Annotated in this window: 54 protein-coding genes and 3 riboswitches (2 of these 57 running past the window's edge); of the genes, 14 read left to right on the forward strand and 40 right to left on the reverse strand. The window is 38.3% G+C overall.

What is annotated here, in order from left to right; all coding sequences use genetic code 11:
- The 3 genes from AHA02nite_RS09730 to AHA02nite_RS09740 all read left to right on the forward strand — a co-directional run.
- Window positions 1-81 carry the end of a transporter substrate-binding domain-containing protein gene (locus tag AHA02nite_RS09730; RefSeq protein ID WP_246118845.1) on the forward strand. The gene continues 816 nt to the left of window position 1, outside the view, so only the last 81 of its 897 coding nucleotides appear in the window; the start codon falls outside the window, past its left edge; it ends in the stop codon at window positions 79-81.
- Window positions 82-176: 95 nt separating this feature from the next.
- On the forward strand, window positions 177-878 hold the full coding sequence (locus AHA02nite_RS09735) for an amino acid ABC transporter permease (protein ID WP_146816800.1): 702 nt from the start codon (window positions 177-179) through the stop codon (window positions 876-878).
- Window positions 879-895: 17 nt separating this feature from the next.
- On the forward strand, window positions 896-1,636 hold the full coding sequence (locus AHA02nite_RS09740; protein ID WP_146816802.1) for an amino acid ABC transporter ATP-binding protein: 741 nt from the start codon (window positions 896-898) through the stop codon (window positions 1,634-1,636).
- Between the two features lie 77 nt (window positions 1,637-1,713).
- On the opposite strand, the gene rlmD (AHA02nite_RS09745) is transcribed toward AHA02nite_RS09740, so the two are convergent.
- Window positions 1,714-3,102, reverse strand: a complete 1,389-nt coding sequence (rlmD, locus tag AHA02nite_RS09745) for a 23S rRNA (uracil(1939)-C(5))-methyltransferase RlmD (RefSeq protein WP_146816803.1) — start codon at window positions 3,100-3,102, stop codon at window positions 1,714-1,716.
- Between the two features lie 177 nt (window positions 3,103-3,279).
- Here rlmD (AHA02nite_RS09745) and AHA02nite_RS09750 point away from each other — a divergent pair, with 177 nt between their 5' ends.
- Window positions 3,280-3,858: a histidine phosphatase family protein gene (locus AHA02nite_RS09750; RefSeq protein WP_146816805.1), complete on the forward strand. Its 579-nt coding sequence runs from the start codon at window positions 3,280-3,282 to the stop codon at window positions 3,856-3,858.
- 62 nt (window positions 3,859-3,920) lie between these two features.
- On the opposite strand, the gene AHA02nite_RS09755 is transcribed toward AHA02nite_RS09750, so the two are convergent.
- The 7 genes from AHA02nite_RS09755 to AHA02nite_RS09785 form a co-directional block, all read right to left on the reverse strand.
- Window positions 3,921-4,808, reverse strand: coding sequence for a diacylglycerol kinase (locus tag AHA02nite_RS09755; RefSeq protein ID WP_146816807.1), 888 nt, complete (start codon window positions 4,806-4,808; stop codon window positions 3,921-3,923).
- Between the two features lie 71 nt (window positions 4,809-4,879).
- The gene (locus tag AHA02nite_RS09760; RefSeq protein WP_146816809.1) at window positions 4,880-5,248 is read right to left on the reverse strand and encodes a VOC family protein; all 369 of its coding nucleotides are present in this window, start codon (window positions 5,246-5,248) and stop codon (window positions 4,880-4,882) included.
- Window positions 5,249-5,279: 31 nt separating this feature from the next.
- On the reverse strand, window positions 5,280-6,710 hold the full coding sequence (gatB, locus tag AHA02nite_RS09765; protein ID WP_146816811.1) for an Asp-tRNA(Asn)/Glu-tRNA(Gln) amidotransferase subunit GatB: 1,431 nt from the start codon (window positions 6,708-6,710) through the stop codon (window positions 5,280-5,282).
- Window positions 6,710-8,185 (reverse strand): Asp-tRNA(Asn)/Glu-tRNA(Gln) amidotransferase subunit GatA, encoded by a 1,476-nt coding sequence (gene gatA, locus AHA02nite_RS09770; RefSeq protein ID WP_146816813.1) that lies wholly within the window; start codon window positions 8,183-8,185, stop codon window positions 6,710-6,712. Before gatA ends, gatB begins: the two co-directional genes overlap by 1 nt.
- Before the next feature lie 14 nt (window positions 8,186-8,199).
- On the reverse strand, window positions 8,200-8,493 hold the full coding sequence (gene gatC, locus AHA02nite_RS09775; RefSeq protein ID WP_017185509.1) for an Asp-tRNA(Asn)/Glu-tRNA(Gln) amidotransferase subunit GatC: 294 nt from the start codon (window positions 8,491-8,493) through the stop codon (window positions 8,200-8,202).
- Window positions 8,494-9,137: 644 nt separating this feature from the next.
- Window positions 9,138-10,481: a TldD/PmbA family protein gene (locus tag AHA02nite_RS09780; protein ID WP_146816815.1), complete on the reverse strand. Its 1,344-nt coding sequence runs from the start codon at window positions 10,479-10,481 to the stop codon at window positions 9,138-9,140.
- A gap of 1 nt (window position 10,482) precedes the next feature.
- Window positions 10,483-11,874, reverse strand: coding sequence for a TldD/PmbA family protein (locus AHA02nite_RS09785; protein WP_146816817.1), 1,392 nt, complete (start codon window positions 11,872-11,874; stop codon window positions 10,483-10,485).
- Window positions 11,875-12,070: 196 nt separating this feature from the next.
- Between AHA02nite_RS09785 and pepF the strand changes: the two genes are divergently transcribed.
- Window positions 12,071-13,882 carry an oligoendopeptidase F gene (gene pepF / locus AHA02nite_RS09790; RefSeq protein WP_146816819.1) on the forward strand — a complete coding sequence of 604 codons (1,812 nt, stop codon included), beginning with the start codon at window positions 12,071-12,073 and terminating at the stop codon, window positions 13,880-13,882.
- Between the two features lie 76 nt (window positions 13,883-13,958).
- Here the strand turns inward: pepF and AHA02nite_RS09795 are convergent, their stop codons facing one another.
- From AHA02nite_RS09795 to AHA02nite_RS15380, 3 genes are all read right to left on the reverse strand, one after another.
- Entirely contained in the window at window positions 13,959-14,261 is a 303-nt protein-coding gene (locus AHA02nite_RS09795; RefSeq protein ID WP_146816821.1) for a hypothetical protein, read from the reverse strand.
- Window positions 14,262-14,287: 26 nt separating this feature from the next.
- Complete coding sequence (locus tag AHA02nite_RS09800; protein ID WP_146816823.1) at window positions 14,288-14,638, reverse strand: hypothetical protein; 351 nt, start codon at window positions 14,636-14,638, stop codon at window positions 14,288-14,290.
- Between the two features lie 232 nt (window positions 14,639-14,870).
- A complete protein-coding gene (locus AHA02nite_RS15380; protein ID WP_017185503.1) occupies window positions 14,871-14,993 on the reverse strand; it encodes a hypothetical protein in 123 nt (40 codons plus the stop codon).
- Between the two features lie 173 nt (window positions 14,994-15,166).
- On the opposite strand from AHA02nite_RS15380, the gene AHA02nite_RS09805 reads away from it, so the two are divergent.
- Window positions 15,167-16,048, forward strand: a complete 882-nt coding sequence (locus tag AHA02nite_RS09805; protein ID WP_146816825.1) for a helix-turn-helix domain-containing protein — start codon at window positions 15,167-15,169, stop codon at window positions 16,046-16,048.
- A gap of 119 nt (window positions 16,049-16,167) precedes the next feature.
- Here AHA02nite_RS09805 and AHA02nite_RS09810 read toward each other — a convergent pair whose 3' ends face one another.
- Window positions 16,168-17,049, reverse strand: a complete 882-nt coding sequence (locus AHA02nite_RS09810) for a helix-turn-helix domain-containing protein (protein ID WP_146816827.1) — start codon at window positions 17,047-17,049, stop codon at window positions 16,168-16,170.
- An 85-nt stretch (window positions 17,050-17,134) separates the two neighbouring features.
- Here AHA02nite_RS09810 and AHA02nite_RS09815 point away from each other — a divergent pair, with 85 nt between their 5' ends.
- Window positions 17,135-18,499 carry an amidohydrolase family protein gene (locus AHA02nite_RS09815; protein ID WP_170236048.1) on the forward strand — a complete coding sequence of 455 codons (1,365 nt, stop codon included), beginning with the start codon at window positions 17,135-17,137 and terminating at the stop codon, window positions 18,497-18,499.
- Window positions 18,500-18,539: 40 nt separating this feature from the next.
- On the opposite strand, the gene AHA02nite_RS09820 is transcribed toward AHA02nite_RS09815, so the two are convergent.
- Window positions 18,540-18,953, reverse strand: a complete 414-nt coding sequence (locus AHA02nite_RS09820) for an RDD family protein (protein ID WP_246118846.1) — start codon at window positions 18,951-18,953, stop codon at window positions 18,540-18,542.
- 25 nt (window positions 18,954-18,978) lie between these two features.
- A complete protein-coding gene (locus AHA02nite_RS09825) occupies window positions 18,979-19,917 on the reverse strand; it encodes a TraB/GumN family protein (RefSeq protein ID WP_146816833.1) in 939 nt (312 codons plus the stop codon).
- Window positions 19,918-20,016: 99 nt separating this feature from the next.
- Between AHA02nite_RS09825 and AHA02nite_RS09830 the strand changes: the two genes are divergently transcribed.
- On the forward strand, window positions 20,017-20,685 hold the full coding sequence (locus AHA02nite_RS09830; protein ID WP_170236049.1) for a Dph6-related ATP pyrophosphatase: 669 nt from the start codon (window positions 20,017-20,019) through the stop codon (window positions 20,683-20,685).
- A 142-nt stretch (window positions 20,686-20,827) separates the two neighbouring features.
- Here AHA02nite_RS09830 and AHA02nite_RS09835 read toward each other — a convergent pair whose 3' ends face one another.
- Both AHA02nite_RS09835 and AHA02nite_RS09840 read right to left on the reverse strand, forming a co-directional pair.
- Window positions 20,828-21,940, reverse strand: coding sequence for an NAD(P)/FAD-dependent oxidoreductase (locus tag AHA02nite_RS09835; RefSeq protein WP_146816837.1), 1,113 nt, complete (start codon window positions 21,938-21,940; stop codon window positions 20,828-20,830).
- Between the two features lie 15 nt (window positions 21,941-21,955).
- Entirely contained in the window at window positions 21,956-22,408 is a 453-nt protein-coding gene (locus AHA02nite_RS09840) for a DUF2269 family protein (protein WP_146816839.1), read from the reverse strand.
- A gap of 98 nt (window positions 22,409-22,506) precedes the next feature.
- On the opposite strand from AHA02nite_RS09840, the gene AHA02nite_RS09845 reads away from it, so the two are divergent.
- The gene (locus AHA02nite_RS09845) at window positions 22,507-22,866 is read left to right on the forward strand and encodes an SLAP domain-containing protein (RefSeq protein ID WP_170236050.1); all 360 of its coding nucleotides are present in this window, start codon (window positions 22,507-22,509) and stop codon (window positions 22,864-22,866) included.
- A 197-nt stretch (window positions 22,867-23,063) separates the two neighbouring features.
- On the opposite strand, the gene pruA is transcribed toward AHA02nite_RS09845, so the two are convergent.
- From pruA to pcrB, 5 genes are all read right to left on the reverse strand, one after another.
- On the reverse strand, window positions 23,064-24,611 hold the full coding sequence (pruA, locus tag AHA02nite_RS09850) for an L-glutamate gamma-semialdehyde dehydrogenase (RefSeq protein ID WP_146816842.1): 1,548 nt from the start codon (window positions 24,609-24,611) through the stop codon (window positions 23,064-23,066).
- A 147-nt stretch (window positions 24,612-24,758) separates the two neighbouring features.
- Entirely contained in the window at window positions 24,759-26,012 is a 1,254-nt protein-coding gene (locus tag AHA02nite_RS09855) for a CamS family sex pheromone protein (RefSeq protein WP_170236051.1), read from the reverse strand.
- A 12-nt stretch (window positions 26,013-26,024) separates the two neighbouring features.
- Window positions 26,025-28,025, reverse strand: a complete 2,001-nt coding sequence (ligA, locus tag AHA02nite_RS09860; RefSeq protein WP_146816846.1) for an NAD-dependent DNA ligase LigA — start codon at window positions 28,023-28,025, stop codon at window positions 26,025-26,027.
- Window positions 28,026-28,041: 16 nt separating this feature from the next.
- Window positions 28,042-30,276: a DNA helicase PcrA gene (pcrA, locus tag AHA02nite_RS09865; RefSeq protein WP_146816848.1), complete on the reverse strand. Its 2,235-nt coding sequence runs from the start codon at window positions 30,274-30,276 to the stop codon at window positions 28,042-28,044.
- A gap of 15 nt (window positions 30,277-30,291) precedes the next feature.
- The gene (gene pcrB, locus AHA02nite_RS09870) at window positions 30,292-30,984 is read right to left on the reverse strand and encodes a heptaprenylglyceryl phosphate synthase (RefSeq protein WP_146816954.1); all 693 of its coding nucleotides are present in this window, start codon (window positions 30,982-30,984) and stop codon (window positions 30,292-30,294) included.
- A gap of 404 nt (window positions 30,985-31,388) precedes the next feature.
- Between pcrB and AHA02nite_RS09875 the strand changes: the two genes are divergently transcribed.
- Entirely contained in the window at window positions 31,389-32,771 is a 1,383-nt protein-coding gene (locus AHA02nite_RS09875) for a glycine--tRNA ligase (RefSeq protein ID WP_146816850.1), read from the forward strand.
- A gap of 49 nt (window positions 32,772-32,820) precedes the next feature.
- On the opposite strand, the gene mgtE is transcribed toward AHA02nite_RS09875, so the two are convergent.
- Window positions 32,821-34,188 carry a magnesium transporter gene (gene mgtE, locus AHA02nite_RS09880; protein WP_146816852.1) on the reverse strand — a complete coding sequence of 456 codons (1,368 nt, stop codon included), beginning with the start codon at window positions 34,186-34,188 and terminating at the stop codon, window positions 32,821-32,823.
- A 254-nt stretch (window positions 34,189-34,442) separates the two neighbouring features.
- Window positions 34,443-34,609: riboswitch (M-box (ykoK) riboswitch) on the reverse strand.
- Window positions 34,610-34,761: 152 nt separating this feature from the next.
- On the opposite strand from mgtE, the gene AHA02nite_RS09885 reads away from it, so the two are divergent.
- Window positions 34,762-35,154 (forward strand): fluoride efflux transporter FluC, encoded by a 393-nt coding sequence (locus AHA02nite_RS09885; RefSeq protein ID WP_170236052.1) that lies wholly within the window; start codon window positions 34,762-34,764, stop codon window positions 35,152-35,154.
- Window positions 35,151-35,531 (forward strand): fluoride efflux transporter CrcB, encoded by a 381-nt coding sequence (crcB, locus tag AHA02nite_RS09890; protein ID WP_146816856.1) that lies wholly within the window; start codon window positions 35,151-35,153, stop codon window positions 35,529-35,531. Before AHA02nite_RS09885 ends, crcB begins: the two co-directional genes overlap by 4 nt.
- Before the next feature lie 265 nt (window positions 35,532-35,796).
- On the opposite strand, the gene AHA02nite_RS09895 is transcribed toward crcB, so the two are convergent.
- From AHA02nite_RS09895 to AHA02nite_RS09905, 3 genes are read right to left on the reverse strand one after another with little or no spacing between them, the layout of a single operon-like run.
- Complete coding sequence (locus AHA02nite_RS09895) at window positions 35,797-36,105, reverse strand: YerC/YecD family TrpR-related protein (RefSeq protein WP_017187227.1); 309 nt, start codon at window positions 36,103-36,105, stop codon at window positions 35,797-35,799.
- A 16-nt stretch (window positions 36,106-36,121) separates the two neighbouring features.
- Window positions 36,122-37,180, reverse strand: coding sequence for a DUF3048 domain-containing protein (locus AHA02nite_RS09900; protein WP_146816858.1), 1,059 nt, complete (start codon window positions 37,178-37,180; stop codon window positions 36,122-36,124).
- Between the two features lie 34 nt (window positions 37,181-37,214).
- The gene (locus AHA02nite_RS09905; RefSeq protein WP_146816860.1) at window positions 37,215-38,963 is read right to left on the reverse strand and encodes an adenine deaminase C-terminal domain-containing protein; all 1,749 of its coding nucleotides are present in this window, start codon (window positions 38,961-38,963) and stop codon (window positions 37,215-37,217) included.
- Between the two features lie 82 nt (window positions 38,964-39,045).
- Here AHA02nite_RS09905 and AHA02nite_RS09910 point away from each other — a divergent pair, with 82 nt between their 5' ends.
- Window positions 39,046-39,417, forward strand: a complete 372-nt coding sequence (locus AHA02nite_RS09910) for a YgaP family membrane protein (RefSeq protein ID WP_146816862.1) — start codon at window positions 39,046-39,048, stop codon at window positions 39,415-39,417.
- A 252-nt stretch (window positions 39,418-39,669) separates the two neighbouring features.
- On the opposite strand, the gene AHA02nite_RS09915 is transcribed toward AHA02nite_RS09910, so the two are convergent.
- Both AHA02nite_RS09915 and AHA02nite_RS09920 read right to left on the reverse strand, forming a co-directional pair.
- The gene (locus tag AHA02nite_RS09915) at window positions 39,670-39,834 is read right to left on the reverse strand and encodes an NETI motif-containing protein (protein WP_146816864.1); all 165 of its coding nucleotides are present in this window, start codon (window positions 39,832-39,834) and stop codon (window positions 39,670-39,672) included.
- Window positions 39,827-40,393: a DUF2179 domain-containing protein gene (locus AHA02nite_RS09920; RefSeq protein ID WP_146816866.1), complete on the reverse strand. Its 567-nt coding sequence runs from the start codon at window positions 40,391-40,393 to the stop codon at window positions 39,827-39,829. Before AHA02nite_RS09920 ends, AHA02nite_RS09915 begins: the two co-directional genes overlap by 8 nt.
- Window positions 40,394-40,483: 90 nt before the next feature.
- Between AHA02nite_RS09920 and AHA02nite_RS09925 the strand changes: the two genes are divergently transcribed.
- Window positions 40,484-40,924 carry an Hsp20/alpha crystallin family protein gene (locus AHA02nite_RS09925; RefSeq protein WP_170236053.1) on the forward strand — a complete coding sequence of 147 codons (441 nt, stop codon included), beginning with the start codon at window positions 40,484-40,486 and terminating at the stop codon, window positions 40,922-40,924.
- 3 nt (window positions 40,925-40,927) lie between these two features.
- Here AHA02nite_RS09925 and AHA02nite_RS09930 read toward each other — a convergent pair whose 3' ends face one another.
- The 13 genes from AHA02nite_RS09930 to betA form a co-directional block, all read right to left on the reverse strand.
- On the reverse strand, window positions 40,928-42,265 hold the full coding sequence (locus AHA02nite_RS09930; protein WP_146816870.1) for an NCS2 family permease: 1,338 nt from the start codon (window positions 42,263-42,265) through the stop codon (window positions 40,928-40,930).
- Window positions 42,266-42,411: 146 nt separating this feature from the next.
- Window positions 42,412-42,514, reverse strand: a riboswitch (purine riboswitch).
- Between the two features lie 46 nt (window positions 42,515-42,560).
- Window positions 42,561-44,804, reverse strand: coding sequence for a transglutaminase TgpA family protein (locus AHA02nite_RS09935; RefSeq protein WP_146816872.1), 2,244 nt, complete (start codon window positions 44,802-44,804; stop codon window positions 42,561-42,563).
- Complete coding sequence (locus AHA02nite_RS09940) at window positions 44,804-46,069, reverse strand: DUF58 domain-containing protein (protein ID WP_146816874.1); 1,266 nt, start codon at window positions 46,067-46,069, stop codon at window positions 44,804-44,806. The genes AHA02nite_RS09935 and AHA02nite_RS09940 overlap by 1 nt, the downstream gene beginning before the upstream one ends.
- Window positions 46,070-47,029 (reverse strand): AAA family ATPase, encoded by a 960-nt coding sequence (locus tag AHA02nite_RS09945; protein ID WP_146816876.1) that lies wholly within the window; start codon window positions 47,027-47,029, stop codon window positions 46,070-46,072.
- 384 nt (window positions 47,030-47,413) lie between these two features.
- Window positions 47,414-47,605 (reverse strand): DUF378 domain-containing protein, encoded by a 192-nt coding sequence (locus tag AHA02nite_RS09950; RefSeq protein WP_146816878.1) that lies wholly within the window; start codon window positions 47,603-47,605, stop codon window positions 47,414-47,416.
- A 107-nt stretch (window positions 47,606-47,712) separates the two neighbouring features.
- On the reverse strand, window positions 47,713-48,627 hold the full coding sequence (locus tag AHA02nite_RS09955) for a CBASS cGAMP-activated phospholipase (protein WP_146816880.1): 915 nt from the start codon (window positions 48,625-48,627) through the stop codon (window positions 47,713-47,715).
- A gap of 224 nt (window positions 48,628-48,851) precedes the next feature.
- Window positions 48,852-49,571 (reverse strand): hypothetical protein, encoded by a 720-nt coding sequence (locus tag AHA02nite_RS09960; protein ID WP_146816882.1) that lies wholly within the window; start codon window positions 49,569-49,571, stop codon window positions 48,852-48,854.
- Between the two features lie 70 nt (window positions 49,572-49,641).
- Window positions 49,642-50,142, reverse strand: coding sequence for a hypothetical protein (locus AHA02nite_RS09965; RefSeq protein WP_218025414.1), 501 nt, complete (start codon window positions 50,140-50,142; stop codon window positions 49,642-49,644).
- A gap of 318 nt (window positions 50,143-50,460) precedes the next feature.
- Complete coding sequence (gene rlmD, locus AHA02nite_RS09970) at window positions 50,461-51,933, reverse strand: 23S rRNA (uracil(1939)-C(5))-methyltransferase RlmD (RefSeq protein WP_146816886.1); 1,473 nt, start codon at window positions 51,931-51,933, stop codon at window positions 50,461-50,463.
- A gap of 77 nt (window positions 51,934-52,010) precedes the next feature.
- Complete coding sequence (locus tag AHA02nite_RS09975) at window positions 52,011-53,534, reverse strand: SulP family inorganic anion transporter (RefSeq protein ID WP_146816888.1); 1,524 nt, start codon at window positions 53,532-53,534, stop codon at window positions 52,011-52,013.
- 19 nt (window positions 53,535-53,553) lie between these two features.
- Window positions 53,554-54,141, reverse strand: coding sequence for a xanthine phosphoribosyltransferase (locus AHA02nite_RS09980; RefSeq protein WP_146816890.1), 588 nt, complete (start codon window positions 54,139-54,141; stop codon window positions 53,554-53,556).
- A 162-nt stretch (window positions 54,142-54,303) separates the two neighbouring features.
- Window positions 54,304-54,405: riboswitch (purine riboswitch) on the reverse strand.
- A gap of 438 nt (window positions 54,406-54,843) precedes the next feature.
- On the reverse strand, window positions 54,844-56,316 hold the full coding sequence (betB, locus tag AHA02nite_RS09985) for a betaine-aldehyde dehydrogenase (protein WP_146816892.1): 1,473 nt from the start codon (window positions 56,314-56,316) through the stop codon (window positions 54,844-54,846).
- A 99-nt stretch (window positions 56,317-56,415) separates the two neighbouring features.
- A protein-coding gene (betA, locus tag AHA02nite_RS09990) for a choline dehydrogenase (protein ID WP_146816894.1) crosses the window boundary here: on the reverse strand, window positions 56,416-57,671 show its 3' portion. The gene runs 430 nt beyond the window's last position; only the last 1,256 of its 1,686 coding nucleotides appear in the window; its start codon lies off the right edge, out of view; the stop codon is at window positions 56,416-56,418.

The following is a 57,671-nucleotide window of genomic DNA, read 5'->3' on the forward strand; positions in this document are numbered from 1 at the left end:
GAGTTATCACAAGAGTTTTTCGGAGCAGATGCATCTGAGCCTGTCGATCAAGATGAGGTAGTTAGTTTAGAAGGAAACTAAGGATAGTAAGAGAGGTACAAGGTCGTCCTTGTATCTCTTTTTATACATATGATGCATGTGTGGATTGAAAAGCAATGTTGGAAAGGAGGATTATGATGATTGAATGGTTCAAAAATATTCAATGGGAGCATCTTTATGATCCACAATTAGCATGGGATTCTCTCCCATTTTTATTAGATGCTGCAAAAATCACAATTTTTATAGCATTAATTAGTATGTTTTTTGCGCTTATATTTGGCTTGTTTTTAGCTATGGCGAGAATGTCAAATTTTTGGTTTTTGAGGTGGCCAGCACGTATTTATATTTCATTTATGCGTGGAACTCCGCTACTTGTTTTTTTATTCATTTTATATTATGGCCTGCCGGTAATCGGTATTCAATTTGATAGTCCAATCACCGCAGGAATTGTTGGAATTAGTTTAAACTTTGCCGCTTACAATGCTGAGGTCATTCGCTCCGCATTAATGTCTGTTCCAAGAGGGCAATGGGAATCTGCAGCAGCATTACAGATGGGGTACTGGCAAACGATGCGAAGAATTATTATTCCTCAAGCAACTAGAATCGCTTTACCTCCAACCTTTAATATTTTTCTCGATGTTGTCAAAGGAACATCTTTAGCATCGGTTATTACAGTTCATGAACTATTATACGGGGCACGTCTCATTGCTGGAAGAACGTATGAAAGTATGACGATGTACATAACCGCAGCCCTTATTTATTGGGTCATTTGTATTATTATTGGTCATTTCCAAGAACGATTAGAGAAGCGCTATAACCGATATTTAAATAAAACTTAGAAAAGGGGCTGTTTGTCATGATTGATGTGAAACATTTAAAAAAATCTTTCGGTGAGAATACTGTCCTCGAGTCGATTGATTTTAGTGTTCAAAAAGGGGAAGTTGTATGTTTAATTGGCGCTTCGGGTTCCGGGAAAACGACACTGCTCCGTTGTTTAAACCTATTAGAACTACCTAATTATGGTTCCATTACTATTGGGGATAAAGCGGTAAATTTCAGTGGAAAGAAACTCGATAAAAAAGAAATGAAAGAGTTACGTAAATATTCTGGGATGGTCTTTCAAGGATTTCATTTATTTCCGCATAAGACAGTCATTGAAAATATTATTGAAGCGCCATTAATCGTGCAAAGAAGAAAAAGAGATTCTCTAGTTATAGAAGGTGAAAAACTTCTAAAAAAAGTAGGGATGTTTGAACATAAAGATAAGTATCCTGATTCCTTGTCGGGAGGGCAACAACAGCGTGCTGCCATTGCCAGGTCTTTAATGATGAATCCTGAGGTTTTATTATTTGATGAACCGACTTCGGCATTAGATCCTCAATTAGTTCGAGAAGTACTTCGAGTGATAGAGGCATTAGCTAAAGAAGGGCAAACGATGGTGATCGTCACTCATGAAATGAATTTTGCAAAAAGAGTGGCCGACAAAGTATTTTTCATGGATGAAGGATATATTATAGAAAGCGGGAATGCAAAAGATGCACTTGAGACACCGAAGAAGCAAAGAACGAAGGAGTTTTTGCAGTTATTAAGTGAATAGTTTTGGAAAGCTTGTAGGAAAAACAAGGGAACCCCTGATAAAGGGATTCCCTTGTTTTTTACACACTATTACGAACTTTATTGTTGGGCTACAACTCTCTTCTCCACCATTGCCACACTCTCAATATGGTTACTTTGCGGAAACATATCAACAGGTTGAATCTCTTTCGTTTCAAATCCGCCTTCAGATAGGATTTTCAAGTCGCGTGCTAAAGTCGAAGGATTGCACGATACGTAAACGATCCGTTCTGGCTGCATATCGATCATCGCTTGGAGTAGCTCTTCATCACAACCTTTACGTGGTGGGTCAACGACGATTACATCGGGGTTTAATCCTTGTGTTTTCCACCAAGGCATCACTTTTTCCGCTTCACCTACGTAAAACTCAGCGTTATCAATATGGTTTCGTTTCGCATTGGCCTTTGCATCATCGACTGCTTGTGGTACGACTTCTACACCGTAAACTTTCTTCGCATGTTGAGCTAAGAACAGTGAAATGCTGCCAATTCCACAATAAGCATCGATGACCGTTTCTTGCCCTGAAAGCTCGGCATATTTTAATGCTTGATCATAGAGTTTTTCAGTTTGTTCAGGGTTCACTTGATAAAATGAATGAGCTGAAATCGCGAATTCTAAGTCATGAATTTTATCAATGATCACATCTTCGCCCCAAAGCGTCTTAGATTCTTGGCCCATAATGACGTTTGTTTGTTTCGGATTAATGTTATGAATGACACCTTTAATATTCGAATCGAGCTGTTTGATTTTCTCAATAAGCTCCTGTTTGTGTGGCAAGTCTTTCGTTTTTGTCACGATGACTACCATCACTTCATTTGTGTGATATCCCGTTCTTAACACTAAGTGACGGATCACGCCTTCATGTGTTTCTTCGTTGTATGGTTCAATTTCTAATTCATCGATAATGGCACGCATTTCGCGGACAATGTTGTCATTTGATTCACTTTGAACTGGACATGTATCCATATCAATGATGTTGTGACTACGCTTTTGATAAAAGCCTGTGATGACTTTACCGTCCCTTTTTCCTACTGGGATTTGTACTTTGTTACGGTATGCCCATGGCTCTTCCATGCCGATTGTTGGGTGGACTGGTACGTCTGGCATTTGCGCTATTTTCTTCATGACATCTTGTACTTGTTTTTGTTTCATCGTTAATTGACGTTCATATGTCATATGTTGAATTTGGCAACCACCGCATTTATAAAATACGTCACATGGTGGCTCAATCCGGTCTGGGCTTTCTTCGTGTAACTCAATTAACTTACCAAAGGCAAGGTTCTTTTTCACTTTGATGATCTTAACTTTCGCTTGCTCGCCTGGTAATGCGTATGGAACAAATACAGGGTAGCCGTCAATTTTGCCTACCCCATCACCTTCATGTGTAAGATCGCTAAAAGTTAAATCGATAAATTGATTTTTCTTGACTGGTGCGTTTGCTTTTCCCATGTTTCATCCGTCCTTATGTTAGTCTTTTAACATTATAGCTAAAAGGGTTGTTAGATTAAAGTAATTCCCTTTTAAACATATCTAAAGATTTTAGGGCTGTGACTTTATGCTAAAATTTAAATAAGAGAAAACCACTTTTTTTAGAAGGATTTATGAAAAAGAATCGAGGTGGAACTTATGACGGAAATAGGGTTAATAAGACATGGTATTACAGAGTGGAATAGTCTTGGTAAGGCACAAGGAATATCTGATATTCCGTTAAATGATCAAGGTGAAAAACAAGCAATAGAATTGGGTAATAGACTTTTAAGTGAACAGAGCTGGGACCTAATTATTTCTAGTGATTTAACTAGAGCAAAAGAAACAGCAAATATTATTAGTAGCAGAGTTGATTTACCTATTAAAAATTTTGATGAAAGAATAAGAGAGTTAGATTGCGGGAAAATTGAGGGAACAACTGAAGTGGAAAGAGTTCAAATATGGGGAAGTAACTGGCGTGACTGTGACCTTGGAATGGAGAGGTTTGAAAGTGTTGCAAACCGAGGAATTGAATTTTTAGAAGAAGTCCGTCGTGAGTATAGCGGGAGAAGAATTTTAGTTGTAAGTCATGGTGCTTTAATCGGGATTACCCTCCAACACTTAATCCCTGAACAATTTACGACCACTTATATTGATAACACATCTCTCACCATTCTTCAAAACAATGATGATCGTTGGCATTGTAGACTTTATAATTGTACTACTCACCTAGGTTAAATTGAGTTTTATACAAAAGTTAAGCTCAGAGCGATTTATCACTCTGAGCTCTTTGTACAATTTTATTCTTTCGGCAATAAAAACTCAATGTGCTGATACAAGTTTTCAAACGTGCCTGGTAGTTTACCACCATATTCACCGTCTAAGTTAACTTGGACGTCTTCTTCGGCTTCGACTGTTACTTTTTTCGCATGTGTGTAAATGATGTTGTCATCATGAATGTGATTTCCTTTTAATGCTTTGTTTGCTAACATAATGAATTCTGCTATATTAGTAGATTTCAAGATTAATAAATCAAAATAACCGTCATTCATTTCAGCATTTGGAGCTAACTTTTCGAAGCCACCAATTGAGTTCGTGTTAGCGATTAAAAAGAGCATTATATCTCCTTCAAACACTTCACCGTCATACTCAATTCGAGCATGTGTTGGACGAATCGAAGGTAACATCTCGACCCCTTTTAAGTAATAAGCTAACTGACCTAATGCTGTCTTTAGTTTACTAGGCACTTCATAAGTCAATTCGGTAATTTTACCGCCACCAGCAATGTTCATAAAGTGATGGCCATTAACTTTCCCGATATCAAGCTTTTTCGCCTGTCCATCAATAATTATATCCATTGCTTGTTCAACATCACGCGGAACTTTAATGGCGCGGGCAAAGTCATTCGTTGTTCCCATCGGTATAATACCGAGTTTCGGGCGGTAAGGTTGTTTTGCCATACCATCAACGACTTCGTTAACTGTGCCATCACCACCAGCTGCAACGATTAAGTCAAACTGCCGTTCACATGCTAAAGCTGCTGCATCAGCTGCGCAGCCTTCCCCTGTTGTCGCATGAGCGGATGCTTCATAGCCCGCTTCTTCTAAACGTATTAACACATCAGGAAGCGCCTTTTTCATCGCTTCCCGACCTGAAGTTGGATTGTATATTACACGAGCATTTTTCATATTCTCACCTTCGTTCGTATTCTCATATCTTTACTATACTCCGAAAGCTTCGAAAATGGAAGTATATGCATTTACACCCACTCTAAAATTTCTAGACGGTTGCCAAATGGATCTTGTGTATAAATGCGGTTAGCACCTGGCAGCTTGTCGTCTTGTTTATACTCTACGTTATACTCATCGAACCTTGCCATTAAGCCTTCTAAATTGGCAACTTCTAAAGCTGGATGAGCTTTTTCTGCTGGGGAGAACGGTTCTTCAACACCGATATGAAGCTGGTGATCTCCAAGTTCAAACCACACGCCACCACGTTTCTTCAAATCTTCTGGTTTTTCAAGTTCAGGTAATCCAAGAATTTCTCCAAAAAAATGTCTTGCTTCATCTTCTGTATGTCTAGGTGCAGCTAATTGTACATGGTCTAACCTTTTTACTGTAAAAGTCATTAGCGTTTCTCCTCTCACCTATTGAAATGAATTATCTTTTGTCTATTTCTTCAACCAAAATCTTGTTAACCATTGGTGGGTTGGCTTGACCTTTCGTCTTCTTCATCACTTGACCGACTAAGAAACCTAAAGCACGGTCTTTACCGTTTTTGTAGTCGACGATTGATTGTTCGTTTTCATCGAGGATCTCAGAAATAATACCTTGTAATTGACCTTCGTCTGAAATTTGAACAAGTCCTTGTTCTTTAACAATCTTCTCAGGGTCGCCGCCATTTTTCACAAGTTCTGTAACGACTTTCTTCGCTAATTTAGAAGATAGTGTGCCTTCTTCAATTAGCTTGACCATTTTCGCTAACGCTTCTGGTGTGATCGGTAAGTCTTGCAGTTCAATTTGTTGTTTATTCATGTAAGCTGAAATGTCACCCATTAACCAGTTCGTCGCTTGTTTAGCATCTGCACCTTGATCAATTGTTGCTTCAAAGAAATCAGACATTTCCTTCGTGTTCGTTAAAACACCTGCATCGTATTCATCTAAACCTAATTCATTAACATAACGCGCTCGACGTGAATCTGGCAGTTCTGGAATGGACTGACGGACTTTTTCCTTCCAGTCATCGTCAATGTGAAGCTTCACTAAGTCTGGTTCAGGGAAGTAACGGTAATCGTCTGACCCTTCTTTAACACGCATTAAGATTGTTTCTTTCGTCTTTTCGTCATAACGACGTGTTTCTTGTAAAATTTCGCCACCTTGACGAAGCACTTTCTCTTGGCGTACTTGCTCAAACTCTAGACCTTTTTGGACAAAGTTGAATGAGTTTAAGTTTTTAAGTTCTGTTTTAACACCAAACTCGTCTTGGCCGTATGGGCGAAGTGAAATGTTCGCATCACAACGAAGTGAACCTTCTTGCATTTTCACATCTGATACACCTGTAAATTGGATAATGTTACGCATTTTTTCTAAGTAAGCATAAGCTTCTTCTGGTGTACGAATGTCTGGCTCTGATACAATCTCCACTAATGGAGTTCCTTGACGGTTGTAGTCAACTAATGAATAGCCGTCATCACCGTGTGTTAGCTTACCTGCGTCTTCTTCTAAGTGAAGGCGCGTAATGCCAATGCGCTTCGTTTCACCATTAACTTCAATATCGATATAGCCGTTCTCACCGATTGGTTGGTCGAATTGTGAGATTTGGTAAGCTTTCGGGTTATCTGGGTAGAAATAGTTTTTACGGTCGAACTTCGTGTCTGTTGCGATTTCACAGTTTAATGCCATCGCTGCGCGCATCGCATAGTTGACCGCTTCTTCATTTAAAACCGGTAAAACACCAGGATAGCCAAGGTCGATTGGGTTAACGTTACTGTTTGGTTCATCACCAAACGCATTTGGGCTTGGGCTGAAAATTTTAGATGCTGTTTTTAACTCAACGTGGACTTCTAATCCGATAATCGTTTCGAAATTCATTACTTGGCACCTCCTAGTTGCGGTTTTTGTTTATGATGGTCTGTAGCTTGTTCATAAGCATGAGCCACTTTGTAAACTGTACTTTCATCAAAGTGTTTACCGATAATTTGTAGACCGATTGGCAAGTTGTTCTCAGAATGGAAACCACATGGAACAGAGATTCCTGGAACACCTGCTAAGTTAACTGGAATCGTCATAATGTCGTTTGCGTACATCGTTAATGGGTCATCGATTTGATCACCAATTTTGAACGCTGTAGTCGGAGCTGTTGGCCCAAGAACAACATCATACTCTTCAAAAATTTGATCAAAGTCTTGTTTAATTAATGTACGAACTTGTTGTGCTTTTTTATAGTAAGCATCGTAGTAACCTGAGCTTAGAGCGAATGTTCCTAACATAATACGGCGTTTAACTTCTTCGCCAAACCCTTCGCTACGAGACTTTTTAAACATGTCCATCATGTCTTCTGCGTTTTCAGCACGTTTACCGTAACGTACACCGTCGAAACGTGCTAGGTTAGCCGATGCTTCTGATGATGCGATCATGTAATAAGCTGCAACGGCATATTTTGAGTGTGGTAATGAAACTTCATCCCACTCTGCACCTTGTTCTTCTAATACTTTTAACGCTTGGCGTACGCTCGATTGAACTTCTTCATCGACACCTTCACCGAAGTATTCTTTCGGTACAGCGATCTTAAGACCTTTAACATCACCAGTTAAAGCGTCTCTATACTTTGGCACATCAACGTTTGCACTTGTTGAATCCATCTCGTCTTGACCAGCGATCACTTCTAAAATACGTGCATTATCTTCAACTGTTCGAGTTAGTGGCCCGATCTGGTCTAACGATGAAGCGAAGGCAACTAATCCGAAACGAGATATACGTCCATATGTAGGCTTCATGCCAACGACGCCACAGTATGAAGCTGGTTGACGTACAGAACCACCTGTATCAGATCCTAAAGCAAATGGCACTTGGCCTGCAGCAACAGCCGCCGCTGAACCACCACTTGAACCACCTGGTACGAAGTCTGTGTTCCAAGGGTTGCGCGTTACTTTCATGCTAGAATTCTCTGTTGATGACCCCATCGCGAATTCATCCATGTTTAATTTTCCGATATTAACCGCTTTTGCACTGTTTAACTTTTGCATGACCGTTGCATCGTATAGTGGGTCATCTAAGTTAGATAAAATTTGGCTAGAACAAGTCGTACGTAGTCCTTTTGTTACGATGTTATCTTTTATCCCTATTGGCATTCCGAAAAGTGGAAATTGATTTTCGTCAATTCCTTCTTCATCTAATGCTTTGGCTTGGCTTAACGCTTCTTCTTCGTTTAATGTAACAAACGCTTGAATATCATCATCTGTTTCTTTAATGCGATCATACGCAGCTTGTACGATCTCAGTTACGGTTATGTCTTTATTGTTTAACTTCTCTTGCAGTTCTTTAATCGATAAATCTAAAACTGACATCTGTTTTTCCCTCCTTATGAATCTAAGATGGACGGTACACGGAATTGGCCGTCTTTTTGATCTGGTGCGTTCTTTAATGCGTCTTCTTTTGAAATCCATTCTTTCGGCTCATCTTTACGCACAATGTTTTTCATTTCTAGTACGTGTGTTGTCGGTTCAACATTTGACGTATCTAGTTCGTTTAGTAGTTCTGAGAAATCAATGATGGCACTTAGCTGTTCACTATACTTCTCAGCTTCTTGTTCTGTAATTGACAACCTTGCTAAATTAGCAACGTGTTTCACTTGATCTTTTGAAATCTTTGACATCACTTACACCTCCGTACGTTATACACTTCACAATACTATTCATCATAGCAAATTTTTCTTTACAATGACAATAATTGCACTACTGTTATTTTACCATTAATTACCCGAGAAATTTCAGTTATTTTGCTAGTTTGTGTCGAGGTTTTTAGTTTTGGGTGTGGTGGTTTGGTTTATGGGTAGCTATTGATAGTAGTTTGTGTGACTACTTTATAAGCGCTCATGGGATATTTCTGGTGAGCGCGTGTGAGTTTTTTGGCGCTCGGGCAATTTATTTGGCGTTCGGGCTATGGATTTTGGCGTTCGCGCACTCTTTTTTGTCGTTCACGATCATAATTTGGCGCTCGGGCAATTTATTTGGCGTTTGAGCTATGGAATTTGGCGCTCGTCCACTTTTTTTGGCGCTCGTGGAACTTTTATATAATCATCGTTCAGACGTGTTTATCAGTGCTCACTAATTTTTATCAGCGTTCGAGCATACTTTATCGGCGCTCACCAAATTTTATCAGCGTTCACTAACTTTTATCAGCGCTCGTACCCGGTTTATCAGCGCTCGCACGAACTGAGCAGTCAACGTAAAAAGAAGGCCCACTTTAGTGAGCCTTCCTCTTCCAGTCTTGCCAAACGTGGCAACGTATAACCGCTATTTATTCAAATGTAACGGATAATCCTTTTAACAATAATGATGGTGCGCCAACGGTTGACGGTCCGAATTCAAGGTCGCTTCCAACTTCATTGACTTCATTCAATAACTCAAAGAAATTCCCAGCAATGGTCATTAAATTAGTTGGTCCTTGAATTTTGCCTTCTTTAACGTAATAACCGTTAGCAGCTAAGGAGAAGTCGCCTGAGATCGCATTAACACCTGAGTGTAAACCTTGTAAATTTGTCACGACGATTCCTTCATCTAAGCCTTGAACTAGCTCATCATATGATTGGCTACCAGGCTCAATATAAAAGTTAGATGGAGCGACATTAACTGTTCCTTTATAAGATGCTTTTGATGCATGGCCTGTCGTTTTAACGCCATCTTTTTTAGCTGTTTTTCGGTTGTGTAGTAGCGTTGTAAGTGTTCCATTCTCTACTACATTTAATTTTTCAGTTGCAACACCTTCAGCATCGAACGTACGGCTTCCCATTCGATTTTTCAAGAAAGGATCGTCAACTAGATTAATATTATCTCCTGCAATTTTGCTTCCGACTTTTTCTTTTAGTTTCGACATCCCTTGTTGTGCTGTTTCAGCTGAGAACGTCGTTACAAAAGTGTTGAGTAAACTTCTAGCAGCATCTTGTCTTAAAATAACCGGATAAAATTTGTCGTCAGTTTCTAACGGATTTAAGTATGACACAGCTTCTTGAACTGCTTTATGAGCTGACTCTTTTGCGTTAACTTTACCCCAGTCACTCACCACTTCTATGTGAACACCAGATTTCGTCACATCATTTTCCTCAACAATGACAATGACCATATAGACAAGATAATTTTGGTCATCCTCTAAAGACAGCCCCTTACTATTGTACATTGCTTTTTCAACATCAACTGATTGCATAGTAAAGAAGTTCGTTGCAACGACACGTTCGTCAGCAGCATAAATTTCTTTGTCTAATTCTTTCATAAAATTAATCTTTTCTTCAGTTGTAACAGATTTCAGCGCTTCTGAAGAAAAACTAATATCTTTATAATTCGAATCACCTTCATATATTTCTTCAACATCTTCTGATTCTAAAACACTCGCATTTTCTAGTGCATTTTCTATTAAAAATTCAATTGAAGATTCATCGAGCTTTTCAGTGTAGGCATATCCCATTTGGTCTGCGTACACACCACGGAAAGAAACGCCTGTTACTTCTGCCGTTGTGAATTGATCAACTTCACCTTTATCAATCGCACAAACAAAACGATCGCTTTTTTCGTAATAAAGCTCCATATCTTTAAAGCCTTTCTCAGAGCCTTTTTGGAATAGTTCATCTTTGAATTCTAATACGTTCATCTTAAGCGTCCTCCTTTCGGCCACCAACTGTAATTTCACTTACTCTTAGAGTTGGCTGTCCAACATTTACCGGAATACTACCACTTAGAGAACCGCACATACCTGCTCCATGGCCTAAGTTATTTCCGACCATATCAACAGTTTGTAATGTTTTAGGACCATTTCCGATTAATGTTGCACCGCGAACTGGTTTGTCAATCTTACCATTCTTCACTAAGTAAGCTTCGTTAATGGCAAAGTTATAATCACCCGTTGCTGGGTTAACAGAACCGCCACCCATGTAGCGAGCGTATATTCCGTGTTCCGTATTAGCGATAATCTCTTCTGGTGTAGACTCACCTGGTGCAATGTAAGTATTTGTCATACGTGATGTCGGTGCATAACGGTATGATTCACGACGCCCTGAACCAGTTGGCTCAGTATCCATAATGCGTCCGTTCAATTGGTCGACTAAGTAACCTTTTAAAATACCATTTTCAATTAAGACATTTTTCTGAGGTTTATTACCTTCATCGTCCACATTGATTGAGCCCCATTCATTCGGAATCGTACCATCATCGATATAAGTTACAATATCTGGTGCTACTTGTTCGCCCACTTTGTTCGCGAATGCTGATTTACCTTTAGCAACAGAAGTAGCCTCTAAACCATGTCCACAAGCTTCGTGGAAAATAACGCCACCGAATTCATTATCAATAATGACTGGAAACTTACCACTTGGACATGGATCTGCACCTAAATTGGTCACCGCAATGCGTGCTGCTTCTTTGGCGTAATGGTTTAAATCAAGGTTTTCAAAGAACTCAAAGCCTTGAACGGCACCTGGTCCGTAAAAACCTGTCTCCATATCGTGCTCATTCGATGCAATGGCTGCGATCGACATACGACTATGAACGCGCTTATCTTCAACAAATTTGCCATCAGAGTTAGCAATCAATACATTTTGTTCTTCATCTAATAAGTTAACTCTTACTTGTGAAATACTGTTATGATAATGACCTGCAATATCCGCTGCATTTTTCATAACATTGACTTTACGCGCTTTCTCAACGGATTGTGGCAGTTGGTTGATCTCGTGAATAACTGGTGCTTGTTCATGTTGAAACGGTTGGCCATTTACTTGTGCATTACCGTTAATTGCTTGAGCTGCTTGTCGTGCTGTCTTTAATAAACCTTCACGTGAGAAGTCTGTCGTATATGTATAAGCACTGTGAAAGCCATTATACACACGAATACCGACACCAAAATCTCTTCCTGATAAACTCTTATCAATACGTCCACCTTGTAACAGAAGGTTATCTTTAAACGTATCTTCAACGAAAACTTCTGCAAAATCGCCACCTGTTGTTAACGCTTCATGAATGACATCTTGAACTAACGCTTGATTTAACATGTAACTCCCCCTTTTTACTTAATCTTACATAACTTCATCCTGGCGTGAACCGTAACGAAGTTGTAATCTCTCTCAGCCTTAGGACTGAAAAAGAAAAATGATTATTAATTTTCTGATTTATGTGACATGTTGTAGTTTTTATTTTATACTAATACTTAGATTTCCGAAATAGATTTTGAGGAGGTTTTTGAAAATTATGGCACAACGTTTACAAAGACAAGACGTTCCTGTCGAACAGACATGGAAGTTAGAAGATTTATTTGAATCAAACAAACAGTGGGAACAAGCATTAACTGATTTAGAGCAACTTACTCCAGAAGTGACGCAATATAAAGGTCGTTTACATGAAGGTTCTGACGTTTTATTAGCTTGCCTAGATGCACAAGCAGAAGTACAAAAGAAAGCGATTATTGTTGGAACTTATGCTAACTTACGATCATCAGAAGATGGAACAAACCCTGAAAACCAAGCAAACTCTGGTAAAGTATCTTCTGTTTTCGCAAAGGTCCAAGCTGAAATGGCCTTCTTCGATTCAGAAGTGTTAGCTCTTCCTGAAGGAACAATCGAACAATACTTAGCAGAAAATGAAGAGTTACAAGTTTATAAGAAGACATTAAACGATTTATTAGAGCGCAAACCTTACACATTAGCACCAGAAACAGAAGAAGTGCTAGCATCTTTAGGTGAAGTTCATTCAGCACCATATATGATCTATCAGCGCAGTAAATCATCTGATATGGAATTTGAATCATTTACGACAAGTGATGGAACAGAATACGCTAACTCATTTGCATTATTTGAAGATGAGCATGAACTTTCATCAAATACAGAAGTTCGTCGTAAAGCGTATGATTCTTTTGTCAAAACGTTAAAACAGTATGAAAACACTTATGCTGCGACATACGCGACACAAGTTAAGAAAGAAGTCGCTCTTTCACGTGCGCGTGGTTATGAGTCGGTCACACAAATGTTACTTCAACCACAAAAAGTTACAGAAGAAATGTACCATAACCAATTAGATGTCATTCAAAAAGAACTCGCTCCACATATGCGACGTTTCGCAAAGCTTAAACAACAAGTATACGGATTGGATAAACTGCAATTCGTTGACCTTAAAGCACCTTTAGATCCTGAGTTCGACCCTGAATCTTCTTATGAAGACGTGTCTCAAACGATATTGGACTCTTTACAAGTTATGGGGCCCGAATATACAGCCATTATGGAAAAAGCATTGAAAGAGCGTTGGGTTGATTACGCTGACAACATTGGTAAGTCAACAGGAGCTTTCTGTGCGAGCCCTTACGGTGTTCACCCATACATTTTATTAACGTATACAGGTAAAATGCGTGGTGCATTTATTTTAGCTCACGAGCTAGGTCACGCAGGTCACTTACATTTAGCCAACCAGCATCAACACATTTTTAATACTAGACCGTCAACATACTTCATTGAAGCACCATCAACAATGAATGAAATGTTACTAGCTGATCATTTACTTGAAACAACTGACGATCCACGCATGCGTCGTTGGGTGATTTTACAACTGCTAGGCTCTTACTACCACAATTTCGTAACGCACTTACTAGAAGGCGAATATCAGCGTCGCGTGTACGAATTAGCTGAACAAGGGGTACCTTTAACAGCAAACACATTAAAACAACAAAAAGGCGAAACGTTACGTAACTTCTGGGGCGATGTCGTTGAAATTGATGAAGGTGCAGAATTAACATGGATGCGCCAGCCTCACTATTACATGGGCTTATACCCATACACTTACTCAGCTGGTTTAACAGCTTCAACTGCTGTATCACAGCTATTTAAAGAAGAAGGCCAACCAGCCATTGATCGTTGGTTAGAAGTATTAAAGATGGGTGGTACGAAAACACCGCAAGAACTTATGAAATATGCAGGGGTTGATATGACAACACCTGACCCTATTAAGAAAGCCGTTTCCTATGTCGGTTCATTAGTAGACGAATTAGAGAAAAGCTACGAATTAGTAGATTAATGGCAATGGAAAAGGCAAGTGCTCAGGTAGCACTTGCCTTCCATCTATAGGGAGTATGATAGGGAGTATACGCAATTTAACAACTTCTCTTATAATTAACCATGTATTGTTCAGCTACGTTTAAATCGTTTTTATGCACGAGTAAACGAATCGTTGTTCCAAGTTCTGAACTACCATGAACAATTACACCTGGCCTAGAGCTAACATTTTGTAACCGGCACCTTACACCTTGATTACGCAAAAATTGATAGCGATTATTAATTTCATTCGGTCTATGTCCTACCGCTTCATATAATGTATTATACATGCGCGAATATCTTAACCTAATTACAATGACAGTTAAAGATAAAGCAACTAGTACAATAAGTGGATTGATCATGTCATCACCCTTATTTCAATCGGCTGTTAATTCAAATATCGTCTTACTTCTGTAAGGTCACTCGTTTTTAAGACAACTCCTTCATGCCCAAACAATAAAAATGTAGGATACTCATCAATGTTAAAAACCTTTGTATAACTTTTATTTTGGTCATCCCATACATAAGAGGTTGTCATAACACGTTTCAAATCCATCTGCTCGAATTCAGATACAACGCTATTATTAATTTTACTAATTTGATGTTCGTCACTTACTACAATCGTTAAATTATAATCGAACATAGGAGTCGCTGGCTGATGTTCCTGAACTAGTTTTTCTTCATCGTAATGATCACATCCACTGAAGACTAAAACTAGTAAAATTAATAATAGTTTCATATCGTTCCTCCACTCTCGGTTTCTTGATGTCTTAAAAAAATGGGGGACATCCTCCTTAATGCCGAGTTAAGGAGGATGCGGCTGAGGTGAAACCATTACAAGAGCGTGATCTTGTATTCTCTTTTAAAAAATCATTCGTTCATCAATAAAGTGATTGCCCTTAATCTATTAGATGATTATAGGGTACAGGGACTTATTACGAGCCATACTGGGTTCAGTATGTATGACTCAATTAGTGTAAATCAGGTAAGTCTAAAACAGTAATTGGGTCATTGTTGTCTTCTACTGCTGTTTCAGTTGGGGTAAGACCGAAAATAGCACCTAGAAGAATAGTTAATACTAATAACTTTTTCATCTTTTTACACCTCCCTCAGTCAATCTATGTACATTATGTACTCTGCCAAGGGATTTGTAAAAACGCTTAAAACCTGACTATAATGGTTTTAAAGGATTCTATACATAATATTTGCTCATTTGCATGCTTTTTTAAAAAAAATATGCGTTTATGCATATAAAGGGAGAGAACTTATGAATTTAACTGTTGGAGAGAAAATTAAAGACCTACGTAAACGGTTAAATATTTCACAAGCAGGCCTAGCAAACGGGGTTTGTTCACAATCTGAACTGAGTAGAATTGAGAGAGATCAGCACCAACCATCATATATGACTTTAAAAGGTATTGCTGATAAATTAGGTGTAAACATCACTCATTTTCTATCAGATACAAATAGCGAACGTGAAGACTATATGCAAGAAGTTTGGAAACAACTTGATAAAGCTAGACGAGACAGAGACTATGAAACTATCGAAGATATAATAAAAGTCGAACAAAATAACCCTTCTTTTCAGTCTCAACAAGCCAGAAGAAATTTAATGTGGCACAAATCCATGGTTCAATATCACTTATATAATGATTTTGAATTAGCGATGAGTACATTGAAAGACTGTTTATCACTTTCATCTTTCGACCGATTCTCTGCTGAAATTAATATTCAAGTTCTTTGTAGTTTAGGTATAATGTCTAGGAATGAAGGTTTACTTTATGAAGCAAAAAGTTACCATGAACAAGCTTATGATTTAATAAACGAAATTACTAATTTAAATGATAAAAGAATTATTGCCAAAGTAAGGTATAACTTAGCCAAAGTGTATACGGACCTTAACGAAATAGAAAAATCTTTAAAAGTGTGTCACCAAGGTCTTTCATATTGTCGTGAATACGAAGATTTATACACGTTTGCAGAATTTCACTACCAAATTGGCAGAAATTTGTTAAAGAAGGGCCACGTTGAACTTGGAATTGAATATTGGAAAAAAGCAAAATTCCTGTTTGAACTTGAAGGCAAAGAAAACCTTTCTAACATCATTGAACATGACATTCAATCTTTCCAAGAACACGAATCTGTATAAAAGCAACGGGATACCCCCCGTTGCTTTTTATATAATCAATAAGTATCATAACACTTTTCAGACTAAAAGTTTAGTATTATTTTAAAATTAAGACTTTTAAACTGAAACTATACTACTACTTAGCGGTACTTTAGCATTAAGTTTAAATATCGTTCGGCATCTTTTGCTAAATGTGGAGCTTGTAAGTCTTTGAATACCTCTATCGCCCTATCCACCATTTCTAATCCAGCTTCCCGATTACCTTTCTTCACTTCGTACATTCCTTTTAACTGCATAATGTTTGTTTTTAATAATAGATCTGTTTCTAGACAATTCCCCTCTACGATTTCAAAAAAGTATTGAATGGATTGTTCGTTAACTAGTTTTTTAGGTTGGTTTACTGGACCTATTAAGTAAATAATCGTATTCAGCAAAATGTTGTTCACTGTTTCTCTTATTTTCGGCAATCCTTGATATTGTTTACTTTTCTTATATGCTGTTTTAGAAAGTGTTTCGATCATTTTCTCATCGAGGACGAGAATGGTTTTACTGTAAAGTCTCAGTTCGTACAATGTCCAAACTTCAACATTAAATAAGTAATCAATTAACACTTTTAGTCCATCACGTTCATCATCGATCATTTTGTCTCTAATAATATTTTCATAGATTTTTAGTATGACAGCCTGACATCGGTATGGCTTCACTTTATACTTTTCCCATAGAGCCATTTGTTCATCATGCATTTTTTGTAGATTTTGAAGATCTCTTTTTAAGTAATACTCATGAGCTCGGTTGAAAAAAGCTTCTAACTCTGAAGGTTGATTATTGTTATGGAAAAACAAAAATTCTTCGAAGGTCACTTTCAAACGATCTAATAAAGCGTGTATGTGCTGGATTGAAATCTCGGATTCGCCTCTTTCAAATTTTGATAAAAACGATACAGAAACGATTCCTTCTGATACTTCTTTCAGTGTATACCCTTTATTTTCCCTTATTTCGCGAAACGTTTGGCCGTAGTTCATTTTTTCACTCCTAATTCCACTATATGAAAATTATAACATTCCTCTTTTTTATTATATTTACAATAAAGAAAAAGGGGGAATGTGTTTGACTCAACATTACGTTATTCGAGGAGCAGAAGTTTTAGACTTTGATATTGGTGATTTTAGTCGTCAAGACCTTGAGATTAAAGATGATAAGATCAAAACAATTTTAGAACCAGAGAAGCCTGTTAGCGGTGTAGAAAGTATTAATTTCCAAGGACATTACATAATACCGGGTTTAATTGATATGCATGTTCATATTAAAGAAGGCTATGCGCCGTACTTTGTTGCTGCTGGTGTGACGATTGTTCGCAATACTGGAGGCAATGTACACGAATTAGACGCACTAATTCAAGCGAGTAATGACGCACCTACACCTCATGTTTATTCAACTGACCGGATCATTGATGGTACTCCTGGCTTATGGGGTGACACAAGTCCTTGGAATCTTAATGTTACTAACGAGGAAGAAGTGACACGTGAGGTTGAGAGACAAGCAAAGGCAGGGGCTAAATTTATTAAAATATATGGTAGACTGCCTGAACAGTTAGTGGCACACGCTGTGAAAGAAGCGAGAAAATATAACCTCGACGTTAGCTGTGACTTGCTTCACTCTAAAGATGTAGATGCCCTCACAGCAGCAAAACTAGGTGTCAAATGGTTCGAACATGCTTCTGGGATCATTCAATCCATTTATCCAAACTGGTCAATGAGCGCTGAGCAATCCAGCTGGGACCTTATTCCTTTTGACCAACCTGATGAAGAAGCGATTCGTCGCGTATGTGAAAAGCTATTAAAATATGACGCCATACTATGTCCAACTATGACTCTTTTTGACCAAATGAGAGGTTATCCTAACTATTGGAAACCGGAGCATACTTTAATACAAGCAATCGAAACCAACTCAAACTTGATGAATCAATGGCAAGCGATTAGTCAACATGAAGAAGCCCTTCAACCTTTAGCAATTCAAAGCAAAATGAATCAAAGAATCGCAAAGGTATATGCAGACTTAGGCGGAAAAGTCGTCGCAGGTACAGACACACCTGCAGGCATTTACACGTGGCCCGGATTAGCTTTACATCGTGAACTAGAGTTATTTGTGGAAAATGGCTTTTCTCCCCTCCAAGCATTACGCGCTGCAACGGTTGATGCTGCTGAATCAATTGGATTAAGTCATATTGGGTCAATTCAACCTGATAACCAAGCAGACCTAGTGATTTTAAAAGCGAATCCGCTAGAAGATATTAAACATACAAAAAACATTCATCATGTCATCAAAGGTGGGCATTTGTATTCGCAACATGAAGTTTTAAACGAGATTCCCGATGACGAAGAAGTTTTAACAAATCTTAGAAGGTTCATAAACCGCTTCAATGAAGAAGTTAACGAAGATTGGTATGAGGACATGATCAAAGAATTCAGTTAGAAAATGGAGCACACTCCTTTTATGGAATGTGCTCCAACTTTTATGCTTTACCGACATACGTGCCACCTATTAAGTCATGGATTGCTCTTTTATCTTCTCTGAATACAACCATGAAAATACTAACAATTAAAGAGACTCCAAATGTCACAATACCAACTATGTGAAAACCGACTACTTCTCGTAACAAGGTGTTAGTTAACGTTACGTCATCGCCATCTGTTCTTTTCATCTTTATTTTACATATACGTTTTCCAATCACATACCCAGACCAAAGGACAGGTGTAATGACTAAATATAATATATAAATAGCATCCCAAGTAATCCCATTTCTCCAATCGATCGAGAAGTTACCCGTTACTATGAAAAATATAAGCGCAATTGATAACGTTAATATATTAAAATCTAAAATACGAGCAATTAATCTTTCTAGAAAACTAGAATAAGTATGTCTCAAAGCTGTCTCACACCTTTCCTTAATTTTACCTGCGTTCGATCTCGTAACCTTTTTCCTCAAGTAATTCGAGAATATTATCAGGTCCGAAGAAATGTAAATAGCCTGCAGCAACCATGATGGTATCCTCTTCATGATTGTGAACGACTTCATCAATCTTTTCTGCCATTTGTATGTCACGATTGAAAAACATCTCTTCTATATGTATTTCCTCAATTCCAGGGGACTCAGCATCTTTACTGACTTCTCGAGAAGTATCTACAAGTGACTCTTCCCCTGCACGCCAAGCGGTAATTTCTGTCTCCACATGGGTTTCGGCTTCTGAATAGGGTTTATTTAACACTTGTTCCAACATATAAACCTGATAAACCATGTCACGGTCCCGTACGTTTTGAAGATTTGTTTCTAGATCTTCTAGTGGCATACCCTCAGAGTTGTCAAGCATACGGTCATAAAGATACTCTTCTACTGATTGTTCCGATGTATAATCTGAGATCACACTTAACAAATATGACTCATATAAACTTTGAATACGCCATGGTTTCATTGCATTCAAGAGGTAAAATGGTACATTTAGTTCACTTTCAATCTTTCTAACATCATCCATTTGTTCATCTGATAAATAGTCCGATAACTGATGTCCGCTTGGCAGTTGAGTATATGAGTCTCTGATTTCGTTGTATTCTAGACGTATTTCATCATTAGACTCATTATACTCACTCAACAACAGCTCTGTTTCATCCATAGCATTTTCTATTTCATCTCTCATCGGATACATATCTTCATGACCTGCATGCAATGTCCCTAAAAAATAAATCGTCTTATCATTGTGCTCCGCTTCCCAAAAGAAGGCTTCACTCTTCTCAGGTATTTCAACATCCTCGACAGTTAATTCTTCATCACAGCCGATTAAAATTAATGCTATTAAACTTAAAATAGTTAGTTTCAGCAACCTTTTATAAGACACGCCTCTCTCCTACCTTTTTAAAATTATAGTACTATTTTAACATATTTTACTATTATTTAACTGAAATGATAGTATTATAGTTAGCTAGGAGGTATGAAAATGAAACGTATAGCAGTATCCCATAGTGGTGGTAAGGATTCAATGTTAGCTCTGCATCGGATTATGCAGCGAGATGATGTTTTTGTTGATCGTCTCATAACGACAGTTAACGAAGCGTACAACCGTACAAGTGTGCACGGCAACCGTGAGGAACTTTTAGAAATGCAGGCGGAAGCTTTAAACCTTCCGTTACAGAAAATCTATTTACCTGAATCACCATCTAATGAACAGTACAACGAAGCGATGGTTAATGCATTCAAAGAAGCTGAAGCAGATGGGATTACCCACATTGTATACGGTGACATCAATTTAGCTGATGTGAAAGCTTTTCGAGAGCAACAGTTAGAAGGCATGGACTTAGAAGCTATTTTTCCGCTATGGCTAGAGTCTACTAATGAGTTGATCGATGAATTTTTACAGTTACGTTATCAGACATTGATCACGACGATTGATCCGTCACGTGTTCCAGCTAAGTTTTTAGGTGCGTTTTTAGATCGTGAAACTATAAATGCGTTACCTGATGAAGTAGACATATGCGGGGAAAATGGTGAATTTCACACCTTTGTTGTCGATGGTCCTTTATTTAAAAAGCCTCTTCAAGTGAAGCTAGGTGACGAAGTGGTAGAAGGAGACTTTTATACTTATCGAGATGTCGTTCGAGATCCGTAATTCGGCGTTCGCCGGATTATGGGGTCTTTTCGCCGGAATATTACTCCCGTTCGCCGGAAAAATAAATTTTTCGCCGGATTATTTTAATTTTCGCCGGAATATCGAAAAAATCGCCGGATTCCATCCACCCGGCGATTCTCCACTATTTTATAGCCTCATTCACATCATATTGACTTAAGTCTAATTCAACCTCTTCTCCAGTAGCTAAATCGGCCAACACTGACCCTAAGTATGGACCAGCTGTTAATCCTGTCGCGCCTAAGCCGTTTGCTACTAACAATCCTTCATATTCGGGCATTGGCCCAATAATCGGCAAGAACCCTGGTGTATATGGTCTGAATCCAACACGTGTCTCTAAAATCGATGCATCATCTAAGCCTGGTGCTACGGTTAACGCTTTATCTAAAATTTCGCGCACACCACCAGCAGTTGCGCGGTAATCAAAACCGGCATAATCAGTACGAGTCGCGCCTACAACAACACGTCCACCTGAAAATGTTAATAAGTAAGCATTGCTTGGCGGCATAACAACGGGCCAATCTGCTGTATCTTCACCCATTAAATCCAAATGAATAATTTGTGCTCGCTGTGTTGATACGTCATAGTCAACGCCGATCGGTTCGACTAATTGTTTTGACCATGCGCCTGCTGTGTCAATGACTTGTGTTGCTTCAACATAGTCGTCTTGTACTTTCACACCTGTAACACGTCCATCTTTTGCTACTAATAGAGCATCTCCTTCAACGACAGTTGCGTCATACTTTTTAGCTGCTGAAATTAATGCATCACGCACAGCTCGTCCATCTACTCGAGCCCCTCCACTCACATATACTGATCCGTACTCTTCTGAAAGTGGTGGGAACATCGCTTTCGTTTCTTCAGGTGAAAGAAGCTTAATTTTGCCAATCTCTGGTGCGTCTTCACGACGTTTTTCAGCACGTTCCACCATTTTTTCTAACTTACCTTGATCCGTATGTAAACTAATTGTACCGACACGTTTATACCCTGTATTTGATTCGCCATCATTTTCTAACGCTTCGACTAATTCTGGATAATAACGCGCTCCATTTTTCACTAATTGATACCATGCTTTATTTCTTCTCTGTGACAACCAAGGACAGACGATTCCTGCAGCTGCATCAGTCGCTTGCCCTTGATCATTTCGGTCAATTAGCGTGACTGATTCACCTTTTTTCGCTAAGTGATAAGCCGTTGATGCTCCTAATATGCCTCCGCCGACGATTACATAACTCATGTTGTCGCTCCTTTCTTAAAATGGCTTCGTAATCATTAAAATAATAATGATTATAAAAATCGTATTTTCCATGTATTCGATCCGATAAAGCCTTTGTGCTAACGGATAATAGTCTTTCGGTATTTCATCATCAGTCTGTTCGTTTAACAACGTTTTAATCGGTTTTGAATTACGTTTCAGTACTGTTGGCCCCATTGCTAAAGCAAATAAAAATAAGCCTAAACTGATTATGTACCAACCTTGCTCAAATAAAGCTGGGTTAATAAAGCCCATCCATAGCCCTGTAATTAAAAGTAACGATCCACCGACCATGACAAAGTAATGCAATTGACGTTTTACTTTATAGCCATGTTGTAATTCAGTTAAGTTCGTCGCAGACTTCGTGACACGAGTTAAAATAAAACCTGGACCCAATCCTATAATGGCTGAAATTATATGAATGAATACTAATATCTCGTATAAAGACAATGATGCACACCTCCATATCTATTATAACGCGAGTCGCTTTGTTATTCAGTGACAGACTACTTTTTTACTCGTACAATGATATAAGAGGAGTGAACATAATGCAAAAACTAGTATATGAACGGAATTGGGAAAACAATTTAGCTGAAAAAGACCGGAATTATATTGAGGAAATTTTTGATAACCTTTCTTTTGATCATAGTCGAAAGGTTGATTTTACATATTTATGGCAGGCTATCAATCACCGTGATGATCTACTCGTAACAGCGATCGTTCACAACTTAAGTGGAGAAGATGTGTTATTCAATGAAACAGTTGTGGAGTATGTAGGTGTAGCAAAAAATCAATTCTCACTTCCTGTTACTCTTAATGCTCATACATCAATGCCATGGACGTTTATTTTCCCATCTTATAAAAGTGCTGAGAAAGTAAGTGAGTTAGTTGCTCCGGAGCTTGAATAGAAGGGGGATTGCCGGATGGACGGGCATTATTGTCGGACAAACTCGCTTTATTGCCGAACGACTCACCCTTATTGTCGGACAAACTCACCTTAGTGTCGGACGGCGAGCACTTAATGCCGGACGACGCACTCTTACTGCCGAACAAAAACCCTTAATACACAAAAATCCCCTCAATTTGAGGGGATTTTGTCATCATATTAAAGCATTTCAGATACTGTCTTACCTTGTAAGAAGTTGTAAAGGTAGTCAGGTCCGCCTGCTTTAGAGTCAGTACCAGACATGTCGAAGCCACCGAATGGGTGGTAACCAACGATTGCTGCAGTACAACCACGGTTGAAGTATAAGTTACCAACGTGGAAGTCTTCACGAGCAATTTCTAAATGGTTACGGTTGTTTGAGATCACCGCTCCTGTTAGACCGTAATCTGTATTGTTTGCAATGTCGATTGCTTCGTTAAAGTCTTTTGCTTTAGTGATGCCGACGATTGGGCCGAAGATTTCTTCTTGCTGCATGCGAGAGTTTGGATCTAAGTCAGCGAAGACAGTTGGATTAATGTAGTATCCATTTGTATCATCGCCATCGCCCCCAATCATAAGGCGACCTTCTTTTTTACCAACATCCATGTAGCTCATAATTTTGTCATAAGCACCCTGATCGATTACAGCGCCCATGTAATAGTTCTTTTTAGACGTGTCACCAATATCAAGACCTTTTGTAATTTCAACAATACGGTCAAGCACTTCGTCGTAAACGTCTTGGTGAATAACCGCACGTGAACCAGAAGAACATTTCTGACCTGAGAAGTCAAAGGCAGATTGAACGATTGCTTGAGAAGCTAACTCTAGATCAGCTTCATTATCAACAACGATTGTATCTTTACCGCCCATTTCAGCTACTACACGCTTAAGCCATTTTTGACCTTCTTGTACTTTAGCTGCTTTTTCAAAAATGTTAACGCCTACTTCGCGTGAACCTGTGAAGCTTACAAAACGAGTTCTTGGGTGTTCTACTAAGTAGTCACCAACTTCGCTTCCGCTACCAGGGATGTAGTTAATAACTCCTGATGGCATACCCGCTTCTTCCATCACTTCCATAAATTTATAAGCGATAACTGGTGAGTTAGATGCAGGCTTTAATAATACTGTGTTACCAGTAACCATTGGTGAAACTGCTGTACCACACATAATTGCGAATAGTAAGTTCCATGGTGAAATGACAAGTCCAACACCTAATGGGATATAGCTAAAGCGGTTATTTTCAACCGGACGGCTATTAATTTCTTTACCTTCAGCAATTTCTAACATTTGACGTCCATAGTACTCAAGGAAGTCGATACCTTCAGCAACATCACCGTCAGCTTCTTTCCATGCCTTACCTGATTCTTTAATCGCCCAAGCGTTAAACTCATGCTTACGACGACGAACAATTGCAGCAGCACGGAATAGAATGTCTGCGCGCATTTCTGGTGTTGATTTGCGCCACCATTCGAACGTTTCGTCAGCTGTCTTCATAGCTTTTTCTGCTAACTCTTTATTTGCTTTAGAAACAGTACCAATTACTTCATTTTTGTTGTTCGGGTTAATTGAAGTAATCTTGTCATCTGTATAAATACGTTCCCCACCGATAATTAACGGGTAGTCTTGTCCAAGTTCTTGTTCAACTTGGTGTAGTGCTGCTTCTAATTCTTTAGCGTTTTCTTCTACTGTGAAATCTGTAAATGGTTCATGACGATACGGTTGTACCATGATAAAGCCTCCTCTTTACGATTTTACGCTAGTAATAGCGCTTCCATAATACATTTTAAACGAACATGCGAACCTAATCAAATATAAATCCTGTTTTATCCAACAAAAACGTGCTGCATTTCTTATCACACAGCACGTTAAAACCTTTTATTGAAAAATATGGTGAGTCACTTCTTCTTCTCCAGCTCTCCTAAATAACACCGCTTCTACTTCTGAAGGAGACTCAATCTTCACTTCAAGATCAAAGTATGGAGGGAAATGTTCGACCATTAATGAACTAATATGTTGCGTGAATCCGACAATTTCATGTTTACCGTTAAACTCAATTGGAATGTCTACATTCAAAGTACGTAGCTCGTCATCCTTATAATAACCTCTACCCACTACACCGACATAATTCGGGAAGAAGTCAGCTACACCACGTCTGAAGTCAACCATCATTTCTGAGTCTTCATAGTAGTCTTCATCAGCTTCATTAGATGGGAACAATACATTATTTTCATTCAACCCTTCCCATTCTAATGCGCCAGGGTTTAGCCCTTCATCTTCATCAATCGATAAATTGTTTAAATTAACAACGGTTTGTTGCACAAAATTTCCTGGAACGATTGCATTACGGTCATTTTCTCGATAAAGAGCAATTAAGATCGGTGTATCATCAAACTCTTCTAAACCTAACTCATCTAATTGAACTAAGATTTCTGCTGCAACACCTTCACCAACACTAAGCATTTCATCCATATCAATTGGAACTCCATATGTCGGACCGTAGTTGACACTGAATGCATACTCTGACTTTAAAGCAATTCCGATTGCAACGCCACCTAATTCTACACGATCTTCTCCTTCACGTACTAAAAAGTTTTGCTCAAGAATGTGAGAGAATACACGTGGATTAGCTTCTTGGTAATCTTCTAATTCCTCTGTAATCTGATCCTCCATACCCTCTAATTCGTCTAGTTCTTCACCAGTCGCATCCTCTTGTTCCTCAAGCACATCCTCGAGTTCTTCTTCTAAATCTTCTGGACGAGGTGGATTTAAATCATCAATAATATTAAAGACGTTACTTCGATCAAGGTGTTGCCCTTCTTGGAATAAATACTCATCCGGGTCAAAAACGCCTTTCGCTAATCGCGTTAACCCTTGTTCAAATTCATCAATATCATAACGGTTGGCCACTTGGTTTGTAATAGTACCTCGTGCAGCACCCGTTTGATAAGGTAAAATCATACGGTAATCATTTGTATCCAAACTATCTGGAGACACAATAAAACGTTGCTCTTCTTCTGGCTGTTGTTCTTCATCTGTCTCTTGCACAATTTCTTCATCAGTATCAAACGTTGGCGCACAAGCCGTTAACGTGATTAAGAAGAAGACCGATAAGCCTAGCAGTTTTTTCATCATTTCCACCCCCTAAGACTCAAACGATTGAATCATTTGAGCTTCATCCCATATTTCTACATTCAATTCTTTAGCTTTGTCTAATTTAGAGCCAGCATCTTCACCAGCAATTAGTAAGTCAGTCTTTTTACTTACACTACCTGTCACTTTTCCACCAAGTGTTTCAATTTTCGTCTTCGCTTCATTACGTGACATTTCTTCAAACTTACCTGTTAATACGATCGTTTTATCATAATATATTGATCCTTCATCGACTTCTACAACTTCACCTAAGTATTCCATATTCAAGCCTAATTGTTTCAGTTCTTCAATTAGTCGTTCAACTTGTTCCTGTTGGAAATAAGCAACAATGGATTGAGCCATTTTATCACCAATTTCAGGTACAGCCTCGACTTCTTCTTTGGAAGCTTCCATTAATTGATCCATCGTCTTAAAATGAGAAGCTAGCGTGTCAGCTGCTTTACTTCCGACAAAACGAATACCTAAGCCGAATAACAGTCGTTCTAATGAGTTTTCCTTCGATGTTTCAATCGCACTTAATAAGTTATCGACTGATTTTTGCCCCATTCTTTCAAGCGGAAGTAAATCATCCGGTGTAAGCTTATAAAGGTCAGCGATCGTTTTTATTAACTCATGGTCAAACAACTGCTCAATGACTTTCTCGCCTAAACCGTCAATGTTCATCGCATTACGTGAAACAAAGTGGATTAACGCTTCTTTTAACTGAGCTGGGCAATTTGGGTTGACACAGCGATACGCTACTTCACCGTCGACTTTTTCAATTGGCTCATCACACTCAGGACAAGTCTTCGGCATTCTAAATGGTTGTTCATCACCAGTCCGTTCATCTGTTACGACACGAACGACTTCAGGGATAATGTCACCGGCTTTTTTAACAATCACTGTATCATTGATTCGAATATCTTTATCAATAATTAAATCTTCATTGTGTAAAGAGGCACGTTGAACTGTTGTGCCGGCCACTTGAACTGGCTCTAAAATAGCTGTTGGCGTAACCGCACCAGTACGGCCTACACTTAATTCAATGTCATATAATTTCGTAACCGCTTCTTCTGCTGGAAATTTATACGCAATCGCCCAACGTGGACTTTTGGCTGTGAACCCTAGTTCTTGCTGTAAATCGATTGAATCAACTTTAATAACGATTCCATCGATCTCATAATTTAATTCGCTTCGTTTAATCGTCCAGTCTTCTGTATATTGAATGACATCTTCAATCGTATCAAAAACTTTCGTCTCTTGATTCGTTTTAAACCCTAACTGCTTCATATATTGAAGTTGTTCACTATGAGAAGTTGTCGTTGCCGCTTCCCACTCACCAACACTATATAAGAAAATATCTAAGTTACGATTCGCTGCTATTTTCGGGTCTAATTGGCGTAATGAACCTGCTGCAGCGTTACGCGGGTTGGCAAATGGCTCTTCCCCCACCTGTTGACGCTGCTCATTCATATTAAGAAACGACCTCTGGGGCATAAATGCTTCGCCACGCACTTCAATCGTTTCTTCTTCGCGAATTTTCAAAGGGATACTTTTAATCGTTCTTAAGTTTTGTGTAATATCTTCACCTGTTTTGCCGTCTCCTCGCGTTGCACCTTGGACGAATTGACCGTTTTCATAACGAAGAGAGACAGCTAGTCCATCTATTTTTAGCTCACACACGTAACGAACATTATTTCCAACACGCTCTTTAATCCGTCTATCGAAATCTCTTAAATCTTGTTCATTAAAAGCATTACCTAAACTTAACATCGGGACACGGTGATCTACTTTATGAAACTGGTCAAGTGGTTTGCCACCAACACGTTGAGTTGGAGAATCGTTCGTTAGAAATTCTGGAAATTCTTCTTCTAGTTTTATAAGTTTGTGTAGTTGTTGGTCATAGTAAGCATCAGAGACAGTCGGCTCATCTAAAACGTGATACTCATAGTTGTATTGATTGATTTCTTCTTTTAAGGCTTCTATTGATTGTCTTACTTCCTCACGGTTCATAGAAACGCCACTCCTCTTATATTTTTTCAACAGGGGCAAATTGTGCTAATAAACGCTTAATGCCTACAGGTGATGGAAACGCAATATCGACTTCCATGTCATCACCGCTACCTTCAACTTTTACAATTGTTCCTTCGCCCCACTTTTTATGCTTTACTTTGTCACCGACTTGGAAAAGTTGTGGCGATGAAGGTTTCTGTTTAATCGTTGCCGCTTTACGCTTAGGTTGAGCCGTTTGCGTCTGTGATGGCGACTCCAATTGACTGATAGCTTCTTCAAATGACTCATTCGATGACATCCCTTGTGAAAAGTCACCTTCTCGCTGTAATAAATCACTTGGTACTTCATCGATAAAACGACTCTTCTCATGAAATTGCGTGCGACCAAAGATTGTACGCATTGAAGCGTATGTTAAATATAGCTGTCTTTCAGCACGAGTAATACCTACATACGCTAGACGACGTTCTTCTTCCATTTCTTCTTCGTCAAAAAGTGAACGACTATGCGGGAACATATTCTCTTCTAATCCGATTAAAAAGACGACAGGAAACTCTAATCCTTTTGCTGCGTGTAACGTCATAAGCGTCACTTTATCTGTCGATTCATCATCTGTGTCGTCTAAATCGGACACTAACGCTAGATCAGTTAAAAAGGCGATTAACGTTGTGTCTTCACTCACTTCTTCAAACTGCTTCGTTACCGTTTTGAATTCTTCTAAGTTTTCCTGACGACCTTGCGATTCTAATGACTTGTCTTGTCTTAACATCTCTTCATAACCAGATTTCTCTAACACTTCATCAACTAAATCTGTCACACTAAAAAACTCTTGCTGTTTTTGAAAGTTTTCAATCATGTGCCTAAAAGTCTGCAATTGCTGGGCCGCTTTTTTACTAACGCCGATTAGTGCAATATCTTGAATCGCCTCAAATAGTGATAAGTCATGCATTTCAGCGTGTAATTGCAACTTCTCAATTGACGTCTTACCAATACCACGTTTCGGAACATTGACGACTCGCATAAAACTAATGTCATCATTAGGGTTTGCAATTAATCTTAAGTAGGCTAACAAGTCTTTAATTTCTTTACGATCATAGAACTTCGTGCCGCCAATAATTTGATATGGAACACTAGATTTAACGAAAACGTCCTCCATCGCACGAGATTGAGCATTCGTACGGTACAGAATGGCAATATCTTCGTAACTATATTCACCTTCATTTACAACCTCTTGAATTTGATCGATAACATAACGCGCTTCTTGACGTTCATCACGTGCTTCAAATAGGCGGATCGTGCTCCCATCTTCATTATCAGTCCAAAGTTCTTTCGGTTTACGCGAGATATTATTTTCAATAACATCATTTGCTGCTTGCAGAATCGTTTTCGTTGAACGATAGTTTTGCTCTAAAAGGATTGTTCTAGCATCAGGGTAGTCATTTTCAAATGATAAAATGTTATATATGTCAGCACCACGCCATTTATAAATCGACTGGTCTGAGTCACCAACGACACATAAGTTGTTAAAACGTTCAGCTAACTTTTGCACGAGTTTATACTGTGCTTTGTTCGTATCTTGGTACTCATCAACGTGAATGTATTGGAATCGATTTTGATAAAAGCGTAACACTTCAGGTACACGGTCAAATAAGAAAAACGTCTCCATAATTAAACTATCAAAATCTAAAGCACCATTTTTCCTTAAAAGTGTTTCATAAGTATCATAAATTGAAGCAATCTTCTCCTCATGATAGTTATTCGCCTGTTGCTTCATCACTTTAGGTGTGATGAGCTGGTTTTTCGCCGAACTAATCGCAAATTGAATCGAACGAGGATCATATTGTTTAGGATCTAAATCTTGAATCCTTAACGCTTCTTTAATCGCTGTCTTTTGATCTGTCGCATCATAAATTGCAAAGTTACGATTAATACCAATTCGGTCACCATCACGGCGTAAAATACGAACACAAAGCGAGTGGAAGGTCGACATAATAATGTCTTTAGCATCATCTCCAACTAGCTTTTCAACACGTTCTTTCATTTCCCTCGCTGCTTTATTCGTAAATGTAATCGCTAAAACATTATATGGTTGAACCCCTTTTTCAGCTAAAAGGTATGCAATTCGATGAGTTAAAACACGCGTCTTACCACTACCAGCACCAGCCATCACAAGCAAAGGGCCTTCTGTATGCTTCACTGCTTCTTTCTGTTCGGTATTCATTGAATTTAATATTTCTTTCATCGTCATGCCCATGACTATACCACCTTTTTACTTTTCTACCTTTTTAACAGCATGAACAGTTCTTAATGCCGCTTTTAAATCTTCATATATGACATCGCCAACAACGACAACATCAGCATAAGCTGCCATTTCACTTGCTTGTTCTTTCGATCTGATCCCGCCACCGTAAATTAATGTCGTGTTATTTAATTCATCACTTACTTGCTTGACTAACTCAGGATCTCCATATGTACCACTATATTCTAAATACATGAAAGGTAAATGCATCAAATGTTCGATTAACTGTGCATAAGCAACAACATCTTCTGTCGTCACTTCTTTTGAGTTCGTATATTGGAAAGCTTTCGAATCAGGATTTAACATAACATACCCTTCCATCATCAACTCTTCCCATTCAATTAAGTCACCATATTCTTTAACTGCATCAATGTGTAAATCAATCATCCACTTCTTATCTTGCGTATTTAATACTGTTGGAATGAAATAAAAATCAAAGCCAGGCGTAATAGAAGGAAGATTAGACACTTCTAATACACACGGAACAGAATAACGTCTTACACGTGCTAATAAATTAAGAACATCGTCTAATGTAACACCATCTGTCCCACCGATCATCACTGCATCAGTATCCGATTCACACAATGATTCTAAAGCTTCGTCATCTATTGTTTTATTAGGATCAAGCTTAAATATATGTCGCCAATTTTGATAATCTTCAATCACGTTGATTCCTCCATCGTTTGTTCCTAACCTTACCTATTATATCAAAAATCAACCCTAACTTTCATTGAACATCGTATTAAATCTCGTAAAACTCATAGTGAAAGTTGAGAAACGTTTTTGGGTATGCTAATATAAGTTAGACAAAATCATAATGGTTTATTTACTGTGAAGGATTAATAGTAGCTATACCCTCTACTACTCAAGCGATTCAGGGATGGTGTGAGCCTGAAGTAAGGTATCAGTGAAACGGCAGTCTGGAGTAGATTGATTGAAAGTGGTCGTGCATATAGCACTTCAATCAGGGTGGAACCGCGGGAATAACACTCTCGTCCCTGAGCTAAGCAATTAGCTCAGAGGCGGGAGTTTTTTGTTTATATAAAATGTTACTAGGAGGTACTAACATGGCACAAGATATGGAACATATTGTTAACCATTGTAAGCACAGAGGGTTTATTTTCCAAGGGTCTGAAATTTACGGCGGCCTAGCAAACACTTGGGATTACGGCCCACTAGGTATTGAGCTAAAGAAAAACTTAAAAGATGCTTGGTGGAAAAAGTTCGTCCAAGAATCACCTTATAATGTCGGTTTAGATGCAGCCATTTTAATGAACCCTAAAACGTGGGAAGCAAGTGGTCACTTAGGTAACTTTAACGACCCAATGATCGACTGTAAAGACTGTAAATCACGTCACCGTGCGGACCATATTATCGAAGATCATTTTGAAGCAAAAGGTGATGAGCGTGTAGTTGACGGCTTGCCTTTTGAAGAATTAGAAAAGATTATTAACGAAGAAGGAATTGTATGCCCTACATGTGGTTCAGCTAACTTCACTGAAATTCGTCAATTTAACTTAATGTTTAAGACGTATCAAGGTGTTACAGAAGATTCTTCTGACGAAATTTACATGCGTCCTGAAACAGCACAAGGAATCTTCGTTAACTTCAAAAATGTTCAACGTACGATGCGTAAAAAGCTTCCATTCGGTATTGCTCAAATTGGTAAAAGCTTCAGAAATGAAATTACACCTGGTAACTTCATTTTCCGTACGCGTGAATTCGAACAAATGGAAATGGAGTTCTTCTGTAAACCTGGTGAAGAGAAAGAATGGTTTACATACTGGTTAGACTTCTGTCATAACTGGTTAACTAGCTTAGGACTTGATGAAGATAAAGTCCGTCGTCGTGAACATGACGAAGATGAATTATCTCACTACAGTAATGCGACAACTGACTTAGAATATCAATTCCCATTTGGTTGGGGCGAGCTGTGGGGTATTGCGTCTCGTACTGATTATGACTTAAAACAACACGCTGAACATTCAGGTGAAGATATGGAATATATCGACCAACAAACAAATGAACGTTACATTCCGTATGTCATTGAGCCATCATTAGGTGCTGACCGTTTAGCGTTATCATTTTTAACAAATGCTTATGAAGATGAAGAGCTTGAAGATGGTTCTACGCGAACTGTGATGCATTTCCATCCAGCAGTAGCACCATATAAAGCAGCGATTTTCCCATTATCTAAGAAGTTATCTGAAGAAGCTCAAGAAGTATTCCAAGACTTGGCGAAGGACTTCATGGTTGATTACGACGAATCAGGATCAATCGGTAAACGCTACCGCCGCCATGATGAAATTGGAACACCTTATTGCATTACGTATGACTTTGATTCAAAAGAAGATGGACAAGTAACTGTTCGTAACCGTGACACAATGGAACAATCACGCATGCCAATTGCAGAACTAAAGTCGTTCCTACAAGAAAAAGTGAGTTATTAAACAAAAGCTCCCCAGCCTCTATTGAGACTGGGGAGCTTCTTTATAGCTACTACATTAAATAATGAATCATTGAAGTCGCAATCGTAAAGTAAATGAGTAATCCCATAATATCGTTTAACGTTGTAATAAATGGACCTGATGCGACTGCAGGGTCAATTTTAAATTTATCAATGATTAACGGTATGATTGAACCAGTTAAAGTTGAAATGCTCAATGTTAATAATATTGACGTACCAACAACACCAGCTAATGCTAAATTTTGATCATAAAAAATTATAATTAAAATGGCAAGTGTAACTGCACTTCCTAAACCAATCATAACTCCTGTGAAAAATTCACGCCTTAACACACGCCACACATTACGTTTATCAAACGTACCAATCGCTAAGTTACGCACCATAACCGCAAGTGACTGTGTACCTGTATTACCAGCTGAGTCCATAATTAACGGGATAAATGCAGCTAAAATAACAATGGCTTCTAACGTTTCCTCGAACTGGCCAATCACTTCAGCTGTAATTAGGCCCAAAAACATTAACATAATAATCCACGGTGCACGCTTCTTTGCTGCATCCCATGCTGTAACGTCTGTACCTGTAGCACCTCTTACCGCTGAAATTTCTCCGAAGTCTTCTGTGGCCTCTTCTTCAATAACATCAAGAATGTCATCGACCGTAATAATACCAACTAATTTATTGTCATCTGTAATAACTGGAACAGCCAAAAAGTCATACTTCTGAATTAACCGTGCAACTTCCTCTTGGTCTTGGTTAACTTTAACTGAAACAACTCGTGTGCTCATCACATCTTCAATATTAACTTCAGGTTCGTTTGTTATTAAATCTCTTAACGAGACAACCCCTACTAAAGAACCTTCAGTATCAGTGACATAAATGTAGTAAATTGTTTCAGCTTCAGGCGCTTCATCACGAAGACGTGACATAACACTTTGTACGGTATCAGTCGTTTTAATCGCAATATATTCTGTTGCCATAAGAGCACCAGCTGTTTCTTCTTGGTACTCCATAATCTTCTTAACTCGCTTTGCTGCCACTTGGTCCATTTCTCCCAATGCAGCATTAACGTCTTGTTCACTTAATTCTGTTAAATAATCGGCAACGTCATCTGAAGCCATCTCATTTAACGTCGCAATCCACTTATTGCGATCCATTTCATCCATTACATTTTTCTGTTCGTCAATTTCTAACCCTTGTAAAATATCTGCTAACTGCTCAGGTGTAAGAACAGAATACACTTTCTGGCGTAACCTTTTATCGTCTAACTTTTGAAACCAGTCCACCTGATCCTGAATATGAAGTGATTGTAATGATTCTTGAAATAAATCTAATTTATTTTCTTCTAAATAATCTTTTAACTGTTGGAATAAGTTAGACTTATTCACACGACGCATCATCATTGTAGAGCCTCCTTTTGATTAGCCCCCACCTGTCAAAGTGATAGGGGGTGAATATAATTTGCTTGTTAAATATTGATTGAAGTTAAAACTCGAATCGGGATCCATATCCCCCATCACCTCCTGATGCATCTCGTTAGGTTAGGGTCCATAATTAATATTAATTTCCCTAATTTAGCCAAAAATAAAGCTCTCTTTCCTCAAACATGGAGAAAAGAGAGCTCTCTTATGAAAAAGTCAATGATAACAATATCCGACCTTCTCCTCCATTCGTTTGAGCTTTAGCACTGAACGGCATAGGACTTAGTCCAGCTACGTTAAAAACCACCTTAAGTCGATGGTTCTTGTTGACCCATTGGCGTCTTTGGACGTTTTTGGGCAGTAGCGTATCTCCGAACAGGAGCCTCACCTAACGAGGATTATCAAATTTTCCTTTTATAGAATACATGATATGCATTCCCTAGTCAATTGGTGTTTAAACATTTTTTAATGAATGACCTAATAGACTTTACACTTGTTCTATGCTATCTTTACGGTAATTAACGCTATTGTTTGATTAGATTTGAGGGTTCAAATTTGAAAACATATTTTATCAATGTCATTGCTGTTGCAATTGGGGGCGCACTTGGAGCAATTCTCCGCTTCAGTGTTGACTTACCACTTTACGATACATATTTTCCGATTAATACGATTATTGTTAACTTAATCGGAAGTTTAATACTCGGTACTCTTACAGCAATTTATATTATTAAAGATACACGAGAATGGATTAAGGCTGGTTTAGGTGTAGGCTTTTGTGGTGGGTTTACGACGATGTCTGCTCTTGCTAACGATGCATTTGTGCTCATTGAAAACGGGGATATTCTTTTGTTCACGTTATACTTATTCATTTCATTTATTGGCGGTATCGGATTAGCTGTTTTAGGTTATGTTTCGTTAATGAAATGGAAAGCAGGTGATCCGTCATGAGTATCACGTTAGTGGCAATCGGAGGAGCTATTGGAGCCGTCTTGAGATACTTACTAGGCTTATTCATTATGAGTAACCGAAAAAAAGAAGGACTTCCCACTGCTATGTTAATCGTAAATCTAGTGGGTTCGTTAGGTTTAGGTTTGTTCATCGGTGTTTATAACCCAGGGTCTGAACCGTTACAAAATCCACTATACTTATTATTTAGCATTGGTTTTTTCGGTGCTTTTACGACCTTCTCAACATTTAGTGTTGAAGCTATGCAACTGATCCAAAAGCGTCAGTTAAAGCTTTTTTGGACGTACGTATTAATGAGTGTTTTAGGTTCTATCATTCTTTTTGGTTTAAGCGTGGCTGTCACAGTACAATTAGCCTAGTTAATATACAAAACCCGAATGAAATCACTTTTGACTTCGTTCGGGTTTATCTTTTTAGCTCCGCTCCATCAAAATGCTCCGCTTTCCGTGGGCGGCTGTTGAGCCCCCTCGTGCTACGCACTGCGGGGTCTCACCCTGGCCTTTGCTCCCACAGGAGTCTACGCATTTTGATTCCGCTAAGAGATTGCTTAACTAAGCTGAAATGCCAATTACTGTGTTTCCACCACACTCCAACCCTTTTGTCTTATCTTTTTTTGGATTAGATTTACTTTTCGTTTTTCTTTTCTTCATGAACTCGGTCTAATACTAATTCATACGCATCGTTACCGTAATTCAGGCAACGTTTTACGCGGGAGATTGTTGCAGTTGATGCACTCGTCTCCTCTTCAATCTTTTGATACGTATGCCCTTCACGAAGCATGCGAGCAACATCTAAACGTTGAGCTAATGCTTGTACTTCATTCACAGTAGCTACATCATCAAAAAATCGATAACACTCTTCTACATCTTTTAACTGCAAAATAGCTTCAAATAATTGGTCTAGCTCTCTACCTCTTAATTTATCAATTTGCATTGCGATTACCTCCTCATTACTCGTATGTAACTGCTTCTAACAACCCAGGTGATGTCGGAATAACATTAACCCACGTCTGACCTGGTACAAGTTCAACTTCTTCCCCATCTATTGTTGGTACCATAATGTCATTAACAGTTTGCCACTCAATTTCCTTAATAGTACCTTGTTGCAGCAAGTAACCATTACCTCCTGATTCAATGTCGATATCTCTTCTTCCAACATCATCGATGACACGGTGGTCTGTTTCATAAATTAACACATTATCCAAAACAACAGGCTCATTTGTATCTAAATCTACAGACTGTTCGCCATCACTATACCTTAAGTACCCATCTTCAGACTCATCAAATTGATAAGACACCCGAGTATTACTTGCATAGCTGATTTCCACTTGTTCAGCCGTTTCTCCATCAATTTCTTCTACATCAGATAATGACATGAAATTTAATGAATCATGCTCTTGCTCAACATTAATATTATTACGTGTTGCCACATCATAGGCATTCTCTAGCATAACATAAGAATCGTGTGGCGCGCTTCTATGATTTGCACGTTTGAATAAAAACTGATCATTATCATAATAAGCACCATTCAAATTCGTGACCCAACCAGCTCTTAAATCTTCTTCAATAAAATCGGCCGCCCCATGATATACATAAATGGCACCATGGTTTTTCGCCGTTTCTATATAATATGAGCGGGCACTTCTTACAGGGCCGACTTCTTCAGGAATATTACTATGATATAAGGCCAACAACCTTGTTATATCGCCTTCAGCTAAAAATTCATAAACGATATCAGCATGAACTAATCCTGTTTGAGGTCTTGCCGCAGGATGATTATTTACTTGTACAGCTAAAGTTCTCCTGTCAAACTCCTGATCAGCTTCCTCACCCGTTAGTGGGAACGTAAATTCAGGATCCACATATTCTTCTTCCTCTTCAACTTCTTCTTGTTCTTCGGTGTCATTTTCTTCAGGTGTTTCTTCTTGTTCTAAACTTTCGTCTTCCCCGTTACATGCTACTAACACTAGTAAAAGTGCTATAGCGAGCACTAATAACCTTTTGTTCATCCTCAACACCCTTTATTGTTTATATACTAACATTTTAACGCATAACAGAAGGAAAAAGTATCTCTTTTTTCTTAACATCCATAAGTCCTTTTGGTGTTATGCGAATATATGGCAAATGAGTCGATGACAAAAACAACAATGTATAAATAGGATCACTATATTGATATCCATTTGCAATAAGCAACTGTTTTAACTCTTTCTCCTTAACCATAAGTTCATCCATTTGTAAGTCCGTCATGACACCTTGTAGTGGTAGAGGAAGTTCAAAAATAACTTCACCATCTTTCACAACGACAATTGCACCACCTAACTCTTTCATGCGTTCAAAAGCCATACTCATATCACGCTTATCTTTACCAACTAACACGATATCTCCTGTATTTGAATAAGAGCTTACTAAACCACCAATTTCAGTTGTAAACCCTTTTAAAAAGGAAGAAATTCGCCAATTACCTTCACGGTCTACTAGCATGACATAAGCAATATCGTGTGTCGTTGGAAGCTTTTGTGTTTGTGATTCTGACTTAACTGGATACGGCTTCATAATGACATCATTTAACATATCCATACCTAATGGAGAGGAGAACAATAAATCATCTGCCCTTAATTCCCAGTCTATACTTAAATTACCTAACCCATAGTTTTCCCATTTAATATCAGGATTGCGGTTTTTAAAAGCATAACCTTCAAAATTAATCCACTCACCTTTAGCCAACACTTTGACTGGTGTTGGTTGATTTTTTTCTTCTAGGAAGTTAATATGCGCAACACGTCCAGGCGCAATGCTTCCTAACCGATCACCTAATGAAAAATAATGAGCGGCATTAATCGTTGCCATCGCATACGCTTCTTCTAATGGAACACCTGTCTCTAATGCAATTTCAATACAACGATCAATGACACCTTGTTCATAGAAAGAAGGTGTGGAACCATCTGTTGTAAAAAATAAATAATTATAAAAGTCACCTTCATATTCCTTTAACTCTTCAAGCATTTTAGGTAAATCAGGTCGAATAGATGAATAACGTAAGCCAGCATAATAGCCAAGCTTCACACGGCTATAAACTTCTTTAGCAGAAATGGACTCATGATCACCATCAGTACCAAGCAATTTCATTTTCGTCAGCGTCTTCTCAGATGCCCCAGGAAAATGCCCTTCAACGACTTTCCTCATTCGTTTTGCCTCTTGCATCCAATACAAGCCACGATCGTCCTCAGTTAAAATCTCTGGCCAATTAGTCAGCTCTCCACCTTGAATGACCGCTTCATGTTCTAACCATTCAACAACGGCATCATCGTCTAAAAAGCCCTCTTCATCACGCAGTTCAGATTGCGAATCAAAGCGAGCCCACCAAAACATGGATACCGGCAAGTTTTGCATATCATCCAATAAAGAAAACGCTTTCTTTTTGTTCAATAATAATAACAACATTAAGTTGTCATTGACTAATGTTGTTGTCCCTCTTTTTGATGCATATTCAGCTAGTGAGTGGGGATTATATAACTGAAATGGATGAGCATGTGCTTCAATATATCCAGGAACTAAATATTGACCTGAACAGTCTACAACTTCTGTTTGTTTTGAGATTTGATCTGGAAGCTGGTCTCCAACGTAAACAATACGGTCTTCATAAATCCAAATGTGGCCTGATAACCACTTCTTTAAGTACACGTTTAAGTAAGTGGCATTTTTTAAGATGATTGTTGGTGCCACTTCACCATCAACGACGGCAGTATGTTCTCGAAGTTGTTTATTTCGCCATCTATACAAATGTTCTTTCATGATCTCATGCCTCCATTTATAAACGAACTATATCCACTTATGTAAAATTTTAATACATTAAATCTCTGAAGGGAAGGGTAAAATGGGAAAACAAAACATTGGTACAATAAACGCCATGGTTAGAATTACTTTCGGTTTATTTTTTATCACTTATGGGGCTGTAAGAGTTACTAAACGCCCTTGGAGCCAAAGATACTGGTTAATTATTTTAGTATCGGCTATGAAGGTTGCTGAAGGAATAGTAAAGTACTGCCCTGTGACTGACATGGTTAAGCAACAAGTGGAAACTAAATTTCCTTTTAGTTTAATGACAAGTTCAAATTCAAAATCGGATTCAAGTTCTAATGAAAGTTCGAATGCTAGTAGTCATTCAGAAAACGATCATTCAAGTAATTCAACAACAGATAAGGCTGAAGCTATTGAAAAAGCTGCTGAAAATATTAACCCGTCTTAAATAATCAAAACCCGAACGAAATTATATTTTTAATTCGTTCGGGTTTTGCTTTCTAACCATCGCTCCATCAAAATGCTTCGCTTTCCGTGGGCGGCTAATGAGCCTCCTCGTGCTACGCACTGCGGGGTCTCATCCTGGCCTTTGCTCCCACAGGAGTCTACGCATTTTGATTCCGCTAAGTAACTGCTCAATTAAGGTTTAATCTTCATATTCTCACCATACTTAAACCCTTTTGCCTCAAACTTTATATGCTTAATCTTTTTTTACCGCTTCAAAGACTATGTCTTGTTGAATTGGTTCAGGATCTTCATTTTCACCTTGTTCTTGGAAAACTGGTTTTTCTATTCTTTTAATAGGTGTAAAACCGTCTTCTTTCATTTGATCTAAACAGGCATCGATTGATTTAAACTCACTCACTCTGTATTTTTTCTTCTTCACGCTTTAATCGACTCCCTCTTACTTTCTTAACCCAGAACCCGCCGTGAATTTGCCTCGGTTCATATGCGACGATAAATGCTTTAGGGTCTATATCTTTAATCACTTCATACAACATAAGCTCATATTTTCTTGGAGTTAAAACTTGTATCGCTAATCGGTCACCTTCCATACCGTAAGCATACCAACTCGTTACACCGTAACCTTTTTCACGAAGCGTTTCTGTAAATGGAATACTTGGGTCTGATGAAATTACATTAACTGTAATGTAACCAACGGCAAGCTTTTCTTCTACTTTCATACCGCTAATAACACCTAAACCGAAACCTAATGCGTATGCAACTAAATTTTGGACGTTTTCTAAGTTATCTAATACGAGGCCTAAACCTAACGTATAAGCAGTTATTTCGAAAACACCGACTGATGCTGCTATGTATTTTTGACCTTTTAGCGTAAAAATCATACGTACTGTCAGCAATGATACATAAACAATGTTAACACTAAAAATAATCAACAGCATTATTAAACCTGACTCTAACATTTCAAGACCCCCTTCTGTTTGCTGTAGATGAGACAAACACTAACGATATTGAATGTGCATATATTTATAGGTGAAAGAAGGTGTATAGTTATGAACCCATTTAGTCAATTTAACCATATGCACGATTGGAAAGATCAAATGGAACGGTTTTTCGGCGATTCTTTTTGGGACGAATTTGAGAGCACATTAAAACCGAACTTCCCTCCAGTTAATATTCTGCGCAAAGATTACGAAATCCTTTGCGTTTTCAATATTCCCGGAATTGATCATCTTAAACGAATTGATTGTCAGGTTAAAGATTATTCTCTTCTAATAAAAGGACAGATTAACATAAATGTCAAAGGATATGAAATGGTTCAGGAAGAATTAATACAAGGGAGCTTTGAACGTGTCATTGAGCTCCCTTGCAAGGTTAGGAAAGATAAGATTAGTGCCCGTTATGAACACGGGCTTGTATGGGTGAAGTTATATAAAGATGTCCATCAAGATGAGCGCGGACGTTCGATTAACATTCAAAAAGGTAAAAAGTAATTTTTACTCAGGGATAAAAATAAAGTACAAAATAAATATGACAAATAAAACGTACATGACTGGGTGGATTTCTTTTCCTCGTCCTTTTACAATCATCGTAATTGGATAGAAGATGAAACCAACAGCAATTCCTGTAGCAATACTATAAGTTAAAGGCATTGCGAGTAATGTAAAGAAAGCAGGAACCGCAATTTCAAACTTATCCCACTCAACATGGCGTAAGTTCGCTGCCATTAAAATACCAACGATAATTAAAGCTGGTGCTGTCACTTCTGCTGTTACAACTCCAAGTAAAGGAGAGAAGAAGAGAGCTAATAAGAACAATGCCGCCGTTACAACAGAGGCGAAACCTGTTCGTGCACCAGCACTGACACCTGTCGTTGACTCGATATAAGATGTCGTCGTAGAAGTACCTAAAATAGAACCAGCTACCGTTGCAGATGAATCAGAGAATAAAGCTTTGTTCGCTCTTGGTAGCTTGCCGTCTTTCATAAATCCACCTTGCGTAGCAACGGCTACTAAAGTACCACCTGTATCAAAGAAGTCTACGAATAAAAATGTCATAATAACAATTAACATTTGAATGGTGAATATTTCACCAAAGTTTTCAAAAGCTGCACCAAACGTAGGCTCTAAACTTGGTACCGTGCTAACTACATCGCTCGCCCCAGTTGGCGGGTCAATCAAGCCAACAAGCATACCAGCTACAGCAGTCGCGATCATACCATAGAATACACCACCTTTAAGACCTAACGTTAGTAAAATAACGGTCGCCACAACACCAAAAATCGCTAATAGTGTGTACGGATTTGTTAAGTCGCCTAAAGCTAAGTAAGTGTCAGGGTCAGATTCAATAATTCCAACGTTCGTTAAACCTATAAATGCAATAAATAAACCAATACCTGCACCGACTGCAAGCTTTAAATTGTTAGGAATAGCATTAATAACTTTTTCTCTAACACCAGTTAAAGTTAGAATCATAAAGATAACACCCGATGCTAAAACACCAGCTAAAGCTGTTTCCCATGGAATTCCCCACGTTAATACAACGGTATAAGCAAAGAATGCGTTTAATCCCATACCAGGGGCTAACGCAATTGGGTACTTTGCTACAAGACCCATAATTAACGTACCAACTGCTGCTGCTAAAGCTGTCGCCACAAAGACCGCTTCAGGATCCATTCTTGTCACACCTGCGGGCAATTCTTCAATATCCAATAAAGCTAAAACAGCTGGGTTTACGAATAATATATAAGCCATCGCTAGGAATGTCGTAACACCACCCATAATTTCGCGACGGTAATTCGTTCCCAGTTCTTCAAACTGAAAATACTTCTTCATCGTTTGTCCTCCCCCATTGTTGAAACACTAAAAAAACACCCTTGGCCGAAACCAAGAGTGCTACGAGGACATATTGCAATCAATCGTGTAATGAACTACCCGAATTACAGTCTACTAAACCTTCAATCGGTAATCTACTACACTAATCTATTATTGCCGTCACTCGTAGTCAGACCATTTACGGTAGTCCGGTAGAAACTCTTGGGCCATATCCCCAACATTATACGAAGTGTTTCATATTAATTTTTAAATGATATAGCTTAACTTTACAAACGATTAAACATTTAGTCAATACTTATTTCGACAAAATTTGTTTCGTTAACTGTCTCCAAGTTTGATAGAATTGATCAACCTCAGAAATTAGATCTTCTTCCCGGTAAACGAAACGCTCATAATACTGAGTTAACTCAGTCATTTGCTTATTACCTAACATACGGTCAACGTTATAAGCATACTCACGCAGCGTCTCGCCACTTTGGAATTGATATCCTTCTCTCTCTAACAATTTCAAGATAAACTGATACGAATTTGTAATTGTTTTAGCTGAAGGTTTTCGTTTTAGCTTTTGGTTTTTCCAGCTAGCTACTATTTTTGAACGATACATATAGATTAACCAGATTGTTAATAACGTCCCAATTGTTATAGCGAATAAATGTAGTAAGTTGAAGTTACTGTCTTGACCTCCAGAACCAACTGCTCCATCTTCTTCACTTTCATTACCTTCGTCTAATAAATCATCCAAATCAGATTGGTCATCATTCTCTGGAGCTTCTAACGGATCATCTTCGTTAGTATCTCCATCTAGTATGTCGTCTATCGATTCTCCGGTTGAGAAGTTCGCCTGGTTGTCGAAACCAACTGTCGGCTCAAAAGGTACCCAACCAACTTCAGGGAAGTAAACTTCTACCCAAGAGTGGGCATTATTATTTTGTACTTCAAAAACGTTAGATCCTTCACCTGGGAAAACGTCTTGTTGGAATGCACGCTCACCGCCTGTAAATCCTTTTGCCCATCTTGCGGGAATATCTAAACTTCTTAACATGACAACCATAGATGTTGAATAGTTATCGCAATAACCACGCTGTGTATCAAATAAAAACTGATCCACATAGTCTTCATCATCACTAGGAATCGCTACATCTGATGTCGCATATTCAAACCCACTGTCTTCAAAATAACTCTCGATAGCGCGAGCATAATCATAGCGGTTTTCATCAACGTCAGATACAATCTCTTCCGCTAAGTTTGACACTCTCTCTGGCAGATCATCCGGTAACTGCAAATATCTATCTGGCATTTCTTCTGATTCTTCATATTCAACTGACACTTCTCTCATTTCGTTTCTTGGAAAGTCAGGACGACCTGCTTCCAAAGAATACCCTTCTTCTACTAAATCCTGTTCCTCGTTAATTATTGATGCAAGCTCACCAGTCGTATGATTATAATAAAAACTAACACCATCAACTGTAGTTCCAACCGTCTCTGTGCCATAAAGATAAGGGATCTTATTTAAATGGCCAGGTTCAATAAATTGTAGTTCCGCTTCTGTCTCATTACGTTCTACACTTTCGCCGTAATCTGAAATATGTGGGAAGTGCCCACTTTCATTTGTCGTTGGTGTACCTTCATCTGAACGCACCCATCCATGGCCTGTATATTCATCTTTCGTTTCGACTTTCCAATACCTTGGAGATGTAGCTGTCGCATAAAAGACAGTCGTATCATCCATTATAAAGCCGCCACCGAGACGGTCATCATGTTCACCATAGCCGACTCGATTAACGCCTCCACTACCTTCACCTGAACCAAAACCATTTTGTCCAGCTGCTTGGATAAACGATACTGGATCAGGCCACTGTGGTTCAAACTTAGGTGCCGCAAAACCGATCGCCGCACTTATAAAAACAACAATTGCCATTGGTGCAATCCATTTAGCCATCGTACGACTACTTGGCACTTTAATTTTCTCTTGATCTACAATTCTATTCAAATTAGCTAATATTAAAATTAACACACTAAAAATGAACACTCGTACAATGGCAACATTCCCATCGTAAAGTGTAAATGTGTCTAGTGCTGTTACATATACAAACGTTAATAGAACAAAAGAAAAAGGACGTTTAACGACGACAAACCAATAATAAAGTAAATAACTCATCATCCATAATAAGATTAAAAACAATAATGTTCTAAAAACAGGTGTTAATTCAATCCAACTTTGACCTAAGAGTGCTTGAGTGCTTAGTTGTAGATCAACTAAAAGCTCCCCTAACCAAGCCAATGAGAAAAATGACGGTTCATAAAATATATAGTTTAATAGAAACATCAATCCTGCGAGCTTTATAAAAGGAGCAATCCACATAGGTAACTGAATTAACGAAATGACAAAACAGAACACAATATAAATAATAAATAAATGTGTTCCGCCAGTATCTGTTACTTGTCCTAATGGTAAAACCCACTCCATTAATAACAGCATACTGCCAATATATAAAGCTATTCCAACCCATTTACTGGAACTCATATCTTTTAAACGCATTAGGCGTTCACCTCAATATGTCTTCTTACTAAGCGGTCTTCATTTAGCCATGACACTTTTACACCCGAATAGTGCAACTGATCCATTCCAACTCTTTCTTCATGACTAATTAGGTGTTTACTTCTAATGAAAATAATGTGCACATCAACTTGTTGCTGTTTAAGCTGCATAATCGTCTTATTAGTGGCTGGTGATAATTCATGCGTCACTACCACTAAATAACGATCTTTTGATAACTGCCACGCTTCACGTTTTAACTGCTGTGGAAAATGATCACCTTGAACAAGTTGGATTTGACTTAATAAACGTGTTAATTTTTCTAATGATTGTTTCCCATGTGATAACACAACTTCTTCTCGTGCTTGACCTAACGCAATAACAGATACATTACCATGGTCTTCATACGAGTGATTAGCAACAGCATGAGTCACTTCTACAGCCGCTTCAAACGCTAACCATAAGTTAAAATCATAAGAACTACCATTCAAAATAATCGATAAATCTTTATGCTTCTCTTCTTCAAACTCTTTTGTGACGAGCTCTTGTTTTCTCGCTGTTGTTTTCCAATCGATCCATGATAACTGGTCACCCGGTGCATAATCTCGCACACCGGATACGAGATTTGTATGATTAGCTGTTATAGTATAAGCTGACTGCTGACCTTCTTCAAAGGTTGACCTTTCAAGCTCTAATCTTAAAGACACTTCACCTGGTTCAACTAACACGGTTGTTTCAACATCGTAAGTTCTCTCTTTTCTAACTAGTCCCATCAAATCGCCCGTTATTAACTTAGCTTGACCAAACTCGTGACGTCCTCTAGGAATCGATTCTAAGTTATATTGATAGCTAATATTTCTTCGGAGAAACGGGAATACGATCGTTTTACTGTTTAGTCTACTTTTTAGTTTATTAGGGTTGGATAGAAAACGATATTTATGATGTCTCGTGTCGTGCCAAGTCAACATTTCAGGAACCCCATCTTCTACAACTAAGTAAAAAATAGGTACAGGTAATATACGTTTAATATTAACCGTAACGTTCAACGTTTGCCCTGCTTGTAAGTAATGTTTACTAACTTGACGCTCAACTTTGACAAATTTCATCGGATAAAAAATCATCATAATAGAATAAGCAAGAATGGGTAAAAAACTGAAAAATAAAAACCAACTGACAAACCCACCTTGAAACATTCCGTAAACAAACAATGTAACGGTCAACGCTAAAACTAAAATTAGCTTTAATACAAATTTCAACGAATTAGCCATTTACGATCCTCTCTCAATTGGAATCATCGTCTTTTTAATTAAATCTTCTAATACTTGTTTGTCTGTCTTACCTTCGAACTTCGCTTCTGACGTTAACAATAAGCGGTGCGATAACACGTGTGGTGCCATATACTTCACATCATCTGGCACTGTGTAATCACGTCCATGTATATAAGCATAAGCTTGAGCAGCTTTCATTAAAGCAATCGAAGCACGCGGGCTTGCTCCCAACTGGATCAGAGGGTTTTTACGCGTGTTTGATACAATCTCAACGATATACTTTTTAACCGAGTCACTTACATGAACATCGCGAACTTCATTTTGCTTCTCTAAAAGCTCACCTCTTGTCATTACTGGCGTTAACGTATCAATTGGATGCACATTCGCAGTACGGTCTAACATCGTAATCTCTTCTTGCTTAACGGGGTAACCCATTTTTAATTTCAGTAAAAAACGATCGAGTTGTGCTTCCGGTAACGGATAAGTCCCTTCATATTCGATCGGGTTCTGTGTAGCCAATACGAAAAAAGGATCATTTAACCTCATCGTCACACCATCAACTGTGATGTGTTTCTCCTCCATACTTTCTAGAAGAGCTGACTGTGTCTTTGGCGACGTACGGTTAATTTCATCAGCAAGGACGATATTACCCATAATCGGCCCAGGTTGGAATTCAAATTTCATCTCTTTTTGATTATAAATAGAAACACCTGTTACATCAGACGGTAATAAATCAGGTGTAAATTGAATTCTACTAAACTGTAAATCAACTGATTTCGCTAACGCTCGAACTAGCATTGTCTTACCAACACCAGGAACGTCCTCTAATAAAACGTGACCTTGAGCAAGTAGTGCAACAATTGTTAATTCAATTGCATCACGTTTACCAACCATAACTCGTTCGATATTTTCTATTAACTCGTTAACTTTAGTTTGTTGTCCGGTCATTTGCTGGTTCATTACTACAACCTCCCAAAATTGTCATAACATTTCGCTAATTCAATCTTACTATAAAATGATTGATTAATGTGAGACAAATTATACATATTATAGCAAATTTTCTAGAATTCTAGGAAACTATTTTGGTTTTTCAACATTATAACCAAGTTTCTTCATATTTTCGCGATAATTACGACACTGTTCTTTGAAACATTTTGGTTTAAAGTCCTTAGGCAATTGGTCTTTAAACTTTTCATAACAGAAACAACGGTCCATCTCCATCACCTTACCCTTTGTCTACTTCTTATTATCGTAACACGGAATGCAAAAGTAGTTGTAGATTGAGTTAAGGCTTCACCAAATTAAAAAAACCGACCAGTAATTAAACTGATCGGCGCTTTCAAGTTACTCTGCATCGACTCGGTTAAAGAAAGTGAATGAGTATAAGGCAGCTATACCAACAACGACGTATATAATACGTGAAAGAACTGAGTCCATTCCACCAAATATGGCACCAACTAAATCCCAACCGAATAATCCGAAGATGAGCCAGTTCAATCCACCTATAATCAATAAAGCTAAAGCAGTTTTGTTCATTTCCATACCACCTTTCTTGTTGACAGTCATTTGTTGAAAAACCTAAAAATACCTTGTATGGAGTATTATTTTACTCTTTGCGAAAATTATACATAACCAGTTTAGCGTCATCTATTCTCTTCTAAAAACCGTTCAATACTTTTTTGGTTTTCTAAATACGTTTCTTTGCCTAATTGAATTAATTCATCAATATATTTTATTTCATCAAAAGAAATTTCTTTGCCTAAATCCTTATTTATACGGAGATAACGATCATTGAGGAGTAGCTTACAATGATAAGAAGTCGATTCAGAGGATAAATGAAGAACTAAATCTAACAATTTCGGTGTCACTTTCATCGTTAACAAATGGAAAGGAAGCCACTGCTTTAGTCCCCAATCTTTTTCCTTTTCAATATTAAATTCAATATCTTGCAGTCCAGTCCCAAGTGATAATATTTTTATATCACCAATGTCTCGTTTGAAGTGGTGAATGGCTTCTGTCATACCAACTAAAGAAGGATTATTAGACCACAAACCACCATCAATTGATATTTGATTACTAATATTGTTCGGCGGAAAATAGATCGGAGCTGAACAAGATGAAAGAACCGCATCCCATAACTTAATGTTTGAGCTTTCACTTTGGTCATGACCATAATTTGAACGGTAAATATACGGCTTACCGTGAGTCACATCTACCGATGGAATGAGCAGTGGCTTTTGAATATCTTGAAGTGAATAATCGCCAAATGCTTTTTGGAAGAAGTAGCGTAAATATCGGTCACCATAAACACTTTTAAACAGACCAATTTTCGATTGGCGTTTAAAAATCTTTTTCCCATACTTTTTATAATATCCCATTACATCTGCCATATTTTTGTTTAATACAATTGAAGTGCCAATGATTGAACCTGTACTCGCTCCTGTAATGACATCAAAATGTTCACCTACTCGGACCCCATATTCTTCCTCTATTAATTGTAAAATCGCAATAGCAAACACACCCCGAATGCCACCACCATCTATGCTTAAAATTTTCATATGTAGTCACCTTTATTATGGATTGTAAACCCCTCAACATAACCTTACCCTTTCCAATTTAATGGCACTTATGTGTTAACAATCATTGGTAAAAAAAAAGAACCCTCGAACATAAGGATTCTTCAAGTATTGATCAATCATTGCGTAAATACCTTATACTTAATGAGAAAGTGACCTGTATGTAATTAGTATTAAAAAAGCCACTTCATGTCCTCCATATACTTTCATGTATTAAAATAATAAGTCATAAGTGTAAAAATACCTGTTAGATACATTGCCTCGTCTTCATCTGTAGTCATTGGACGAAAGTAGTATTTATATCCTTTTTCTCGTTGACCTCTACCTATCACCGTGTTCCCTACAAACACCTCTACTTGACTGTTCGTAACGTATGTTTGAAATACATATTCCGTTTGTCCTATAGTTGCTTTCAAACGTCCTTTTAGTTTCGTCGCATTTTTGAAAGACAGATCCGTTCTAACTTCTCCAACCTTTTCACCATTTTCGAATATTGCCCAACGATCATTTCCAATCAACCGATTTTCTTGTGGATTCTCAAAGGTTATTGAACGACCGTCCTTCAGTTCAAACATCAGATTTAAATACCAACGCCCTGATTGTCGCATAGTTTCTGCGACTAACATTTTCCACGACGATTGGTAATAGCGTCTAAATTGTCCTTTTAATAGTTGTTCAGCATAAAGTGGTTTCCATTGGTTAAACACCCAGTCACCTAAACGAATGACCCAAGCGCCTTCACTGTTAATAGGTGCAAAACTTTGATCTTTTTTCACTTGATGTCGCTGAAAATATAAAATTCCAATTGCTGCTAAAGGAAATAGCAATAATAGCAGAAACTGATTTATTTCAAACTCACCTACTACGATCATCCGAAGAGATAAACCAATTAAACCAGCTATCGTTAAAAGTATTAAGTAACCCATTTTTAACTCCTTCACCACTTGTAAAAATATTTAATATGTTGTTATATCAAATGATCTAACGTCTTTTAAATTAATCATCATATAAGGAATCGAGGTAATCAAAAATTTCATTGTCGTCATCTAAAACTTTGTATTCTGTAAAACCTTCGTCATCCAAAACGGCAATAGACGTTTCAGATACTGTGTAATATTGCTCACTTCCATCTTCAAAGTGTATATATAAGTCGAAAGCTTCAGTTCTTTCTTCGATTCTCCCACCATTATAAACACGCATATCACTGTTTAAGAGATCATGGACTTCGTTTTCTTCCTCAATTGCAAATTCTCGGTCATCATCAGGTTTATGAATCATTGTTCGATCAAAAAAACCTCCTGTTGTTATGGTTATCCCTTGACTAACAGCTAAGTGTTCAATTTGATCGAAATCTTCTTCACTTTCTAAATGCTCTTTAACCACATTGGAAAATGTAGTCGGTAAGGAGGTTAACGATATATTAAAATAAAGCATAACAAGGCTAATTAAAAATATAAATCCAAGGGTAAACCAGGTTATTTTATCCTTTTTTGACATAATCAACCCATCCATTTTCTGACTTTTCTTTATGGTATTATAATTAACTCATGCATACAATAGCCATTTACAAAAATTAGAAAAAAACAGATTAAAGCAGAAACCTTGAATGAAGCACACGTGAAGAGTCGAGTTCTTGCTCAAAGCTGCAATTTATAGAAAAGTTACTATGTCCCTCTCTACCCTTAACAACAAACTCATACCAAAAAACGCCTGAGAAATGCAGGAAATCAACATTTTCCCTCACACTTCTCAGACGTCTATTCAAACTTTATTATTACAAAACACCCGATTTGTAATGACTTTTTTATTGGCTTGCTATTTCCTCACTAACTTAGCAACTGACTCGACATGATGAGTTTGAGGAAACATATCAACAGGTTGAACTTCTTCAACTTTATAACCGTTCTTCACTAAATACTTCATATCGCGCGCTTGTGTTTCTGGGTTACATGAGACATATACAACACGCTTCGGCTTAAGCTTTACAACACTTGATAAAAAGGCTTCGTCGCTGCCGTTTCGAGGTGGGTCTAAGATGACGACATCGGCTTTTTCACCGTGACTAGCCATTTGGACCATGAATTCGCCAGCATCACCTTGATAGAACCTAGCATTATTTACACCGTTACGCTTTGAATTACGAATCGCATCACGAACGGCATCTTTGTTTGACTCGACACCAATTACTTTTCCTGCTTTTTGACTCGCAATTAGACCGATTGTTCCGATTCCACAGTAAGCATCAATAACAGTCTCTTTACCAGTCAATTCAGCCATTTCAACTGCTCTACCATACAGCTTTTCAGTTTGAGCTGGGTTAATTTGATAAAAGGATTTCGGTGAGATCTCAAACTTCATACCACATAAAGTGTCAGTGATTGTTCCTTTACCAAACAGAACTTTTTCTTGATCACCTAGGACCATACTCGTGTCTTTGTCGTTAATATTTAAAAGGATCGTTGAGATTTCAGGATGTTCTTTTCTTAACGCTTTAACGAAATTGTTCTTACCTTTAAAGATTGGTGAAGCAGCGACTAAGACGACCATAATTTCTCCACTTGTTTTACCGACTTTAATGAGGACGTGTCTTAAAAATCCTTGTCTTGAATCTTCGTTATATGGGATCATTTTGAACGACTTCATCATGCCTTTAATCGTATGGACGATTTGATCTGCTTTCGGATCATGGATGATACATCGATCCATATCAATGATGCGGTGTGTATTTTGTGCATAAAGTCCACCGATAATTTGGCGGTTTCTCGTTAGACCAAATGTCATGGTATTTTTATTACGGTAATCCCACGGGTGATCCATCGTCATAATTGGTTCTGGCTTCACGAAAGGCTTCATGAGATGATCGACTGTATTTTGTTTTAATTGATCTTGTGCTGAACTGTTCATATGTTGAAGCTGACAACCACCGCAGTCATAATAATACGGACATGGCGGCTTTGCGCGGTCTTTAGATGGTTTTAAGACACGTTTCAACTTTGTGTTATAGTACTTCCCTTTTTTCGTGATCGCAATTTCTGCTGTTTCACCAGGTAAAAGGTAAGGTACTTTTAATTGCTTTCCTTCCCAATCGACAAGCCCCTTACCATCATTGGCCAAGCCGTTACATGTCAATTCGGCTGTCACTGCTTTTTTGCCTTGATTTGGTGGGTTACCTTGATTACCTTGAGGTTTACCCTGATTTTTTGGTGCAGCGTGGTTCTTTTTCTTACCATGTTGCTTTTGTTCTTTATTTGATTTTTTGAATGAAGCATTATTTTTACGTTTTGACATAAGCACTACCTAACTTTTCTAATCTTTGACATCTCATTATATACTACCCTAAACCGATAGTAAAATAAGAAGTTAGTTTAGGAAGCTGCTTGTTGTTTAACTGATTCGTTCTGTACAACTTTAATTGTACTGTTCGCTTCTTTATAAGCTAAATAGACAAAGAATACAGCAATAATCAAATATGCCACTGCATAGTCTGGTGCTGCATTGATCGCCAGCTCAGGTGCGTGCATAAATCCGACAAATGATAAACCTGCTGCAATAATTGAGAACATGGCCGCCTTAATGAATTGTCGATCGATAACAAACACTGTGATCGCACCTAAGATGATCGCTGTAAACATCGCCCCTTCCCCAAGTGGGACAATTCCTTCAGAGATTTCAGCAACTGTTGCGCCGGCATCTGTATTAAAACGTGTCATGACGTAGTTTGCGAAATAAGGAAGCATCGCGATCGTAACAGCTGGGAAGTATTTCGTTTTATTCGATTGAAAAGCTGTTCCAACCATAGAGAGGCCTACAAACACTAGGATAGGCGCAATTGCAGCTAAAGGAATAATTGCAGATAAAGCGGCAATCACACCTGTTACGGCTGCAACACCAAATACAATAGCGTTTAAAATACTATAACCACGCCCTGCTCCCATTTCTTTTGAACCAACTGATGCAATGTAGACCGTCGTTGGGAATAAGCCACCAAATATCGAACCAAGCATGGTACCAACGCCGTCCACAGCTTGACACTCACGGACATCATAACCATCACCAGCAGCATCCATCGCATCGACATTGTTCATCGTTTCAATCGAATTGTATAGCGTTATAGGTAAAATAACAGCTAACAACCCTACTAAAGCAGTAAATAAATAACTCATGCCATCAAATGCTGCCAGACTTGGAATGAGTGGATAAAACCCGACATTAGAAAGCCCTTCTGCAATTTGTCCTGTTGATTGATAACCTAACGTAAAAGCTAATACTGTTCCGATCACGATCGCAAATAATGTCGGAGGAATGTTAAATGGCATGGCGATTTTACCAATAACACCGACAATAATGATGACTAGTGCGACAAGGCCTACTACTGGGATTGAGAACGTATTAAATAACATCTCACCAGCTACAAATGTAAATGCTACACCAGCAAGCGCACCTAATAAGGCAGCTCGTGGAATTTGCGCACGAATCCAATTACCTGCGACACTCGCTAACACTTGGATTAAACCACTAATAAACGCTGCTGCTACAGCAATTTGCCAAGCAAGCTGATAGTTATCGGTTAACGTATATGCCGGTACTAAAACGCCAAATAAAAATACGAACATAACTGGGGTACTGATCCCGTAAGACAGCGCTGTAACATCGGTCCGTCCTTCTTTTTGAGCTAGTCGTTTTGCCATATAAGCGTAATACAGGTTTCCGACGATTACAGCAACTGCTGCACCAGGAATTACTTGCCCAAATACAATACTCACTGGAAAGCCTAACCCTAACATCGTCACCGCGATAATAACGAAATTCGCTAAATTGTTTTGAAATAAGGCGAAAAACGCATCTGTATCTTCTTTTTTAAACAATGGATAATTTACTGTTTGATTCATGATTAATGCTCCTCACCGTTTATTTTGTCGCTAGTTCTTCTAAAAATGTCACTTTCGAACCTTCCAATGATTGAATCCGAGCTAACGATTCAACTCTATAACCTTCTTTTTCTAGTATTTCTCGTCCTTCTTGAAAGCTCTTTTCAATAACAATGCCAACCCCAGCAACAGATGCGCCCGCTTGTTTGACTACATCTATTAACCCAAGTGCAGCATTTCCATGTGCTAAAAAATCATCGATTATTAAAACGTGATCATCAGATGATAAATAACTGTTTGAAACCGTAATATTGTTCATCTCTTGCTTCGTGTAAGAGTAAACACCACTCGAATAAATGTTGTCTTTCACTGTAAGAGACTTTTTCTTACGGGCGAAGACGAGTGGAACGTCTAATTTATTTGCAGCCATAAAACTTGGTGCAATGCCAGATGACTCAATTGTGAGCACTTTTGTAATCTTGCTATCTTGAAATCGACTAACTAACTCTCTTCCAATGTTCATCATTAAATTTGTATCTATTTGATGGTTTAAAAATTGATCAACTTTCAACACGTCATCAGATAATACTGAACCTCTCTCTATAATCGCTCGTTGCAACTGATCCATATTTGTTCCTCCTTTGTTCGTCTAAAAACTTCTGTAAAATAAAAAAAGCCGAATACCCTTAACCACTTTGACTAAAGTGATTTCAGACATTCGACTTAGCTAATAAAAATTAAGTACGAAAATAACCAGGAATTTAATACACCTATATTAGGCATAAGCTCCCCGAGTATCGAAACCACTTGTAGTCAAGTTATTTACGGTAACTTGGTAGAGACTCGTGGACCTTATTTCCACTATTATACAAGTAGGTATTTATTAAATTGTTCGGTTATAAAAAAGATTGTATTATAAAAGTCTATTAATTTGAACCCCTAATGTTAAAAAAACGAACAAAAGAATTTTCTGGAAGTTAGTTAATTTATTGAATTGTCCGTTGTTGTTATTGTGATTCGCTTTCGGTGGATGCTTGTACCCACAGGGCACAAGTGCAACATCTGCTCAAACTTCCCTACGGTCGTTAGTCGCAGTGTTTTCTATGCAGGGGCACGGCGTCACCACCTTCGCTCATCACAATACAACAACTTAGTGGAAAAATTGTTAATAAAGTCTTCCTCTAATGTCTTCACCCAAGCAAAGCCAGCTCAATTAAGTTAGGGATTGAAATAAAACATACTAAAGTTTCGTTTGTAAGGCTAATCAGAAGTTCAAAAAAACCGCTAACACGCTCAAGTCTATGAACGTATTAGCGGCCAATTCCTTATATTAGAACCAATTTAACGGTTCCGGTTTTACATTTTGTAAGATATGCTTCGTTTCAGTATACTCTTCGATTCCTAGCTTTCCTAATTCACGGCCGATGCCTGATTGTTTATATCCACCCCATGGTGCGTGCGGGAAGTAAACATTGAATTCGTTAATCCAAACTGTACCCATGCGCATTTTTGCCGCACAGCGTTCAGCTTTGGCGATATCATTTGTGAATACGCCACCCGCTAAACCGTAAATCGAATCATTCGCTAGTTTTACTGCATCTTCTTCAGATTTGAATTTCTCAACTGTAATAATTGGACCGAACGCTTCATCTTGAACGATGTCCATATCCGTTGTACAATCCGTAAAAATCGTTGGAAGGTAGAAGAAACCGTCTTGTAGTTCTGGGTCTTCTGGGCGCTTACCACCAACAGCTAGAGTAGCACCTTCTTCGATTCCTCTTTCAACATACTTTTCTACTTTTCCAAGGTGTTCAGCAGAAATAAGTGGTCCCATTTGTGTATCGTCATCAAAACCACTGCCGATCTTAAACTGCTTCACACGTTCTACTAATGCATTTACTAAATCATCGTGAATACTCTCTTCAACGATTAATCTAGTACCAGCTGAACAAATTTGTCCTGCGTGGAAAAATACACCGTTAAGTGCCTGGTCAACTGCTAATTCAAAATCTGCATCAGCGAAAATAACGTTTGGATTTTTACCACCTAATTCAAGGGCAAGATTCTTCATGTTAGAACTTGCTGCTTGCATAATTTTCTTACCAGTATCAATTCCACCTGTGAATGAAATAAGATCAACGTCAACACTGCTTGAAAGTTCATTACCTACTGTAGCACCTGAGCCAAGTACTAAGTTAGCAACACCAGCAGGTACACCCGCTTCTTCCATTAATTCAAATGTTTTAAGGGTTGTTAATGGAGTAATTTCACTCGGCTTCATTACTAACGTATTACCTGTTACAAGTGCTGGCGCTAACTTCCAAGAAGCTTGTAATAATGGATAATTCCATGGCGTAATTTGACCACATACACCAACTGGTTCATGAACGACTTTACTAATCGAATTCGGCATTGGTGATTCGATCATTTCGCCGCCGTTTTTATCCCCAATATCTGCATAGTAATGGAAAACTCCAGCAATATCGTCCATGTCTCCACGGCTTTCTTCTACTGTTTTACCTGTGTCTAATGATTCTAGACGTGCTAACTCTTCACGATCACGTTCAATGAAGTTCGCAATTTTACGGACGATTTGACTACGTTCGATTGCAGGAAGTGTTGCCCATTCGCCATGATCAAATGCCTCACGAGCTGCTGCAATCGCTTCTTTAGCATCTACATCATCACCTTCTGGAACAGTTGCAACAACTTCTTGATTGTATGGATTAATAATGTCACGCGTTTGACCTGACTTAGCATCTACCCATTGACCATTAATGTATTGTTTCAGTTTTAAATTCAAAACGATCAACTCCTATTTATAAAATTTAATGATAGCTATAAGAGGCGCTGCCAATGCCCCTTTTCCTCAAGCATTTCAACAGCGCCTATTAAGTTTAAATTAGCTCTCTCTTGCACCAGCATCTACTGGGTCAACTTTATGACGGTAATAATCTAAATGAAGTGGCTCTAATGGCTTCTTACCACGAATTAAGTCTGCTGCTTTTTCTGCAAGCATTAAGACAGGTGCGTGGATATTACCATTTGTAATGTGTGGCATAGCTGATGCGTCAACGACACGCACGTTTTCTAAGCCATGAACTTTCATAGATTCAGGATCTACTACAGCCATTGGGTCTGATTTAGGTCCCATTTTTGCTGTACAAGATGGGTGAAGTGCTGTTTCAGCATCTTTCTTAACCCAGTCTAAAATTTCTTCGTCTGTTTGTACATCAGGTCCTGGAGAAATTTCACCTGAGTTATACTTCGCCATTGCTGGTTGTGACATAATTTTACGAGTGACACGTAATGCTTCAATCCACTCTTGGCGATCGCGTTCTGTTGATAAATAGTTGTACACCATGCTTGGGTACTCTTTCGGGTCATTTGATTTAATTTTAAGTGAACCGCGAACATCTGAATACATCGGACCAACGTGTACTTGGAAACCGTGTTTCGTTTCGGCTTTTTGACCATCATAACGAACCGCAAGCGGTAAGAAGTGGAACATTAAGTTTGGATAATCGACTTCATCGTTAGAACGGACGAAACCTCCACCTTCAAAATGGTTCGTAGCAGCTGCACCTTTACGCGCTAATAACCACTGCAAGCCAATCCATGGCATTTTCACTTTACTTAAGTTTGGTTGTTCAGAAACAGGTTCTGGACAAGCATATTGAATATACGCTTCTAAGTGGTCTTGTAAGTTTTCACCGACACCTGGCAAATCAACGACAGGTTCAACACCTACTGATTTTAAATGTTTTGCATCGCCAATTCCTGATAGTTGAAGTAGTTGCGGTGTATTAATCGCACCACCTGCTAAGACAACTTCACCAGCTTCTACTTGATGCTTCTTCCCGTTTCGTTCATACGTTAACCCTTTTGCACGACGGCCATCAAAATCGATATTTGATACAAAAGCACGTGTTTTAATCGTTAAGTTTTTGCGGTTTTTAATCGGATGTAAATATGCACGTGCCGCTGACATACGACGACCATTTTCTAAGTGCTTATCGAATGGACCGAAACCTTCTTGACGATAACCGTTAACGTCAGGCGTACGAGAATAACCTGCTTCAACAGCTGAATCGAAAAACGCTTGGAATAGTGGGTTTTTAGCAGGTCCGCGCTCTAAAGTAAACGGACCATCAGTGC

The organism is Alkalibacillus haloalkaliphilus, from assembly GCF_007991275.1.
Classification (GTDB): domain Bacteria; phylum Bacillota; class Bacilli; order Bacillales; family Alkalibacillaceae; genus Alkalibacillus; species Alkalibacillus haloalkaliphilus.

Bases quoted from the DNA above. Each gene is read 5' to 3' on its own strand.
- AHA02nite_RS09735 (WP_146816800.1), top strand. From the start codon at position 177: ATGATTGAATGGTTCAAAAATATTCAATGGGAGCATCTTTATGATCCA.
- AHA02nite_RS09740 (WP_146816802.1), top strand. From the start codon at position 896: ATGATTGATGTGAAACATTTAAAAAAATCTTTCGGTGAGAATACTGTC.
- rlmD (WP_146816803.1), bottom strand. From the start codon at position 3,102: ATGGGAAAAGCAAACGCACCAGTCAAGAAAAATCAATTTATCGATTTA.
- AHA02nite_RS09750 (WP_146816805.1), top strand. From the start codon at position 3,280: ATGACGGAAATAGGGTTAATAAGACATGGTATTACAGAGTGGAATAGT.
- AHA02nite_RS09755 (WP_146816807.1), bottom strand. From the start codon at position 4,808: ATGAAAAATGCTCGTGTAATATACAATCCAACTTCAGGTCGGGAAGCG.
- AHA02nite_RS09760 (WP_146816809.1), bottom strand. From the start codon at position 5,248: ATGACTTTTACAGTAAAAAGGTTAGACCATGTACAATTAGCTGCACCT.
- gatB (WP_146816811.1), bottom strand. From the start codon at position 6,710: ATGAATTTCGAAACGATTATCGGATTAGAAGTCCACGTTGAGTTAAAA.
- gatA (WP_146816813.1), bottom strand. From the start codon at position 8,185: ATGTCAGTTTTAGATTTATCGATTAAAGAACTGCAAGAGAAGTTAAAC.
- gatC (WP_017185509.1), bottom strand. From the start codon at position 8,493: ATGTCAAAGATTTCAAAAGATCAAGTGAAACACGTTGCTAATTTAGCA.
- AHA02nite_RS09780 (WP_146816815.1), bottom strand. From the start codon at position 10,481: ATGAACGTATTAGAATTCAAAGATGAACTATTCCAAAAAGGCTCTGAG.
- AHA02nite_RS09785 (WP_146816817.1), bottom strand. From the start codon at position 11,874: ATGTTAAATCAAGCGTTAGTTCAAGATGTCATTCATGAAGCGTTAACA.
- pepF (WP_146816819.1), top strand. From the start codon at position 12,071: ATGGCACAACGTTTACAAAGACAAGACGTTCCTGTCGAACAGACATGG.
- AHA02nite_RS09795 (WP_146816821.1), bottom strand. From the start codon at position 14,261: ATGATCAATCCACTTATTGTACTAGTTGCTTTATCTTTAACTGTCATT.
- AHA02nite_RS09800 (WP_146816823.1), bottom strand. From the start codon at position 14,638: ATGAAACTATTATTAATTTTACTAGTTTTAGTCTTCAGTGGATGTGAT.
- AHA02nite_RS15380 (WP_017185503.1), bottom strand. From the start codon at position 14,993: ATGAAAAAGTTATTAGTATTAACTATTCTTCTAGGTGCTATTTTCGGT.
- AHA02nite_RS09805 (WP_146816825.1), top strand. From the start codon at position 15,167: ATGAATTTAACTGTTGGAGAGAAAATTAAAGACCTACGTAAACGGTTA.
- AHA02nite_RS09810 (WP_146816827.1), bottom strand. From the start codon at position 17,049: ATGAACTACGGCCAAACGTTTCGCGAAATAAGGGAAAATAAAGGGTAT.
- AHA02nite_RS09830 (WP_170236049.1), top strand. From the start codon at position 20,017: ATGAAACGTATAGCAGTATCCCATAGTGGTGGTAAGGATTCAATGTTA.
- AHA02nite_RS09835 (WP_146816837.1), bottom strand. From the start codon at position 21,940: ATGAGTTATGTAATCGTCGGCGGAGGCATATTAGGAGCATCAACGGCT.
- AHA02nite_RS09845 (WP_170236050.1), top strand. From the start codon at position 22,507: ATGCAAAAACTAGTATATGAACGGAATTGGGAAAACAATTTAGCTGAA.
- pruA (WP_146816842.1), bottom strand. From the start codon at position 24,611: ATGGTACAACCGTATCGTCATGAACCATTTACAGATTTCACAGTAGAA.
- AHA02nite_RS09855 (WP_170236051.1), bottom strand. From the start codon at position 26,012: ATGAAAAAACTGCTAGGCTTATCGGTCTTCTTCTTAATCACGTTAACG.
- ligA (WP_146816846.1), bottom strand. From the start codon at position 28,025: ATGAACCGTGAGGAAGTAAGACAATCAATAGAAGCCTTAAAAGAAGAA.
- pcrA (WP_146816848.1), bottom strand. From the start codon at position 30,276: ATGGGCATGACGATGAAAGAAATATTAAATTCAATGAATACCGAACAG.
- AHA02nite_RS09875 (WP_146816850.1), top strand. From the start codon at position 31,389: ATGGCACAAGATATGGAACATATTGTTAACCATTGTAAGCACAGAGGG.
- mgtE (WP_146816852.1), bottom strand. From the start codon at position 34,188: ATGATGATGCGTCGTGTGAATAAGTCTAACTTATTCCAACAGTTAAAA.
- crcB (WP_146816856.1), top strand. From the start codon at position 35,151: ATGAGTATCACGTTAGTGGCAATCGGAGGAGCTATTGGAGCCGTCTTG.
- AHA02nite_RS09895 (WP_017187227.1), bottom strand. From the start codon at position 36,105: ATGCAAATTGATAAATTAAGAGGTAGAGAGCTAGACCAATTATTTGAA.
- AHA02nite_RS09900 (WP_146816858.1), bottom strand. From the start codon at position 37,180: ATGAACAAAAGGTTATTAGTGCTCGCTATAGCACTTTTACTAGTGTTA.
- AHA02nite_RS09905 (WP_146816860.1), bottom strand. From the start codon at position 38,963: ATGAAAGAACATTTGTATAGATGGCGAAATAAACAACTTCGAGAACAT.
- AHA02nite_RS09910 (WP_146816862.1), top strand. From the start codon at position 39,046: ATGGGAAAACAAAACATTGGTACAATAAACGCCATGGTTAGAATTACT.
- AHA02nite_RS09920 (WP_146816866.1), bottom strand. From the start codon at position 40,393: ATGTTAGAGTCAGGTTTAATAATGCTGTTGATTATTTTTAGTGTTAAC.
- AHA02nite_RS09925 (WP_170236053.1), top strand. From the start codon at position 40,484: ATGAACCCATTTAGTCAATTTAACCATATGCACGATTGGAAAGATCAA.
- AHA02nite_RS09930 (WP_146816870.1), bottom strand. From the start codon at position 42,265: ATGAAGAAGTATTTTCAGTTTGAAGAACTGGGAACGAATTACCGTCGC.
- AHA02nite_RS09935 (WP_146816872.1), bottom strand. From the start codon at position 44,804: ATGCGTTTAAAAGATATGAGTTCCAGTAAATGGGTTGGAATAGCTTTA.
- AHA02nite_RS09940 (WP_146816874.1), bottom strand. From the start codon at position 46,069: ATGGCTAATTCGTTGAAATTTGTATTAAAGCTAATTTTAGTTTTAGCG.
- AHA02nite_RS09945 (WP_146816876.1), bottom strand. From the start codon at position 47,029: ATGAACCAGCAAATGACCGGACAACAAACTAAAGTTAACGAGTTAATA.
- AHA02nite_RS09950 (WP_146816878.1), bottom strand. From the start codon at position 47,605: ATGAACAAAACTGCTTTAGCTTTATTGATTATAGGTGGATTGAACTGG.
- AHA02nite_RS09955 (WP_146816880.1), bottom strand. From the start codon at position 48,627: ATGAAAATTTTAAGCATAGATGGTGGTGGCATTCGGGGTGTGTTTGCT.
- AHA02nite_RS09960 (WP_146816882.1), bottom strand. From the start codon at position 49,571: ATGGGTTACTTAATACTTTTAACGATAGCTGGTTTAATTGGTTTATCT.
- AHA02nite_RS09965 (WP_218025414.1), bottom strand. From the start codon at position 50,142: ATGTCAAAAAAGGATAAAATAACCTGGTTTACCCTTGGATTTATATTT.
- rlmD (WP_146816886.1), bottom strand. From the start codon at position 51,933: ATGTCAAAACGTAAAAATAATGCTTCATTCAAAAAATCAAATAAAGAA.
- AHA02nite_RS09975 (WP_146816888.1), bottom strand. From the start codon at position 53,534: ATGAATCAAACAGTAAATTATCCATTGTTTAAAAAAGAAGATACAGAT.
- AHA02nite_RS09980 (WP_146816890.1), bottom strand. From the start codon at position 54,141: ATGGATCAGTTGCAACGAGCGATTATAGAGAGAGGTTCAGTATTATCT.